At 75.1% G+C, this 55,945-nt stretch carries 55 protein-coding genes and 1 riboswitch (1 of these 56 cut by a window edge); of the genes, 25 read left to right on the forward strand and 30 right to left on the reverse strand.

From position 1 onward, the window contains the following. Positions 1-71 precede the first annotated feature (71 nt). Positions 72-1,622, reverse strand: a complete 1,551-nt coding sequence (locus tag GCU60_RS13760) for an ATP-dependent DNA ligase (protein ID WP_163206152.1) — start codon at positions 1,620-1,622, stop codon at positions 72-74. 39 nt (positions 1,623-1,661) lie between these two features. Then, the gene (locus GCU60_RS13765; protein ID WP_163206154.1) at positions 1,662-2,891 is read right to left on the reverse strand and encodes a DUF222 domain-containing protein; all 1,230 of its coding nucleotides are present in this window, start codon (positions 2,889-2,891) and stop codon (positions 1,662-1,664) included. A 315-nt stretch (positions 2,892-3,206) separates the two neighbouring features. Between GCU60_RS13765 and GCU60_RS13770 the strand changes: the two genes are divergently transcribed. Beyond that, positions 3,207-4,025 (forward strand): HpcH/HpaI aldolase/citrate lyase family protein, encoded by an 819-nt coding sequence (locus GCU60_RS13770; RefSeq protein WP_345770590.1) that lies wholly within the window; start codon positions 3,207-3,209, stop codon positions 4,023-4,025. Between the two features lie 29 nt (positions 4,026-4,054). Next, complete coding sequence (locus GCU60_RS13775) at positions 4,055-4,333, forward strand: hypothetical protein (RefSeq protein ID WP_163206158.1); 279 nt, start codon at positions 4,055-4,057, stop codon at positions 4,331-4,333. Here the strand turns inward: GCU60_RS13775 and GCU60_RS21640 are convergent, their stop codons facing one another. Beyond that, positions 4,334-5,950, reverse strand: coding sequence for a GGDEF domain-containing protein (locus tag GCU60_RS21640; protein ID WP_345770591.1), 1,617 nt, complete (start codon positions 5,948-5,950; stop codon positions 4,334-4,336). A gap of 282 nt (positions 5,951-6,232) precedes the next feature. Then, positions 6,233-6,383: riboswitch (cyclic di-AMP (ydaO/yuaA leader) on the forward strand. Between the two features lie 276 nt (positions 6,384-6,659). On the opposite strand from GCU60_RS21640, the gene GCU60_RS13785 reads away from it, so the two are divergent. Next, positions 6,660-7,532, forward strand: coding sequence for a hypothetical protein (locus GCU60_RS13785; protein ID WP_163206163.1), 873 nt, complete (start codon positions 6,660-6,662; stop codon positions 7,530-7,532). A 22-nt stretch (positions 7,533-7,554) separates the two neighbouring features. Here the strand turns inward: GCU60_RS13785 and GCU60_RS19920 are convergent, their stop codons facing one another. Genes GCU60_RS19920 through GCU60_RS13800 form a run of 4 tightly spaced genes read right to left on the reverse strand, consistent with a single transcriptional unit; the run spans position 7,555 to position 9,390 of the window. Continuing rightward, positions 7,555-7,710, reverse strand: a complete 156-nt coding sequence (locus tag GCU60_RS19920) for a hypothetical protein (RefSeq protein ID WP_204262053.1) — start codon at positions 7,708-7,710, stop codon at positions 7,555-7,557. Positions 7,711-7,745: 35 nt separating this feature from the next. After that, entirely contained in the window at positions 7,746-8,117 is a 372-nt protein-coding gene (locus tag GCU60_RS13790) for an ArsC/Spx/MgsR family protein (protein WP_163206165.1), read from the reverse strand. Between the two features lie 25 nt (positions 8,118-8,142). Continuing rightward, positions 8,143-9,075, reverse strand: a complete 933-nt coding sequence (locus GCU60_RS13795; RefSeq protein ID WP_163206167.1) for an MBL fold metallo-hydrolase — start codon at positions 9,073-9,075, stop codon at positions 8,143-8,145. Between the two features lie 9 nt (positions 9,076-9,084). Beyond that, entirely contained in the window at positions 9,085-9,390 is a 306-nt protein-coding gene (locus GCU60_RS13800; RefSeq protein ID WP_163206169.1) for a hypothetical protein, read from the reverse strand. 85 nt (positions 9,391-9,475) lie between these two features. On the opposite strand from GCU60_RS13800, the gene GCU60_RS13805 reads away from it, so the two are divergent. From GCU60_RS13805 to GCU60_RS13830, 6 genes are all read left to right on the forward strand, one after another. Further along, positions 9,476-11,128 carry a bifunctional 3'-5' exonuclease/DNA polymerase gene (locus GCU60_RS13805; RefSeq protein ID WP_163206171.1) on the forward strand — a complete coding sequence of 551 codons (1,653 nt, stop codon included), beginning with the start codon at positions 9,476-9,478 and terminating at the stop codon, positions 11,126-11,128. Positions 11,129-11,256: 128 nt separating this feature from the next. Beyond that, a complete protein-coding gene (locus GCU60_RS13810) occupies positions 11,257-12,081 on the forward strand; it encodes a sulfite exporter TauE/SafE family protein (protein ID WP_163206173.1) in 825 nt (274 codons plus the stop codon). A 62-nt stretch (positions 12,082-12,143) separates the two neighbouring features. After that, on the forward strand, positions 12,144-12,815 hold the full coding sequence (locus GCU60_RS13815; RefSeq protein ID WP_163206175.1) for a SatD family protein: 672 nt from the start codon (positions 12,144-12,146) through the stop codon (positions 12,813-12,815). Then, complete coding sequence (locus GCU60_RS13820) at positions 12,812-13,747, forward strand: hypothetical protein (protein ID WP_163206177.1); 936 nt, start codon at positions 12,812-12,814, stop codon at positions 13,745-13,747. Before GCU60_RS13815 ends, GCU60_RS13820 begins: the two co-directional genes overlap by 4 nt. A gap of 95 nt (positions 13,748-13,842) precedes the next feature. Further along, complete coding sequence (locus tag GCU60_RS13825; RefSeq protein WP_163206179.1) at positions 13,843-15,306, forward strand: protein adenylyltransferase SelO family protein; 1,464 nt, start codon at positions 13,843-13,845, stop codon at positions 15,304-15,306. A gap of 118 nt (positions 15,307-15,424) precedes the next feature. Then, on the forward strand, positions 15,425-16,345 hold the full coding sequence (locus GCU60_RS13830; protein WP_163206181.1) for a bacteriorhodopsin: 921 nt from the start codon (positions 15,425-15,427) through the stop codon (positions 16,343-16,345). Between the two features lie 75 nt (positions 16,346-16,420). On the opposite strand, the gene GCU60_RS13835 is transcribed toward GCU60_RS13830, so the two are convergent. The 7 genes from GCU60_RS13835 to GCU60_RS13865 all read right to left on the reverse strand — a co-directional run bounded on the left by GCU60_RS13835 (position 16,421) and on the right by GCU60_RS13865 (position 23,209). Then, the gene (locus tag GCU60_RS13835; protein ID WP_163206183.1) at positions 16,421-16,969 is read right to left on the reverse strand and encodes a hypothetical protein; all 549 of its coding nucleotides are present in this window, start codon (positions 16,967-16,969) and stop codon (positions 16,421-16,423) included. 95 nt (positions 16,970-17,064) lie between these two features. After that, positions 17,065-17,580 (reverse strand): WhiB family transcriptional regulator, encoded by a 516-nt coding sequence (locus GCU60_RS22115; RefSeq protein ID WP_275585541.1) that lies wholly within the window; start codon positions 17,578-17,580, stop codon positions 17,065-17,067. Between the two features lie 163 nt (positions 17,581-17,743). Then, positions 17,744-18,214 (reverse strand): heme-degrading domain-containing protein, encoded by a 471-nt coding sequence (locus GCU60_RS13845; protein WP_163206185.1) that lies wholly within the window; start codon positions 18,212-18,214, stop codon positions 17,744-17,746. A 124-nt stretch (positions 18,215-18,338) separates the two neighbouring features. Continuing rightward, the gene (locus GCU60_RS13850) at positions 18,339-19,202 is read right to left on the reverse strand and encodes a siderophore-interacting protein (RefSeq protein ID WP_163206187.1); all 864 of its coding nucleotides are present in this window, start codon (positions 19,200-19,202) and stop codon (positions 18,339-18,341) included. Positions 19,203-19,506: 304 nt separating this feature from the next. Beyond that, complete coding sequence (locus GCU60_RS13855; protein WP_163206189.1) at positions 19,507-21,315, reverse strand: helicase-related protein; 1,809 nt, start codon at positions 21,313-21,315, stop codon at positions 19,507-19,509. A gap of 135 nt (positions 21,316-21,450) precedes the next feature. After that, on the reverse strand, positions 21,451-22,485 hold the full coding sequence (locus GCU60_RS13860) for a uroporphyrinogen decarboxylase family protein (RefSeq protein ID WP_163206191.1): 1,035 nt from the start codon (positions 22,483-22,485) through the stop codon (positions 21,451-21,453). 103 nt (positions 22,486-22,588) lie between these two features. Then, on the reverse strand, positions 22,589-23,209 hold the full coding sequence (locus GCU60_RS13865; RefSeq protein WP_163206193.1) for a hypothetical protein: 621 nt from the start codon (positions 23,207-23,209) through the stop codon (positions 22,589-22,591). A 172-nt stretch (positions 23,210-23,381) separates the two neighbouring features. Here GCU60_RS13865 and GCU60_RS13870 point away from each other — a divergent pair, with 172 nt between their 5' ends. Beyond that, on the forward strand, positions 23,382-24,356 hold the full coding sequence (locus tag GCU60_RS13870; RefSeq protein ID WP_163206195.1) for a patatin-like phospholipase family protein: 975 nt from the start codon (positions 23,382-23,384) through the stop codon (positions 24,354-24,356). A gap of 21 nt (positions 24,357-24,377) precedes the next feature. Here the strand turns inward: GCU60_RS13870 and GCU60_RS13875 are convergent, their stop codons facing one another. Then, positions 24,378-25,370, reverse strand: coding sequence for a YihY/virulence factor BrkB family protein (locus tag GCU60_RS13875; RefSeq protein WP_163206197.1), 993 nt, complete (start codon positions 25,368-25,370; stop codon positions 24,378-24,380). 53 nt (positions 25,371-25,423) lie between these two features. Next, positions 25,424-26,446, reverse strand: coding sequence for a hypothetical protein (locus GCU60_RS13880; RefSeq protein WP_163206199.1), 1,023 nt, complete (start codon positions 26,444-26,446; stop codon positions 25,424-25,426). 152 nt (positions 26,447-26,598) lie between these two features. Between GCU60_RS13880 and GCU60_RS13885 the strand changes: the two genes are divergently transcribed. Both GCU60_RS13885 and GCU60_RS13890 read left to right on the forward strand, forming a co-directional pair. Beyond that, positions 26,599-26,871: a hypothetical protein gene (locus tag GCU60_RS13885; protein WP_163206201.1), complete on the forward strand. Its 273-nt coding sequence runs from the start codon at positions 26,599-26,601 to the stop codon at positions 26,869-26,871. Between the two features lie 62 nt (positions 26,872-26,933). After that, entirely contained in the window at positions 26,934-27,581 is a 648-nt protein-coding gene (locus GCU60_RS13890; protein WP_163206203.1) for a TetR/AcrR family transcriptional regulator, read from the forward strand. Positions 27,582-27,583: 2 nt separating this feature from the next. Here GCU60_RS13890 and GCU60_RS13895 read toward each other — a convergent pair whose 3' ends face one another. The 7 genes from GCU60_RS13895 to GCU60_RS13925 are packed head-to-tail and all read right to left on the reverse strand — an operon-like array spanning position 27,584 to position 37,277. Then, the gene (locus GCU60_RS13895) at positions 27,584-28,351 is read right to left on the reverse strand and encodes an enoyl-CoA hydratase-related protein (RefSeq protein WP_163206205.1); all 768 of its coding nucleotides are present in this window, start codon (positions 28,349-28,351) and stop codon (positions 27,584-27,586) included. Next, positions 28,344-29,945, reverse strand: coding sequence for a class I adenylate-forming enzyme family protein (locus tag GCU60_RS13900; RefSeq protein WP_163206207.1), 1,602 nt, complete (start codon positions 29,943-29,945; stop codon positions 28,344-28,346). Before GCU60_RS13900 ends, GCU60_RS13895 begins: the two co-directional genes overlap by 8 nt. Next, entirely contained in the window at positions 29,935-31,986 is a 2,052-nt protein-coding gene (locus GCU60_RS13905) for a biotin carboxylase N-terminal domain-containing protein (protein ID WP_345770592.1), read from the reverse strand. Before GCU60_RS13905 ends, GCU60_RS13900 begins: the two co-directional genes overlap by 11 nt. Further along, positions 31,983-33,578 (reverse strand): acyl-CoA carboxylase subunit beta, encoded by a 1,596-nt coding sequence (locus GCU60_RS13910; protein ID WP_163206211.1) that lies wholly within the window; start codon positions 33,576-33,578, stop codon positions 31,983-31,985. The genes GCU60_RS13905 and GCU60_RS13910 overlap by 4 nt, the downstream gene beginning before the upstream one ends. Further along, on the reverse strand, positions 33,575-35,350 hold the full coding sequence (locus tag GCU60_RS13915) for an acyclic terpene utilization AtuA family protein (protein WP_163206213.1): 1,776 nt from the start codon (positions 35,348-35,350) through the stop codon (positions 33,575-33,577). The genes GCU60_RS13910 and GCU60_RS13915 overlap by 4 nt, the downstream gene beginning before the upstream one ends. Continuing rightward, positions 35,347-36,135: a TIGR03084 family metal-binding protein gene (locus GCU60_RS13920; protein ID WP_345770593.1), complete on the reverse strand. Its 789-nt coding sequence runs from the start codon at positions 36,133-36,135 to the stop codon at positions 35,347-35,349. The genes GCU60_RS13915 and GCU60_RS13920 overlap by 4 nt, the downstream gene beginning before the upstream one ends. Next, positions 36,132-37,277, reverse strand: a complete 1,146-nt coding sequence (locus tag GCU60_RS13925; protein ID WP_163206215.1) for an acyl-CoA dehydrogenase family protein — start codon at positions 37,275-37,277, stop codon at positions 36,132-36,134. The genes GCU60_RS13920 and GCU60_RS13925 overlap by 4 nt, the downstream gene beginning before the upstream one ends. A 142-nt stretch (positions 37,278-37,419) precedes the next feature. Between GCU60_RS13925 and GCU60_RS13930 the strand changes: the two genes are divergently transcribed. The 5 genes from GCU60_RS13930 (at position 37,420) to GCU60_RS13950 (ending at position 42,908) form a co-directional block, all read left to right on the forward strand. After that, complete coding sequence (locus GCU60_RS13930; protein ID WP_163206217.1) at positions 37,420-38,442, forward strand: LLM class F420-dependent oxidoreductase; 1,023 nt, start codon at positions 37,420-37,422, stop codon at positions 38,440-38,442. A 36-nt stretch (positions 38,443-38,478) separates the two neighbouring features. Further along, entirely contained in the window at positions 38,479-39,210 is a 732-nt protein-coding gene (locus GCU60_RS13935) for an HpcH/HpaI aldolase family protein (protein WP_163206219.1), read from the forward strand. Between the two features lie 390 nt (positions 39,211-39,600). Further along, positions 39,601-41,640, forward strand: coding sequence for a DEAD/DEAH box helicase (locus GCU60_RS13940; protein WP_239521192.1), 2,040 nt, complete (start codon positions 39,601-39,603; stop codon positions 41,638-41,640). A gap of 162 nt (positions 41,641-41,802) precedes the next feature. Then, positions 41,803-42,186: an ArsR/SmtB family transcription factor gene (locus GCU60_RS13945; protein WP_163206224.1), complete on the forward strand. Its 384-nt coding sequence runs from the start codon at positions 41,803-41,805 to the stop codon at positions 42,184-42,186. Further along, positions 42,183-42,908 (forward strand): cation transporter, encoded by a 726-nt coding sequence (locus tag GCU60_RS13950; protein ID WP_345770594.1) that lies wholly within the window; start codon positions 42,183-42,185, stop codon positions 42,906-42,908. Before GCU60_RS13945 ends, GCU60_RS13950 begins: the two co-directional genes overlap by 4 nt. A 27-nt stretch (positions 42,909-42,935) precedes the next feature. On the opposite strand, the gene GCU60_RS13955 is transcribed toward GCU60_RS13950, so the two are convergent. Both GCU60_RS13955 and GCU60_RS13960 read right to left on the reverse strand, forming a co-directional pair. Continuing rightward, a complete protein-coding gene (locus tag GCU60_RS13955) occupies positions 42,936-44,411 on the reverse strand; it encodes a sugar porter family MFS transporter (protein ID WP_163206226.1) in 1,476 nt (491 codons plus the stop codon). Between the two features lie 22 nt (positions 44,412-44,433). Next, positions 44,434-45,402: an asparaginase domain-containing protein gene (locus GCU60_RS13960; RefSeq protein ID WP_163206228.1), complete on the reverse strand. Its 969-nt coding sequence runs from the start codon at positions 45,400-45,402 to the stop codon at positions 44,434-44,436. Positions 45,403-45,531: 129 nt separating this feature from the next. Between GCU60_RS13960 and GCU60_RS13965 the strand changes: the two genes are divergently transcribed. Genes GCU60_RS13965 through GCU60_RS13975 form a run of 3 tightly spaced genes read left to right on the forward strand, consistent with a single transcriptional unit; the run spans position 45,532 to position 48,084 of the window. Continuing rightward, positions 45,532-46,395, forward strand: a complete 864-nt coding sequence (locus GCU60_RS13965) for a patatin-like phospholipase family protein (RefSeq protein ID WP_163206230.1) — start codon at positions 45,532-45,534, stop codon at positions 46,393-46,395. A 1-nt stretch (position 46,396) separates the two neighbouring features. Then, entirely contained in the window at positions 46,397-47,440 is a 1,044-nt protein-coding gene (locus GCU60_RS13970) for a 1-acyl-sn-glycerol-3-phosphate acyltransferase (RefSeq protein ID WP_163206232.1), read from the forward strand. 26 nt (positions 47,441-47,466) lie between these two features. Continuing rightward, on the forward strand, positions 47,467-48,084 hold the full coding sequence (locus GCU60_RS13975; protein WP_163206234.1) for a GyrI-like domain-containing protein: 618 nt from the start codon (positions 47,467-47,469) through the stop codon (positions 48,082-48,084). Between the two features lie 54 nt (positions 48,085-48,138). Here the strand turns inward: GCU60_RS13975 and GCU60_RS13980 are convergent, their stop codons facing one another. After that, positions 48,139-48,594, reverse strand: coding sequence for a peptidase S9 (locus GCU60_RS13980; protein ID WP_163206236.1), 456 nt, complete (start codon positions 48,592-48,594; stop codon positions 48,139-48,141). Between the two features lie 149 nt (positions 48,595-48,743). Here GCU60_RS13980 and GCU60_RS13985 point away from each other — a divergent pair, with 149 nt between their 5' ends. Beyond that, on the forward strand, positions 48,744-49,559 hold the full coding sequence (locus GCU60_RS13985) for an NAD-dependent epimerase/dehydratase family protein (RefSeq protein ID WP_345770595.1): 816 nt from the start codon (positions 48,744-48,746) through the stop codon (positions 49,557-49,559). A gap of 28 nt (positions 49,560-49,587) precedes the next feature. Here the strand turns inward: GCU60_RS13985 and glsA are convergent, their stop codons facing one another. After that, complete coding sequence (gene glsA, locus GCU60_RS13990; protein ID WP_163206238.1) at positions 49,588-50,538, reverse strand: glutaminase A; 951 nt, start codon at positions 50,536-50,538, stop codon at positions 49,588-49,590. A gap of 121 nt (positions 50,539-50,659) precedes the next feature. Here glsA and GCU60_RS13995 point away from each other — a divergent pair, with 121 nt between their 5' ends. The 3 genes from GCU60_RS13995 to GCU60_RS14005 are packed head-to-tail and all read left to right on the forward strand — an operon-like array spanning position 50,660 to position 53,973. Further along, entirely contained in the window at positions 50,660-52,219 is a 1,560-nt protein-coding gene (locus GCU60_RS13995) for a cryptochrome/photolyase family protein (protein ID WP_163206240.1), read from the forward strand. A gap of 51 nt (positions 52,220-52,270) precedes the next feature. After that, on the forward strand, positions 52,271-53,212 hold the full coding sequence (locus GCU60_RS14000) for an NAD(P)H-binding protein (RefSeq protein ID WP_163206242.1): 942 nt from the start codon (positions 52,271-52,273) through the stop codon (positions 53,210-53,212). Then, the gene (locus tag GCU60_RS14005; protein ID WP_345770596.1) at positions 53,209-53,973 is read left to right on the forward strand and encodes a CPBP family intramembrane glutamic endopeptidase; all 765 of its coding nucleotides are present in this window, start codon (positions 53,209-53,211) and stop codon (positions 53,971-53,973) included. The genes GCU60_RS14000 and GCU60_RS14005 overlap by 4 nt, the downstream gene beginning before the upstream one ends. Before the next feature lie 16 nt (positions 53,974-53,989). On the opposite strand, the gene GCU60_RS14010 is transcribed toward GCU60_RS14005, so the two are convergent. The 3 genes from GCU60_RS14010 to GCU60_RS14020 form a co-directional block, all read right to left on the reverse strand. Next, positions 53,990-54,328 (reverse strand): hypothetical protein, encoded by a 339-nt coding sequence (locus GCU60_RS14010; protein ID WP_204262030.1) that lies wholly within the window; start codon positions 54,326-54,328, stop codon positions 53,990-53,992. A gap of 105 nt (positions 54,329-54,433) precedes the next feature. Next, entirely contained in the window at positions 54,434-54,637 is a 204-nt protein-coding gene (locus GCU60_RS14015; protein ID WP_163206244.1) for a zinc-ribbon domain-containing protein, read from the reverse strand. A gap of 226 nt (positions 54,638-54,863) precedes the next feature. Beyond that, a complete protein-coding gene (locus GCU60_RS14020) occupies positions 54,864-55,589 on the reverse strand; it encodes a DUF6518 family protein (RefSeq protein WP_163206246.1) in 726 nt (241 codons plus the stop codon). A 190-nt stretch (positions 55,590-55,779) separates the two neighbouring features. Between GCU60_RS14020 and GCU60_RS14025 the strand changes: the two genes are divergently transcribed. Next, positions 55,780-55,945, forward strand: partial view of a glutamine synthetase beta-grasp domain-containing protein gene (locus tag GCU60_RS14025; RefSeq protein WP_163206248.1) — the beginning only. Its footprint extends 1,307 nt past the window's final position; the window shows 166 of its 1,473 coding nt (coding positions 1-166); its start codon is at positions 55,780-55,782; the stop codon falls past the right edge of the window.

A 55,945-nucleotide genomic window follows, 5' to 3' on the forward strand; every position in this document is an offset into this window, starting at 1 on the left:
CACCGCGGCCACACCGCGCTCGGCGGACGAACCCCCGCCGCCCGCGTCACCAACCTGGCGGGTCAGTACACCTAGGGCGCGCCGGCCAGCAGCGCCCGCACCGCCTCGAGGGTGTCGGCCTCGGCCGGGGTCTTGTCGGGCCGGTAGCGGAGCACGCGGGCGAAGCGCAGTGCGACGCCGCCGGGGTAGCGCGGGCTGCGCTGGGCGCCGTCCACCGCGATCTCGACGACCAGTCCCGGCTCCAGGAGCACGCCCCAGGGCGTCTCCTCCCGCGCGTGCCCGGGGAAGGTGCGGGTCTGCCAGTCCAGCAGCTCGTCGGTCATGCCCTTGAACGTCTTGCCGACCATCACGGGCTCGCCGCCGTCGGGGTCGCGGGCGCCGAGGTGGATGTTGGAGAGCTTCCCCGCGCGGCGGCCGTAGCCCCACTCCGCGCCGAGGACGACGAGGTCGAGCGTGTGCACCGGCTTGACCTTCTGCCACGCCTTGCCGCGCCGGCCGGCGGCGTAGGGCGCGGTGAGGTCCTTGACGACGACGCCCTCGTGCCCGCCGTCGAGCGCGTCCTCGAGCACCTGGGCGGCCTGGTCGGCGTCGGGCCGGCGGACGCCGGGCGTGCGCAGCGGGGCGTGGGCGTCGTCGGCGAGCAGTGCGGCCAGTGCGTCGAGGCGGACGTGCAGCGGCTCGTCCAGCAGGTCGCGACCGTCGAGGTGCAGCAGGTCGAAGAAGAACGGGCTGAGCAGCCCGCCGGCATCCGCGGGCTCCTCGCCGGTCGTGGTGCTGCCGAAGCGGCTCATCGTGTCCTGGAACGCCCGTGGCCGGCCGTCGTCGTCCAGGGCCAGCGTCTCGCCGTCGAGGACGACGGTGCGGCAGGGGAGGGCACGCACCCGCTCGACCAGCTCGGGCACCCCGCCGGTGACCTCGCGCAGCGTGCGGGTCCAGACGCGGACGTCGTCGCCGTCCCGGTGGACCTGGATGCGGGCGCCGTCGAGCTTGAACTCGACGGTCACCTCGGAACCCAGGGCGGTCAGGGCGGCGTCGAGCGAGCTGCCGGGGCTGGCCAGCATGGGCCGCACCGGCCGGCCGACCTGGAGGCGGACGGCGGCGAGCGCCTCGGCGCCGCCGGCGAGGGCGGTGGCGGCGGTCGCCGGGAGGCTCCCGGACAGCATGAAGGCGCGCCGGACGTCGGCGGCGGGGACGCCGGATGCCGTGGCCACCGCCTCCAGCACCACGCCTTCCAGGGCGCCCTGCCGGAGCTCGCCGGTGATGAGCCGGACGAGGAACCGCTGCTCCTCGGTGGAGGCCCGGGCGAGGACGTCGCGCAGGAGCATCTCCCGGCGCCCGGACGACCCGGGACCGGCCGTGCCGGCGAGCTCCTCGAAGGTCGCGTCGACGGTGGCCACGGTGAGCGTCGAGTCCGTCGCGGCGCCGCCGGTGAGGGAGGCGAGCGACCGCCAGCCGACCCCGAGCCGGCGTTGCAGCGGCTCGCCCGAGAGCCAGGCGGTGACAGCCGGCAGCTCGCCGGCGTCCGCGCGGCGCAGGGCCTCGGCGATGAGGCCGGCCTTGGCCGTCCGCCCGCGGGCGGCCGTCACCGCGGTGGACGCGGCGACGACCTCGGCGAGCAGCATCCCGCCATCGTGGCAGGCGGTGCCGACGGGCGAGCGCGGTCAGCCTGCGCGGGCGCGGGCGGTCTCGTCCGGAAGGCGTGGCAGGAGCAGGATCTCGCTGCCGTCGGGGCGCCAGGTGCGCCATCGGCCGTCGGCTCGTCGCTCCACGCGGAAGCCGTGGTGGACCTTGCTGTGGTGTCGTTCGCACAACAGTGCGGAGTTCTCGAGGGTGGTCTCGCCGCCGTCGATCCAGTGCACGAGGTGGTGGACGTCGCACCAGTGCGCGGGGGCGTCGCAGCCGGTGAAGACGCAGCCGCGGTCGCGGTGGTCGACGGCGCGGCGCAGCTGGGGTGGGGAGACCCGCTGGCGGCGGCCGTAGTCGAGGACCTGGCCGTCGGGGCCGAGGACAATGCGGCTGACGCCGCCGTCGCAGGCCAGCCAGCGGGCCCGGGCGGCGGAGATCAACGCGCTGAAGCCGGTCTGGGCGGTACCGGGGCCGGTGGCCGGGTCGACCAGGTCGTCGAGGTCCACGCGGACCACGACGTGCGGCTTCTGGGTGCGCAGGATCGGCAGGGAGCCGGCGGCGAGCTGGTTGTCGCAGAGCTGGACGAGGGCGTCGGCGGACTGCTGGGCGCGGGTGCGGGTGTCCCCGGCGGGGCGGGACGCCTGCAGGATCGATTCGACCGCGGTGAGCAGCTTCTCCCCGCCGACGGCGTCGAGGTGGAACCGGCCGCTGAGGGAGCCGTCGGAGTGCCGGGCGGCGGTGAAGCTGCGCTGCTCGGTGGGGTCCGGCTCGGGGCCGTCGGGGTCCAGGCGCGCGAGGTAGTGGCCGACGACCTGCCGCAGCTCGGCGTGCGGGCGGCCGGCGGCCACCTCGGCCAGCGCCGCATCCACCCCGGCCACGTCGACGCCCTGGGCATCGGCAGCCGCGAGGTGCTCCGGCGCCGTCACCGGCGCGATCGCAGCGACCGCTTCTGGCGTCACCTCACCGCGCGTGGCGGCAGCAGCCACGGCGGGCAGCTGGTCCAGTGCCCGCCCGTTGCGGACCAACTGGTTGGCCGCCGCCGCCGACAGCCGGGCGTGGCCGCGCAGCCAGGAGGCCATCGACGCCTTGCCGTCGTGCTCGGCGGCGCCGGCCAGCTCGCACTGCCGCACCGTGCGGGCGACCTCGGCGGCCAGCCGGTTCTGCATCGCCAGCAGTGGACCGAGGCGCTCGAGCAGAGCCGGACCGAACAGGCCCTCGATCCGTTCGGCAGCGAGCGCGTCCAGCGCCTCGTCCAGCTGGTCCACGACACCTCCCGAACGCTCGATCAGACGTTCGAATCCTACCGCCCATCGGACGGTCGTGCCACCCGAAAGCGCAGGTCAGAGCCCTGTCCACAGAACTTCGGGCACTCTTGACAGCGACCCCCTACATCGTCGCCGGACACCGGGAGCAGTTCCCGCGACCAGCTCTCGGCTCCCTTCGTCGCAGCGCTCCGGCAGATCGCGCGGCTGGCTGCCCGCCGTTCCCGCTGACCGGAAGCACCGCGCGTCGCCGCGTGGGACGTGCGCGCGGCCGGGGCCGATCGGGGTCAGGATGGGCACGTGGCTGGACGGAGAACGGTGGGACCCGACGATGCGCGCTCGTGGCTGCTGGTCAACGGAGCGCGGGGTGAGCTCTTCGACGTCGCGCACGGCTCGCGCGCCGACCAGGTCATCCTGGACATCGAGGACGCGGTGGACCCCGCGCACAAGGCGGAGGCCCGCGAGGGCGTGATCCGGTGGCTCGCCGAGCCCGATCACACCGCCTGGGTGCGCATCAACGACCACGCCAGCCAGTTCTGGGCCGATGACGTCGCGCAGCTCGCCGGCTCCCCGGGGCTGCAGGGCGTCATGCTCGCCAAGACCGAGGCCGCCGAGCACGTCACCGAGACCTTCGACCGGCTCGGTGGCTCCACCCCGGTGCTGGCGCTGGTGGAGTCGGCCCTCGGCATCGAGGAGTCGGTGAACATCGCCCGTGCCCGCGGCGTCTTCCGGCTCGCGTTCGGCAGCGGTGACTACCGCCGCGACACCGGCACCAGCGCCGACGAGCTCGCCATGGCCTACCCACGCTCCCGCCTGGTCGTGGCCAGCCGGATCGGCGGGCTCCCCGGACCGATCGACGGGCCCACGGTCAGCAGCAGCCATCCCGTGCTCCGCGAGCAGACGGCGGTCACGGTCTCCCTCGGGCTGACCGGCAAGCTCTGCCTGGACATGGACCAGCTGCCCGTGATCAACGAGGTCATCAGCCCGACGCCGTCCGACGTCGCCTGGGCGCGGGACTTCCTCGCCGACTTCGACGCGCGCGGTCAGGTCATCCGCGACGGCAGCGACCTGCCGCGGCTGGGGCGGGCACGCAAGATCGAGCGGCTCGCCACCGTGTTCGGGGTCGAGCCCTCCTGATCCGGCTGCCCGGGGGCCAGGATCGCCGGGTGGCGACCTATCGGGTGCTGGTGACGTACACGGTCGACGTCGTGGACGAGGACGCGCTGCTCCGCGCCGGCGCGGCCGCGTGGGAGGCGTCGGCCGGGGGATGGGCGGTCCGCGTCGACGAGGACGGCGGCGTCACGGCGGCTACGCAGGACGAGGCGGCGGCCTGGGTCCCCGGGCCGGAGGCCAGCATCGCCTTCGTCGTGGGTGCGCAGCCCGCCCCGTCCGTCCCGGGAGTGCGGGTCACCCGGTCCGGCGTGGACGTCCAGCCGGGCGCCTGATCAGCCGGCTTCGCTGACGACCCGGTCCCGTCCCTGGCGCTTGGCCGTGTAGAGGCGGGCGTCGGCCCGGGCGAGCATGTCCGTGGCCGCAGGCGAGTCGAGACCGTCGGTGCTGGCCGCGCCGATGCTGACCGTCACCGGCAGGTCGCCGGTCAGCTCGGCCCAGGCCTGTGCGGCCACGGTGCGCCGCACCTCCTCCAGGTGCCGGACGGCCGCGGCCGGCTCCAGGCCGACGACGACGAGCAGGAACTCCTCGCCGCCCAGCCGGGCGACGAAGGATCCGGCGTAGGCGCTGTCGGCGTTCGCCGGGTCGGTCTCCACGAGCAGCTGGGCCACCGCGCGGAGCACCCGGTCCCCGGTCTCGTGGGAGCAGGTGTCGTTGATCCGCTTGAAGTGGTCGAGGTCGAGCAGCGCGACGGTCACCGCGCCGGCGGCCGCTGCCGGGTCGCCCAGCACCCGGGACAGCTCCTCGTCGACGAACCGCCGGTTGTACAGGCCGGTGAGCGGGTCGCGCAGCGACAGCTCGCGGTATCGGCGGGACTGGCGACGGGCCTCCGCCGTCTCGTACATGGCCTGGAGCGCCCGGGCCCGGGCGTCCCGGTCGGCCGACTGGAGCTCCATGAACTCGTCGGTGTAGAGCTTGTGCTCCTCGAAGGCCTGCCGGTAGCGGCCGGCGGCGGCATGCAGCTCGGCCTGCTCGCGGCGGGCGCGGACGCGGATCGAGGTCAGCCCGTGCTGCTCGCAGCGGCGCACGCACTCGTCGAGGTTCTCCTGGGCGCCGGCGAGGTTCCCGCGCCGACGGCGCAGCTCGGCCAGCGTGAGCAGGAAGTCGGCCCCGGCGTCGCCGTCGAGGGAGGAGTCGAGCACCTCCGGGTGCAGCCCCGGCAGCATCGCCGCCTCGGCGTCCGCCAGCCGCCCCAGCTCCATGAGCGCGCGGCCGATCGTGTCCAGCCGCCCGGCACGCAGCGGGACGCCGTGCCGCGCGGCGACCTCCTGCAGCCGGGTGCTCCAGACGAGGGCCTCGTCGTATTGGCCGCTGATCGTCTCGCAGTAGGTGCGGTTGTTGAGGACGAGCACCTGGCGTTCGACGTCGCCGATCTCCTCGGCGATCCCCAGCACGAGGTCGTAGCGCTCGCGCGCCACGAGGTCGCCGTTGAGACCGAGGCAGTCGGCCAGTCGGCCGTGGTGGTCGATGCGCAGTTCGTCCGGCGCGTCCTCGGCGAGCAGGTCCGCGGCGCGGACGGCGTGCTCGAGGGCCTGGGACAGGTCGCCCAGCTTCTGGAAGACGCCGGCCAGGAGGAAGTGCGCGCGCGCCTGCAGGTGCGTCGCGCCGTGCTCGACCGCCCAGCGGAGGGTCTCCTGGGCGCGCCGGCCCGCCTCCGCGACGTTGCCGCGGCGCCGCGTCAGGTCGGCCAGCACCAGACCGGCGCGCCGCTCGAGTTCGAGCAGCCCGAGCTCCCGCGCCGTGGCGACGGCGCGTTCGGCCGGCTCCTCGACGTCGTCGTGCTCGAACCGGGACACGATCTCCAGGTGGTCCACGACGGCCCAGAGGGCGGAGCCGGACGCGGGTACGACGGCGTCGCACTCCTCGCCCGGACGCTCCGCAACGCTGGTCACACCGATCCATCGGGCCCGGACGGCGATTCCTTGAGCCCGCGGACGCCGTGACCTGCACCGCACCGCTCCGAGGGGGTAGCCCCCTGACCTGCGCATCCGTGCCCCTGGGGCCCCGACCCCGGCCGGTCGGGGGCGGGGCGGCCCTACACGGGTCCGCGCTCCGCGCAGCGCCGCGACGCTCGTTCCGATGCCGAAAAAAACGTTCTCGCATTGTCACGAGTCCATAACGGCGGCTACCGTGGCGTCGTCCGCCCGGTCGTTTCGTCCCCACCAGGGGAGCCCGGTCGGACGCCGCCGAGTCGCCCTCCGGGGCGAGCCGGGGACCCACCGCAGTACTGGGGTGAATCCAGCTCAGGGCGCGAGCCCGGAGCCGGTAGGGCTGCTTCCCGCCCGAATCCGTCAGCTAACCCGGTAGGCGGCAACGGAAGAACGGAGAGCCGCCGGATGGCGTGCCCCTGCACGGACGTACGACCCCGCTCGACCCAGCGACCCACCCCGGTGTGCTCCCGGATCTGACCCCGCGCGGCCGCATCTGACGCCGCGCCACCGCGGGCCCACCGCCCCGAGCGCCTCCGCTCGACCGGCTCCACGCCGCTTCCCAGGTGACCCGCACCGGCCCGGCCCCGGCCGCCGCTGCCCGCACATCCGCGCCCGCGCGCCCCTGCCAGGGGGCCCTGCTGCGCTCGTACCCACGGAGCACCGAACACCCATGAACCCCCGCACCACCACCTCCGGCCGCGCTGCCCGCTCGCGCTTCCGCACCCCCACCCCCGCCCGCCGTCCCGGCGTGTACCTCGGCATGGCCGCGGCCGGCGCCGTCCTGGTCAACGTCCTGATCGGTGTCGAGCCCTCGGCCCAGGCCGAGGCCACCCCCAGCGAGTCGCTGAGCGTCGCCGCCGAGCTCGGGCTCAGCGCGCAGTCCGGGCCGATCGACGTGACCGAGGACATCCAGCCGCTGGAGCAGCTGGCCGCCAGCCGCAGCTCCCGCCAGGCCGCCGAGACCCAGGCCCAGCAGGCGCAGGCCGCCGCCGACCAGGCCGAGCTCGACCGGCGCAAGGCGGAGGAGGAGGCCAAGGCCAAGGCCGCCGCGGAAGAGGAGGCGAAGGCCAAGGCCGCCGCCGAGGCGGCTGCGGCTGCGGCCGCCGCGGAGACGGCCACCGCGACGGCGACGCAGTCGGCCCAGGGCTCACCGGCGGCCGCCGCCTCCACCGCGGCCAGCGCGATCGCCAAGATCACCAACAGCGCCGGCCCGGTGTCCGCGCGGGTGCAGGCCGCCGCGAACGCCGTCGTCAGCAACGTGCCCGGTGCCGACCGCATCACCCTCGGCGGCACCCGGGCCAGCGCGGCCGACCCGGGCGGGCACCCGTCCGGCAACGCGCTGGACTACATGGTCATGTCCAACTCGGCCCTCGGGGACGCGATCGTGGCCTACCACCGCGCGCACTGGGACGAGCTGGGCGTCGACTACATCATCTGGCAGCAGCGGATGCTCTCCTCGGCCAACGGCTCGTGGCGGGCGATGGAGAACCGCGGCAGCGCCACCGCCAACCACATGGACCACCCGCACGTGAACTACCGCTGACGCCGGCGGCCCCGGCGACCGGTCACAGCAGCCGGTCGAGGTCGTCGGGGCCCGGGCCTGTCCCGCCCTTGTCGGTCAGCGGCGAGGTCTCGGGCAGGTCGTCGTCCGGCGGTTCGGGAGCGACCGGCCCCTCGGCGTAGAGGGTGTCGGGGTCGCTGGGGTCCATCTCGGTGGGCACCGACCGCCCTTACCCGCGCGGCGCGGCCGGAAAGCTCAGGTCGCGCCGTCGTCGCGGGCGGCCGCGACCACCTCGGCCAGCGTCCCGCCGTCGCGGGCCACCCACGCGCGCCCGTCGTCGGCCAGCACGATGGGCCGCTGGATGAGCAGCGGGTGCGCCACGAGGACCGCGATCCAGGCGTCCCGCTCGCGCGGCAGGTCCCGCAGCCCGAGCTCGCGGGCCACCGGCTCCGACATGCGGGTGATGTCCCACGGCTCCAGCCGCAGGGCCGTCAGCGCCGCGCGGAGCTCGTCCTCGGTCGGCGGGGCGTCGAGGTAGTGGCGCAGCGTGAACTCCGCGCCCGACCGCTCCAGCTCGTCCCGCGCCACGCGGCACGTGGAGCACGACGGGTTGAACCAGACCTCCACCCGGCCACCGTAGAGGTGCCGCTCCTCAGGGCAGCAGGCTCCACGGGTCCTCGCGCCGCCACACGGTCGGCAGGTGCAGCCCGACACCCTGCGCGGCGGCCAGCCCGCCGAGCACCCGCAGCGTCACGTCGAGGTCGTCACCGGCGTACGGCAGCCCCCGCAGCGGGCGGTCCAGCGGGCGGAAGAAGTCGTCCCAGTGGACGAGCACCACCTCCCGGGCGCCGACGGCCTCCACCGTCTCGGCCCAGTAGGCCCGGATGTAGTCCTCGGACTGCACGCCGAGCTGCCCCACGCCCAGGTGCACCACGTCCGCGCGGACGCCGGCCAGCGCGCCCGGGACGAACCCGGCGCTGCCCTGCACCAGCGTCGTCCGCCCGCTCCGGTGGGCCACGAGCACCGACCAGGCCTCACCGCAGCGGTAGGCGGTCGTGCGCACCGGCGGGACCACCGGCTCGGTGATGCGGCCCGGATACCGGTCCGGCGGGCAGTGCGCGGACTCGACGAAGGTGAGGGTGAAGGAGCCGAAGGGCATCGGCGCGTGCGGTGCCACCAGCTGGATCCGGCTGTCGGGCAGCCCGCCGCCGCGCCCCACCTGGGCGGCCGACCCGCCGCCCACGAGGACGGCGCCGGTGCGGGCGGCGACGGCCGCGGAGTCCAACGCGTGGTCCACGTGCGTGTGCACCGGCACCACGGCCCGCAGCCGGGAGCCCGGCCCGTCCAGCCCGAGCCGGCCCAGCGCGGCGTCGATCCGCCCCGCGTCCGGGGCCACCCGGCCGAGCGCCACCCGGAGCAGGGGCGGCCGGGAGAAGAAGCCGTCGGTGAGGACGGCGTCCTGGCCGTCGTCGAACAGCAGGGTGGAGACCCCGAGGAAGGTGACGCCGAGGTCGCCGCTGGCCGCGGGGACGTCGAACAGGTCCGCGCGGTCGGCCAGCGAGGGGCGGCCCGGCTTCATGCGCACCCGCGCACGCTAGCCCCCGGCTGCCGCCAGCAGGCTTTCCACGGCGGGGGAGCGGCGCACCCGGACCGGGCGCCCGGCGCGCTCGGCGGCGGAGAGGTGGTCGAGCACCAGGTCCACCGCGGGCAGCGAGAGGCCGGTGACGGAGCCGGCGTCGATGCCGTCGACGGGCATGGGCTCGCGGCCGTAGCGGGCGACGAACGAGTCGACCGACGCCGCGTCGACCTCCCCGGCCAGGCAGAGCACCCGCCCGGCTGAGGTGTTCAGCAACCGGACGACGCCGCGGGACGGGCCGGTGCGGGCCGGTGCGGAACTCATTCCCGCAGTCTGTGCCGGAGCGGCCGCCGGGGCACGGCAGCCGGCGTCCGGCGGACCTGTCGCCGGTGTCGGCGAGACTGCGCGGGTGAAGCGGATCGTCCTCGTGCGTCGCGGTGGCGACACCGTCGAGGTGTTCGAGCCGGCGTCCCCGGGCCCCGGGGCCGGCCCGGTCCTGATCCCGGCCGCCGACCTCCCCGCGTTCGTCCGGGAGCGGGAGGCCGGACCGGTGCGCTGGGTCTGGGACGACACCACCCGCTGGTACCCGGCGCTGCTGGACGCCGGCGTGCGGATCGCCCGCTGCACCGACCTGCGGCTCACCCATGCGCTGCTGCGCCGCTCGCCGTTCGCCGACCGCGCGCTGCTGCTGGCCGACGAGTCGGCCGGGTGGGCCGCGCTCCAGCCGGTCACCGCCACCGACGCCGCGCTCTTCCCGCTGGACGACCCGGCCGACCGGCTCGACCCGCTCTCCGAGCACGGGCGCCAGCAGGCGGTGCTGGGCGCTTCCCCGGAGCGGCGCCGGCTGGAGCTGCTGCTGGCCGCGGAGTCCTCGGGGGCGCTGGTCGCCGCGGAGATGACGCACGCCGGGCTGCCGTGGCGCACCGACGTGCACGAGCAGCTGCTCACCGACCTGCTCGGGCCACGCCCGGCGGGTGGGCACCGGCCCGCCGTCCTGGAGCGGCTCGCCGGGGAGCTCCGGCAGGCGCTGGGGGCACCGGCGCTGAACCCCGACTCGCCGGTCGACGTGCTGCGGGCGCTGCAGGGCGCGGGACTCCCGGTGGAGGACACGCGCTCGTGGACCCTCGAGGGCATCGACCACCCGGTAGTCCCGCCGCTGCTGGAGTACAAGAAGCTCTCCCGGCTGCTGCAGGCCAACGGCTGGGCGTGGCTGGACACCTGGGTGCGCGACGGCCGGTTCCGCTCCTGGTTCCTCCCCGGTGGCGTGGTGACCGGGCGGTGGGCGTCCAACGGCGGCGGAGCGTTGTCCGTCCCCGTCCAGGTGCGGCCGGCCGCGGTGGCCGACGAGGGGTGGCGGTTCGTCGTCGCCGACGTCGCCCAGCTGGAGCCGCGGGTGCTGGCCGCGATGAGCGGTGACCTCGCGATGGCGGAGGCCGCGCGGTCGGCCGACCTGTACCAGGGCATGGTCACCGCCGGTGCCGTGGCCACCCGGTCCGAGGCGAAGCTCGGGATGCTGGGCGCGATGTACGGCGGCACCCGTGGGGAGAGCGGGCGCATGCTGCCGCGGCTGGCCCGCCGGTACCCGCACGCCATCGGCCTGGTGGAGGAGGCGGCCCGGGCGGGGGAGCGGGGCGAGGTGGTGCGCACCCTGCTCGGCCGCGGCTCGCCGGCCCCCAGCGGGCCCTGGGCGGAGGCCGACCTCGGCGAACCACCGGAGGCCGGTGGCTCAAGGCAGGAGCAGGACCGGCACCGGCGCGCCTGGGGCCGGTTCACCCGCAACTTCGTCGTCCAGGGCACCGCCGCGGAGTGGGCGCTGTGCTGGCTGGCCGACCTGCGCAACCGGCTGTGGCGGCTGGGGGAGGGGGAGCCCGGCGAGCGTCCGCACCTGGTCTTCTTCCTGCACGACGAGGTGCTCGTGCACACCCCCGCGCACCTGGCGCCGGCCGTGGCCGAGGAGGTGCGGCAGGCCGCGGCCGAGGCCGGCCGGCTGCTCTTCGGGTCCTTCCCGGTCGATTTCCCGCTCGACGTCGCCGTCGTCCGGTCGTGGGCCGACGCCGGATGAGGGTGCAGGCCGGATGAGGGTGCAGGCCGGAGGGTGCAGGCCGTGAGGAAGGATCTGCCCGTGGTCGCAGGCGCTCCGGAGATCCCGCTCGGCGGCGACCCGGGCGTCGCGCAGGCGGCGTCGCCGGCATGATCGACCTGTTCTCCGCCGATCTCCTGCCCGAGGGCCTGACCACGGCGACGCTCGTGCTGCTGCTGCTGGCCGCGCTGACGGCGGGCTTCGTCGACGCCGTCGTCGGTGGCGGCGGCCTGATCCAGCTGCCGGCGTTGCTGCTCGTGCCCGGCATGAGCCCGGTCCAGGCCCTCGCGACGAACAAGCTCGGTTCGGTGTTCGGGACGAGCACCAGCGCGATCACGTACTACCGCCGCGTGCGCCCGGACCTGCGCACCGCGCTGCCCATGGCCGGCATCGCGCTGGTCAGCAGCTTCGTCGGGGCCTCGGTCGCCGCGCTGCTGCCGGCGAGCCTCTTCCGCCCGGTGATCGTGCTGGCGCTGGTCGGGATCAGTGCCTTCACCCTGTTCCGGCCCGCGCTGGGCGAGGTGACCGCGCTCCGGCACGCCGGCCGCCGGCACCACGGCATCGCCGCCGGCCTGGGCGCGGCCATCGGCCTCTACGACGGCATCCTGGGCCCGGGCACGGGGTCGTTCCTGGTCTTCGCGATGGTCTCGCTGCTGGGTTACGACTTCCTGGCGGCCAGCGCCAAGGCCAAGATCGTCAACTGTGCGACCAACCTCGGGGCGCTGCTGTTCTTCGTCCCGCACGGCTCGGTGTTCTGGGGGCTGGGTCTGCTGCTGGGGGCGGCCAACATGATCGGGGGGTACCTCGGCGCCCGGACGGCGACCAGCCGCGGCACCAGGTTCATCCGGATCGCGTTCCTCGTGGTCGTCACCGCGCTCATCCTCCGGCTGGGTGCCGACGTCTGGTCGGAGAACGTGGCACCGCTCCTCGACTGACCGGCGCGTCGACCGGTTGCTTATACTTGCAAACTCATAAGCTGAGAGCTAATGTCAGCCGCGTGAGTGTCGAGGAGCACTGGACCGCGGCCGTCCTGGGTGACGTCGTCGCCTCGAAGACCCATGCCCGGCGGGCGGAGGTCCAGCGGAGCATCGAGAGCGCCCTGGCGGAGGTCAACGAGGCGGTCCCGGCGGTGCAACCGCTCGACGTGACGATCGGCGACGAGTTCCAGGGGGCCTACCGCTCGGTGGCGGACGCCGTCCGCGCCACCCTGCTCGTCCGCCTGCTCCTGCTCCCTGAGGTGGACACGCGCTTCGGCATCGGCAGCGGACCGGTCACCGTCTTCGACGCCACCCGCCGGCCGATCTCCCAGGACGGCCCCGCCTGGTGGGCGGCGCGCGAGGCCATCGACCACGTGCACCGGCAGCAGACCCGCGGCGGGCACGAGCGGGCGGCGCGCACCTGGTACGTGGCCGCCGACGGGGCGGACGGCGCCGACGGCGGGGAGCAGGCGCGCTTCGTCAACGCCCACCTGCTGTGCCGGGACGCCCTCGTCCCGCGGCACGACGAGCGCGGCGTCACCCTCCTCCGCGGGTGGCTCACCGGCCGCACCCAGGTGGACCTGGCCGCCCAGCTCGGCATCTCCCAGTCGGCGGTGTCCCAGCGGCTGACCCGCATGGGCGCGTTCGCCGTCCGCGATGCCCAGGAGGCGCTGGGCGGGGCCGGGTCATGATCTGGCCGGCACTGGTGCTGCTCTCCCTCGGCGTCGTCGACCTGGCGCGCTGGGACAGCGAGCGGCTGGGCCGGGGGAGCCTGCTCGGTCCGCTCCTCGCCGGACTGCTGGCCGCGGTCGTGCTCCGGCTGGGCGGCCTCGGCACCGGGGCGACCGCGGGTGCGGTCGTCGTCGTGGTCCTGCTGTCCCTCGGCTGGGCCGTCGCGGTCGCCGCCTCGGTGCGCGAGGAGCGGCCGACGTGGCCGGCCCTGCTCGTCGCCGGCTGCCTCCTGGGTGCCGCGCTCGTCCTGGCGCCGGCCGCCCCGCCGCTCGGCGGACGCCTCGAACGCTGGTACCGGTCCCTGCCGTGGCCGGCGCTGGACGGCGTGCCGCTGGAGCGGGCCCTGCTCGTGGTGGCCTGCGCGGTGTTCCTGATCGGCACCGGGAACGTGCTCGTACGCCTCGTGCTCACCGCGTCCGGCAGCAAGGTCCGGCGCAGTGAGCAGCAGATCAAGGGCGGTCGGGTGCTCGGGCCCATGGAGCGGCTGCTCATCCTCGGGCTCGGCCTGTCGGGCAACGTCGCCGCCGCCTCGATCATCGTCGCCGCGAAGGGGTTGCTCCGGTTCCCCGAGCTGCAGTCCTACCGCGCCGAGCCGGGCGTCGACGGTCGTCCGGCCGACGTCGCCACGTCCGACGGCGCCAGGTCCGACGGCGCCAGGTCCGACATCGCCAGGTCCGACATCGCCATGTCCGACATCGCCAGGTCCGACATCGCCATGTCCGACATCGCCATGTCCGACATCGCCATGTCCGACATCGCCACGTCCGACATCGCCACGTCCGACGACGAGCCGGCGACGCCGGGGCAGCGCATCGACGTCCTGACCGAGTACTTCCTCATCGGCTCGATGACCAGCTGGCTGCTGGCGCTGGCCTGCCTGGCCCTGGTATGAGCCCTGGGCTTCTACCGCGTGGGCTATGAGCAGCCGGTCGCGGTGTGCCCGCCCGAGCCCGCGTGCACCCGTGCTTGCGGTCGTACGCTCGGACGGTGAGCGTCGCCCCCGGTCCCACGGTCGCCCTCGGCGACCGGTTCGCCCGTGACCTGCCCGAGCTGGCGGTGGCCTGGCGGGCCGAGGAGGCACCCGACCCACGACTGCTCGTGCTGAACGACGCCCTGGCCACCGAACTGGGTCTGGACCCGGCCGCGCTCCGCGGTCCTGACGGTCTGCGGTTCCTGACCGGCAACGCCGTCCCGGATGGCGCCTCCCCGGTGGCGCAGGTCTACGCCGGGCACCAGTTCGGCGGCTACAGCCCGCGGCTGGGCGACGGCCGGGCACTGCTGCTGGGCGAGCTCACCGGCGAGCAGGGCCGGCTGCGCGACCTGCACCTCAAGGGTGCCGGCCGCACGCCCCTGGCCCGCGGGGGCGACGGCCTGGCCGCGGTCGGGCCGATGCTGCGCGAGTACGTCGTCAGCGAGGCGATGCACGCCCTTGGCATCCCGACCACGCGCTCCCTCGCCGTGGTGGCCACCGGCCGCCCCGTGCGCCGGGAGACGATGCTGCCCGGTGCGGTGCTGGCCCGCGTGGCCGCCAGCCACCTGCGCGTCGGCAGCTTCCAGTACGCCGCGGCCACCGGCGACCTGGACCTGCTGCGCCGGCTCGCCGACCACGCGATCGACCGTCACCACCCGGCGGCGGCCGACGCCGAGCAGCCCTACCTGACGCTGTACGAGGCGGTCCTCGAGGCACAGGCCGCGCTGGTGGCGAGGTGGATGCTGGTCGGCTTCGTGCACGGGGTGCTGAACACCGACAACGTGACGATCTCCGGCGAGACGATCGACTACGGCCCCTGCGCGTTCCTCGACGTCTTCGACCCGGCGACGGTCTACAGCTCGATCGACACCGGTGGCCGCTACGCCTACGGCAACCAGCCGGTGGTGACCGAGTGGAACCTCGCCCGGCTGGCCGAGGCGCTCCTCCCGCTGTTCGCCGAGGACCAGGAGACGGCGGTGGCCATGGCGACCGAGGCGCTGGGCACGTTCCGCCGCCGGTACAGCACGGCGTGGACCGCGGGCATGCGCGCCAAGCTCGGGCTCCCCGACGGCCTGGACGACGAGGTCACCGAAGCGCTCGCCACCGACCTGCTGGCCCTGATGCGGGACAACCGCCTGGACCACACGTCCTTCTTCCGCCGGCTCGGCGAGGCGGCCCGCGGCGACGCCGAGCCCGCCCGGCTGCTCGTGCTCGACCTGGCAGGGTTCGACGGCTGGCTGGAGCGCTGGCGGGCGCTGCAGCCTGATGCCGCGCTGATGGACCGGACCAACCCCGTCTACGTGCCGCGCAACCACCTGGTCGAGGAGGCGCTCGCCGCCGCGACCGACGGCGACACCGGCCCGCTGGACCAGCTGCTGGAGGCCGTGTCCCGGCCGTTCGACGAGCGGGCCGGCTTGGAGCGTCACGCGGAGCCGGCCCCGGACGCGTTCGGGCCCTACGTCACGTTCTGCGGCACCTGAGACGGCGCGCCGTCCTCGGGAGGGGCGGGCGGTTGTGGGGGAGGGGCAGGGGTAGGGCGGCCGGAAGCGGGCCGTCGTGCGGGACGGGCCCGATCCCCCCTCTCGCCCCGGAGCTCCCATGGACACGCCCACCCCGGAAGTGCAGACGATGCCGTTGGGTCTCTACGACGTCGTCCAGCTCGCGATCCTCGGTGCCGGGTTCGCCCTGCTCGCCTACGTCGTCTACTCCTGGAACAGCAAGGACGAGGTGTCGGCGCGGTACCGGCCCTCGGTGCTGGCGGGCCTGAGCCTGGCGGCGGTCGCCATGGTCGCCTACCTGATCCTGTACCTGGACTGGGACACCGGTTTCCGGCTCGAGGGCGATGTCCACGTGCCGAACGAGGAGGCGCGGACGACGCTGGGCACCCGGTACATCGACTGGTCGATCACCGTCCCGCTGCTGACCGTCGAACTGCTCGCCGTCTGCTCGATCGCCGGTGCAGCCGCCCGCAGGTTGCGCTTCACGACGATGGCGGCGGCCTTCCTCATGATCGTCACCGGGTACATGGGGTCGCAGGTGCTGTCGCAGGGGCGGGACGCCACGGCGTTGGTGGTGTGGGGCCTGATCAGCACCGCGTTCTTCGTCTACCTGTACGTGGCGCTGATCGGCGCGGTCCGCGTCTCGCTGCCCACCATGGGCACGGAGGCCGCCGCGAGCCTGCGCAACGCCACCATCGTGCTGCTGAGCAGCTTCGGCGTGTACCCGCTGGTCTACGCCGTCCCCGTCTTCGTCGACGTCACGCCGGCCTGGTTCACCGCGATGCAGGTGGGCTACTCGGCCGCCGACGTTATCGCCAAGGTGGGGTTCGGGGTGCTGACCCACAAGGTGGCCAAGCTGCGCACCGCCGAGGACGTCGCCGCTGGGCGCGACACCCACCCCGAGTCGGTGTGGTCGAGCAACGTGCACAAGAGCGACGCGGTGCTGCCCGAGCTGGCCCGGGTGTCGCCGGCCGTGCTGGCCGCGCTCCGGGCCGAGGGCGCCGTGCGCGACCGGCGTTGACCACGACGGACCGGGCCCGACCGGTGAGGGCGTCCGCGCGGCGGCGGATGCGGTGCCTCACCGGCCGGCGGGTGATCAGGCGGAGCGGACGCCCCTGGCGACCTCGGAGGCGCGCTGCTGCTCGCCGGCGTAGGAGCTGATCGCGACCAGCGTGCCGGTCAGCGCAGGGATGACCCACTGCAGGGTGTCCAGCTGCTGCTGGGCCATCGCGACGTCGGCCTGCGCCACCTTGGTGCGCCGGCTCGGCTTCGTGCCCTTCTTGGACGGCACGGCCCCGGCGGCCGACACCCGCTGGCCGAGCACGCGGCTGTAGGCGGTGGCGCCCAGGGCCGCGGCGGTGACCAGGGTCTTCAGCGCCGACATGCCGGCCACCCCCTGCTGGGCGGCGACCCGCTGCTTGTTGGCGCGGAGCTGGCCGACGCTGCCGATCAGGTGGGCGCCGATCGCGGCGGCGTTGACCGGGGTCCAGCGGTCCCAGCCGGCGTTGGCGACCCGGCCGGTCGCGGCGTCGGTGCCGGCCTCGCCCGCGGCGGCGTTCAGCGCGACGGCGTTGGCCAGCGTGCCGCCGAACCAGGCGGAGAGACCGAGATCGTGGAGCGAGCGGGACAGGGTGTTGCGGGCCATGGAGAGCTCCTCGGCAGACGGGTGGGGTGCTCCGTCCCTACCCGCGCCGTCGGGCCTCACGCCGGTTGCGCGCGATCGAAGGTCAGACGCGGCGCTCAGGCGCTGATCGAGCCGCCGCGCTGCTGGCGCAGCCGACGGCGCTCGCGCTCCGACAGCCCACCCCAGATGCCGAACCGCTCGTCGTTGGCCAGGGCGAACTCCAGGCACTGGGCCCGGACGGGGCAGCCGGTGCACACGCGCTTGGCGTCCCGCGTGGAGCCGCCCTTCTCCGGGAAGAACGCCTCCGGGTCGGTCTCGGCGCAGAGCGCGTCCATCCGCCACGACTCCTCGCCGGCGGGCTCCTCGGTCCAGGCCGGGGCCTCCGGCCACACGGTGGTGGCGGGCTCCGACTGCGGGGCGACCTCCCACTCGGGCGCGGCCGCCCACTCGGGCGCGGTCTCCCACCGGGGAGCGGGGGCCCACTCGGCGGCAGCCCACTGCGGGGCGGCGTAGGTCCCGGCGGGCTCGAACCGCTCGGCGGAGACGCGCGGCTCGGGGATGCGGGTCTCGGTCGCGAAGCCGGAGGCGCCGTCGTGGACCAGGGTCAGGGCGGGGCGGGAGAAGGAAGGCATGGGAAGCTCCTCGATGGGTGACGCACTCACTGCGGGTGACGGACCGGTACGGCCCGGCTGCTGAGAGTCACGTTACCGAGCCGTTATGCGGTTCGGCACTGGCAAGAACCGGACGAAAGCGTCTCGGTCTGTTGGTGGATTGTGTGCTGGCGGCCCGACGGGCTCAGCGCCGCAGGTGCTCCCGGAGGACACCGGTGAGCATCCGGTGGTCCGCGAGCTGGGGGAGCCCGGACACCGCGATCACGCCGACCGGACCGACATCGCGCACCAGGAGTGGGAACGCGCCGCCGTGCGCGGCGTACCGCACGGGATCAAGGCCGAACTCCGCCTCGAAGGTCGTGCCGCGCTCGATGCTGGCCTGGCGCACGTACAGCGAGCTGTGCCCGAACCGGTGCACGACCCGGCTCTTGCGCTCGATCCACGACGCGTTGTCCGGGGTGGCGCCGGTCAGCGCCGCGGAGAAGAGGCGGTGCCCGTTCCGTGCGATCTCCACGGCGACCGGCGCGCCGGCCCCTCGGGCGGCGGTCACCAGTGCCGAGCCGAGCGTCCACGCGTCGTCGTTGGAGAAGGAGGAGAACTGCAGCTCGTCCTCCTCGGCGGCGAGCTCGGCGAGGGACGGGAAGGCGTCGGGCATGACCCGTTCCTACCGTGCCGGTGCGCGACCGGCCGCCTCGGCACCACCGGGGTCGGGGAGCCGCTGCACCCGCGCCACGTGCCCGGCGACGCGCTCCTCGTGCCCTGGACCGTGCGCTGACCGGTCAGCGGATGACGGTCTCCTCGGCCTCGATGGCCGCGTTCCACTCCTGCTTGGTCGTCTGCCACCGGTCCTCGGTGTCCCCGCGCCGCCAGTAGCCGGAGATCGAGGTCCAGGCCGGGTCCAGCCCGCGCTCGGCACGCAGGTGGCGGCGCAGTTCGCGCACGGCGTAGGCCTCGCCGTGGACGAAGACGTGCCCGTTCCCGTCCGGCAGCGGCACCGCGCGCACCGCGTCGACCAGCCGCTCACCGGGCTCGGCCCCGCCCCGGTGCAGCCACCGCAGGTCGACGCCGCGGCCGACGGCGAGGTCGTGCTGCTCCTCCTCGGGGCCGGCGACCTCCACGAACGCCAGCGCGCGGGCACCGTCGGGCAGGCGGGCGAGCGCGGCTGCGATGGCGGGCAGCGCAGCCTCGTCACCGGCCAGCAGGTGCCAGTCGGCGTCCGGACGGGGCGCGTAACCGCCGCCGGGACCCATGAACTGGATCCGGTCGCCGGGGCGGGCGGCCGCCGCCCACGGGCCGGCCACGCCCTCGTCACCGTGGTGGACGAAGTCGATCGTCAGCTCCCCGGCGGCCGCGTCCCACGCCCGCACCGTGTAGGTGCGGGTGACCGGCCAGTGCACCTGCGGGTGGTCGGCCCGCACCTGCTCCACGTCGTAGGGCACGCCGTACGGGGCGCCGGCCGGCGGGAAGAGCAGCTTGACGTAGCGGTCGGTGAACTCGCCGTCGGGGAACCCGGCTAGCCCCGGGCCGCCCAGGACGACGCGGACCATGTGCGGGGTGACCCGCGAGGTGCGCACGACCTCACCGATCCGTGGGGTCCGCTTGCGGGGCGGGCCGCCCTCGCCGTTCCGTCGTGCCTCGCTCATCGCGCTCCGCTCCCGAATGGCGCGGCCGCCCCGCCGGACCGGGCCGGGCTCGCTGCCACGGACGACGGTACAGAGGTAAGCCTTACCTTCGGACAGCCAGGTCGTCGAACGACCGGGTGGGGGCCCGGATCCGGAGCAGTCCCCATCGGGGCCGCCCGGACACGACGGCCCGGACACGACGGCCCGGACACGACGGCCCGGACACGACGGCCCGGACACGACGGCCCGGACACGACGGCCCGGACACGACGGCCCGGATCCGCGGGCCGGGACGCGAGAGTCCTGGTCCCCGCCGGGCCGGTGCTCAGCCCCGGCGGGTGCGCCCCCGGGGACCGCCCTGGCGTCCGCCGAGCGCGCGGCCGGCCGCGCGGCCCGCGGTCCGGCGGCCACCGGCTGCCGGCCGGGCGGCCCGGTCGCCGCCGCCGCGCCGTCCGGTGGGCACGCTGCACGGGCGGCAGGTGGTGAACCACGGTGCGATCGCGTTGCCGCACTCCACGCACTTGCCGGAGCGGCCGAGCGCGATGGCGTCGGGGAGCAGCTCGGTGATGGTCTCGGCGCACTCCTCCTCGACCCAGGCGGCGTCCTCGCTGCTCAGGCCGGCGACCCCGGGGAACTGGCGCAGCAGCGCCTGGGCGTCCCGCGCCGCGGCGGCGGCCTGCTCGAACTCCTCGACACCGCCGCCACGGGGGACGTCGGGGAGCACGGTCTCCGGCTGGACCGGGAGGCCGGCGGCGTGCTGCAGCGCGGCCTTGGCCAGCACCAGCCAGCGGGTGCGCCGCGGCGGGTTGTAGTCGATGGGCAGATTGGCCAGCCGCCAGACGGTGTCCAGGTCGCCGACGGCGCCCAGCGGGCCGCGCAGCAGCGGCAGCAGGGCGTGCACCCGCAGCACCAGGCTGGTGACGTCGTCGGCGGTCATGGCCTCGTCGCGGGTGGCCGCCCGCGCCCAGGCCATCCAGCGGGTCAGCGCCTCGGGGAGGTCGACGGCCTCGAAGGCGCCGAGGTCCTCGAGCTCCGGGCGCAGCCGTGGGGCGCGCTTGGGCAGGTCGCTCATCTGGTCGCCCCGGGCGACCGTCGCGCCGGCGGCGACGAGGGCGGCCACGGGCTTCAGCCCGGTCACGCCGATGAGGATGCCGGCGGCGCCGTGGCCGGTCAGGCCGTACCGGCCGGCCCGGCCGGCGATCTGGGCGGACTCCCAGGTGCGCAGCGGGCGCATCTCGGTGCCGTCGAACTTCGTCGTCTCGGCGAACAGCACGGTCGTGGCCGGCACGTTGATGCCGTGCCCGATCACGTCGGTGGTGACCAGCACCTCCAGCTCACCGCTGGTGAACCGCTCGATGACCTCGCGGCGGGTGGCCGGGGGCAGCGCGCCGTAGAGCACCCCGACCTTGCCCGGCCGGTGCTGGTCGAGCTCCGCGGCGGCCGCGTACACCGCCTTGCGGGAGAAGGCGACGACGAGCGTCTGCGGGCGGACGCCCTCGGGGCGGACCGGGGCCTTGAGGACGTCGAGCCGGGAGAGCCGCTTGTGGTTGACGACCGTGATCCGCTCGGCGTCGGCCACCAGGGGCTTGAGCAGCAGGTAGGCCTCCGCCGCGGAGATCAGGTGCATCTGCCGGTACTCGCCGGTGAGCAGCAGCCGGGCCCAGTGGTGGCCGCGGTCGGGGTCGGCGACCCAGTGCGACTCGTCGAGCACGAGCATCTCGCCGCGCATCGGCGCCTTCTCGACGGTGCAGCAGACGATCGGCGCGAAGGGGTCGATCTCCTCCTCGCCCGTGGACAGGCCGACCGTCCCCTCGGGGAGCAGGGCCGCGAGCTTGGCGTAGGCCTCGTGGGCCAGCTGGCGCAGCGGCGCGGCGTAGACCCCGGATCCGGTGGCGGCCAGCGCCTGCAGCGACTCGTAGGTCTTGCCGGAGTTGGTGGGGCCGAGGTGGAAGACGACCTCGGCGGGGCGGACGGTCCGGCCCGGGAGCTCGGGGGCCGCGCCCTCGACCCAGCTCTGCTGTGCCCGCCGCTCCTCGCGCTCGGCCGCACGGTCGCTGGTGCGGGCCGACGACTGCCGGACTGCGGAGCGTTCCCGGCGGCGGGAGGTGGCGGGCTGGGGCTGGGTGTCGGGCAAGCAGTGTCCTTCGGGTGTGACGACAGGCCGGTCGACGCCAGTGGTGGCGGACCGTCGCACAGCACAACACGGACGGTGGCCGGTTCATGCCCCGGGGCCCCGGGACCCGCCGGGCGGCGTCCCGGGGCGGGGACCTCAGAGCTCGGCGCGGAGCTGCGCCGCCGCCTCGGCGAGCGAGCGCATCTTGCCGGCGGCCGCGGCCCGCGGCAGGTACTTCAGCCCGCAGTCGCTGGAGAGCACCAGCTTGTCGACGTCGACGTGGTCGAGCGCCCGCCGCACCCGGTCGGCGACCGTCTCGGGGGTCTCGACCTCGGGCGTGGAGAGGTCCAGGACGCCGAGCGCGACGCCCTTGCCGCGCAGCGGTCGCAGCGTCTGCGGGTCCAGCCGCGACTGGGCCGTCTCCACCGAGACGGTGTGGGCGGGGGTGTCGGCCAGCTCGGCGAGGAACGAGTAGCCCTCCGGGCGGTCGGCGACCATCGCGGCGTACCCGAAGCAGAGGTGCACGTGCACCGGGCCGGGGGCGTCGGCGATGGCGCGGGTCAGCGCCTCGGCGCCGTAGCGGCGGGCGATCTCCGGGCGTGCCTGCAGCCACGGCTCGTCGACCTGCACGATGTCGGCGCCGGCGGCGAACAGGTCGGCGATCTCCTGGGCGACGACGTCGGCGTAGGCCAGCGCCAGCGCGCGGTCGTCGCCGTAGTGGTCGTCCTGCGACTGCTGGGCCATCGTGAACGGCCCCGGCACAGTGATCTTGACCGCGCGGTCGGTGTGCGCCCGGAGGAAGCGCACGTCCTCGACCTGGACCGGCGCGGGACGGCGGAGCTCGCCGGTGACCCGGGGGACCGGGATGTCGATCCCCGAGCGGTTCCGCACCGTGCCGGGGTGCTCGAGGTCCAGCCCGTCCAGCGCGGTGGCGAAGTGGTTGGAGTAGGACTCCCGGCGGATCTCGCCGTCGGTGATGACGTCGAGCCCGGCCTCCTCCTGCGACCGGATGGCGGCCAGCGTGGCGTCGTCCTGGGCCTCCTGCAGGAGCGGCGGCGGGATGCGCCAGAGCTCCTGCGCCCGCACCCGGGGCGGGAACTGGTGGCCCAGCCGGTCGCGGTCGATCAGCCAGTCGGGCTGGGGCAGGCTCCCGACGACCATCGTGGGCAGCGGGGGGAGCGACGCCGGCATCCGGACCTCCTGACAGGGCGGCGCGGTGCCGCGAGCGGAATCGTGAACCCGGCCATCCTCGCCCGCCGGGGGCCGGGTGCGCCCGCCGGGCGGCCCCGCGGGGTCAGAGGGTCTCGGGCACCCGCAGCTCGGCGATCGAGAGGTCGAACTCCGCGGAGTCGAGCACCTCGATGCCCAGGGACGGGCCGAACTCCTCGCGGAACTCCCGCGCGCCCTCGGCGGAGGCCTCCAGGTCCGCCCGGGAGTCGTAGGTGACCGTCGCGACGGTCCTGCCCTCGTCCCGCCGCATCAGCACGCTCACGCTGCAGAACCCCGGCAGGTCGTCCAGCTTGGGCATGAGCGAGAGCCGGACGGCGTCCACGGCCTTGTCGACGGCGTCGGGGTCGGTGCGCAGCCAGGTGACGCGGGAGCAGGTGCCGGAGTGCGACTCGTGCACCCGGTGCATCGCGGCGATCTCCCACTCGTCGACCTGCGCCGTGCCCCCGAGCACCCCGAGGGTGCGCTCCTGCGACGTCCGGACGGCGTCCTGGCTGGCGTGCATGGCGGCCTCGTCACGCCACGACGTCGTGACGATGCACCGGCCGGTCTCGCGGTCGGCCAGCATCGACAGACCCACGCAGCCCTCCAGCTGCCGCACCGCGGGCATGTCCTCGTCGCGGACGAAGGCGATGCCCTGCTCCACCGACTGCGGGTTGCCGTGGATCGTCGTCGATCGGGCGTACATCGGCAGCCACCTCTCTCGCGGGTGCCCGGTCCCGGTGGTCCCGGCCGGCAGCGCCGTCGCAGCACAGCGTGCTCGACCGCCGGGCCGGCGGCAACACCGTCGCGCCGGGAGGGGCCGGGCCGGCGGCGGGGGACGAACTGCCTGCGTGCGCCGCCCGTGGCAGGCTCGCCGGGTGGCGCGCGTGGGCTTGGTGCTGGGTGGTGGTGGTGTCGTCGGGCAGGCCTACCACTCCGGGGTGCTGGCCGTCCTCCAGCACGACTTCGGCTTCGACGCGCGGACGGCCGACCGGGTCGTCGGCACCTCCGCGGGCTCGATCACCGGCGCGCTCCTGCGGCTGGGCGTCTCCGCCGAGGACCTCGCCGCCTGGACGGTGAAGGCGCCGCTGTCCGGCGACGGCGACGTGCTCCGCCAGATGGCCGAGGCGCAGGTGCCCGAGCTGGCGCCCTTCCGGCCCTGGACCCTGCTGCGGCGGCCGCTGCGACTGCCCGGCCCGCACATGGTGGGACGGGCGCTGGCGCGGCCGCTGCAGTTCCGCCCGATGGCGGCCGGGATGGCGCTCATCGCCTCGGGACGCCACGACATCGTCGAGCAGCTCGCGGCGCTCCGGGAGCTGGACCAGCCGGGGTGGCCGGACCGGGACCTGTGGATCTGCGCGGTGCGCCGGCGGGACGGCCGCCGGGTCGTGTTCGGCCGCCCCGGCGCGCCCGAGGCGCCCCTGCACCTGGCGATCGGGGCGTCCTGCGCCGTGCCGGGCTACTTCGCCCCGGTGCGGATCGGGCCGCGGAGCTACGTCGACGGCGGGGTGCACTCGCCGACCAACGCCGCGGTGCTGCGCGGGCAGGGGCTCGACGTCGTGATCGTGATCGCCCCGATGAGCGGCCCCACGGGCTGGCGGCCCGGCATCTTCACCGCGGCCCGCCGGCACTCCGAGCGGCTGCTGCAGCGCGAGGTGCGGGCCCTGCGCGCCGAGGGCGTGCGGACCGTCGTCTTCACCCCCGGCGCTGGCGAGCAGCTGGTGATGGGGAACGACATGATGTCGCGCAGCCGCCTGCACGAGGTGGTCGCGCAGGCGTTCCTCGCCGCGGGCTCGCACGCCGCCACCCCCGAGGTGGCCGAGCTGCTGCGGGAGGCCGCCGGCGACGGCTGACCGGCGCAGGACCCCGGTGCCTCACTCCTCGCCCGGATAGGGCGGGGCACTGTCGGCCACGACCGCGCCCCGCTCGCCCAGCGGCTGGTCGGGGCCCACGGTCGAGTCGCGGCTGGTCTCCCGCTCGGTCTCGGCGTTGACAGTCGCGCCGAGGAGGACCAGCAGGACCGTCGCCCACAGCCAGAACATGCTGATGGCGACGCCGGCCAGCGGCCCGTACGTCGACTCGTAGCTGCCCAGCGTCTCGACGTAGGTGAACAGGCCGATCGTGGTGGCCAGCCAGAGCACGGTCGCCACCGTCGAGCCGCCGGTGATCCACCGCCAGCGGGCGTCCTTCCGGTCCGGGCCGAACCGGTAGAGCAGGGCCAGCACGGCGCTCATCAGCAGGGCGACGGCCCCCCAGGTGAGGACCGGCGCGACGGCGCGCAGCAGGCCCGGCGCGTCCTGCAGCCAGCGGGAGGCCGCACCCGCCCCGGCGATGACGGCGCCGAGCAGCAGCGCGCCCCCGAGGACCATGACGAGGGCGGTGGCCGTGCGGCGCAGGAAGCTGCGGGTCTCGGTCTCGTGGTAGGCCAGGGTCAGCCCGTCGATGAGGTAGCTCACGGCGGTCGCCGCCGTCGACAGGGCCACGACCAGCCCGGCGAGGCCGCGCAGGGTGAGCACCTGCGTCGAGGCGGTGGTGATGGTGGTCAGCTGGTCGGCGACCAGCGGCTCCAGCTCGGTGGGGAGCATGCGCACGACACCCGAGAGCTGCTGGAGCGCCTGGTCGGGGGTGCTGACCGCGCCGTAGACGGAGATCGCGGTGACCAGCACCGGCGCGATCGACAGGACGGCGAAGAACGCGACGCCCGCGGCCTGGACCATGAGCCGGTCGCTGAACACGTGCGCCGCGACCCGCCGCAGGACGTGCCGCCAGCCCTGGGCGGGGATGCCGAAGGGCGAGGCGGCGTCGCTGGGACGGGGGTCGCGGCCCGCGCGCCCACCGGTCCGCCGCCGCCCGCTGACCGACGCCATGGCTCATGACACCCGTGCGGAGCGCGCACCGCAAGCCGCGCGCGGCGGCTGCCTCAGTGCGTGCGGGGCGTCCCCGACCACGAGCGGAGCCGCGCACGCAGCCGGGCCGGCCACAGCGCGCCGGCGGCCGACCTGCCCTGCTCGAGGCGCCGGACCTCCGCCTGCAGCGCGGACCGCCGGCTCACCAGGTCCTGGACCTCGGAGTCCAGGGCGGACCGCCAGGTCCGGAGGACGTCGACCTCCGCCAGGACGGCGGCCGAGCGGAGCGCTGCGTCGTCCTCGCGGCGCTGCCGGAACGCGGCGGCCTCCTCGTCGGCCCGCCGGCGCTCCTCGCGCGCGGCGGTCAGCATGCCGACGACCTCCTGGCGGGCCCGCTGCCGCGCGGCCAGCGCATCCTCGGCGGCCGCGCGCCGGATGCCCTCGGCGTCCCCGCGGGCCTGCTCGCCGGTGGCGCGCGCCGCGGCCAGTTCGCCCGCGGCCTCGCTGCGCAGCTGCGCAGCTGCCCGCTCGGCCTCGGTCACGACCGCGCGGGCCCCGGCCGTCAGCGCGTCCGCCTGCGCCGTCGCCGCCTCGACCGTCTCCCGGGAGCGGTCCTCGGCCTCGGCGATGGTCCGCGCCGCGCAGGCCAGCAGCTGCTCGGCCTCCGTCGTCGCGGCGGCCCGGCAGGCCGCCGCCTCGGCCCGCAACCCCTCGGCCTCGTCGGCCGCGGTGGCCAGCAGGGAGCCGATCCGATCGGCCACGGCCAGGAACTGGCCGCCGCCGGGGGAGTGCCCGAGCAGCCGCTGGGCGTCGCGCAGCTCGCTGGACACGCGGAGCAGCCGGACCTCCAGGTGTTCCCGCTCGCGGTCGGCGGCGACGAGCTCGTCCTCGGCCCACCGGACGTAGGTGTCGACCTGGAACCGGTCGTAACCGGTGACGGCACGGCGGAACTGCGGGCCGACGTCGAAGAGGGTGGGCAGGTCGCCGGAGACGTTGGGTCGCCGGCGGTCGCCGTCCGCCCGCGTGTCCGGCGTCGTCCCGGTGGGGTCGGCGAGGGCCGCCCCGGCCTGGGCGTCGGCGGCGAGCTGCACGGTCATCCGGTCCGCTCCGTTCACTCTGCGTGATGAGTCAGGAACGCTACGGCGTCATCCGGAAGGCTGCAGGGCGGGGAGCGTTCGGCGTCACCCTGACGAGCGACGGCCGCCCACGGGAACCGGCGACGGTCCTCCACGTCCCGCACGCTTGCCCCATGGACCCCGAGACGCCGGCACCGCTGCCCGGCAGCATGAGCGTCCCTCTCTGGTTCCAGGGGGAGGTCGTCGTCGCCGTCGTCGTGGTCGCGGTGGTGCTGGCCCTCGTCGCCCTCGCGCTCGGCAGCGTCCGCCCGGGCGCCTCGGAGCGTGCGGAGTGGCAGTCGTGGCTCGCCGCGCGCTCCCGGCACGCCGACGCCGCGCCGCCGGCGCGCCCCGGGGGCGCCGGCCCCCTCGGGGACGGTCCGGCGCGGGGGGCCCGGCGGACCTGAGGCCCCCGTCCACCGGATCGGCCGTGTGGCACGCTGCGCGGGCCGAACCGAACGGAGGTGCGATGCCAGCCACGGACCAGGAGCAGATCCCGGTGACCGAGCGGGGCCGCCGGACCAGGGCCGCGCTCCTGCAGGCCGGCCGGGAGCTGTTCGAGGAACGCGGGTTCGCCGACGTGCGGATCGACTCCGTGGTCGAGCGGGCCGGGGTCTCCCACGGCACCTTCTACACCTGGTTCGACTCCAAGGAGTCGCTGCTGCGCGCGATCGTCGCCGCCGTGGTCGACGACGTCTTCACCGCCACCACGGTGGGCTCCCGGCTGCCGCCGGACGCCCCGTACGCGCGGATCGAGGCGGCCAACCGGCTGTACCTCACGGCGTTCACCCGGCACGCGCGGATCCTCCGGGTGCTGGACTCCCTCGCCGACACCCGCGAGGAGTTCCGGCGGCTGCGGGTCGACGTACGGGAGGCCTTCGTGCGCCGTGGCACGGAGGGCCTGGAGCGCCTGCAGGAACTCGGGCTGGCCGACCGCGACCTGCCGCCGCGCGCCACGGTGAGCGCACTGGGCGCCATGGTGGAGTCCTTCGCCCAGCTGTGGCAGGACCCGGCGGAGGGGCTCGACGAGGACGCCGCCGTCGAGATCCTGACCCGGTTGTGGGCCGGCGCCATCGGCCTGCCGCGCTCGGCCTGGGAGTCCTACCGCCCCGTCTGAGGTCAGCTCCCGGCGGCCCACGCGGGACGGCGCCTGCCGAGCAGCGCGGCGATGCCCTCGGCCGCCTCCGCCGAGCCGAACCGCTCCGCGGAGACCGCGGCCATCCGGCGGAAGTCCTCCGCGAGGTCGGGGCCGGGCAGGTCGCGCAGCAGCTGCAGGGTGGCCGCGATCGCCTCCGGCGCCCCCTGCGCGAGCTGCTCGACGAAGGCGTCCACCGCGGCGTCGAGGTCGCCGTCGCCGACCGCGCGGTCGAGCAGGCCGGCCTGCTGCGCGCGGGCGCCGTCGAAGGGCTGCCCGGTGAGGAACAGCTCGCGGGCGGCCCGGGGGTCCATCCGGCGCAGGCACGGGACGGCGATGATCGCCGGCGCCACCCCGATCCGCACCTCGCTGAAGGCGAAGGTCGCCCCGGCCAGACCCACGGCGAGGTCGCACGCGGCGATCAGCCCCAGCCCGCCGGCCCGGGCGGCGCCGTCGACCCGCGCGACCACCGGCTTGGCGCTGTCCAGGAGCAGCGTCAGCACCTCCGGGAGCCCGACGGCGCCCGGGCGCCCGCCGGCCCGCTGCTCCTTGAGGTCGGCCCCGGAGCAGAAGACCGGCCCGGCCCCGGTCAGCACCACCACCCGGACGCCGTCGTCGGCCAGGGCCGCGGCGAGGGCCGCGTGCAGCTGCTCGACCAGCGCCCGGGACAGCGCGTTGCGGTTGGACGGCGAGTCCAGCGTCACGACGGCGGCCGGGCCGCGCCGCTCGGTGCGCACCAGCAGGTCAGGCACGGAACTCGTCGCGGAGCTCGTGCTTCTGGATCTTCCCGGTCGCGGTCTTGGGCAGACCCACGCGGACCTCGATCCGCTTGGGCACCTGGAAGCCGGCGAGGTGCTGCCGGCAGTGCTCGAGCAGCCGCCCGGTCAGCGCGTCGGCGTCCACGTCCGGGTCGGCCGGGACGACGACGCCGGTGACCGCCTCGCCCCAGCGGTCGTCCGGCACACCGATGACGGCGGCCTCGACGATCTCGGCGGAGGCGAGCAGCACCCGCTCGACCTCGACCGAGGAGACGTTCTCCCCGCCGGTCTTCACCATGTCCTTGACCCGGTCGGTGAACCAGACGACGCCCTCGTCGTCGAGGTGCCCGACGTCCCCGCTGTGGAACCAGCCGTGCGCGAAGGCGGCGGTGTTGGCCTCGGCGTTGTTCCAGTACCCGCTCATCACGTGCGGGCCCCGGTACACGATCTCGCCGGTCCCGCCCGGGGGCAGCAGCTCCCCGGCGGCGTCCATGATCCTGGTGTCGACGGTGACGGTGGACGGTCCCCACGAGGCCGCCTTGGTCTCCTGGTGGGCGGGCCACTGGAACACCGTCGCCGGCACGCACTCGGTCTGCCCGGAGCCCAGCAGCACCTGCGCGGAGGGGAAGGCGGCGGCGATCGCGGCGATCCGCTCCTGGGGCATCGGGGCCATGGCGTAGATGCACAGCCGCACCGAGGAGAGGTCCCGGGTCCGGATGCCGGGGGAGGCCAGCAGCGCGGCGTACATCATCGGCAGCAGCATCAGGTGGGTGGCGCGGCGGCTCTCCACCACCTCCAGGAAGCCCTCCGGCTCGAACCCGCGGGGGAGCACCGCGGTCCCGCCGGTGAGCAGGATCGGCAGCAGCAGGGTGTCCAGCGCGGTGGTGTGGAACAGCGGCAGCACGATCGGCAGCACGGAGAACTCGTCGCCGCGGCGGTGGCCGGTCTGCAGCGCGTTGCTCAGCACGCCGACGTGCACCGACAGGTGGCTGGTCAGCACGCCCTTCGGCCGGGCCGTGGTGCCGGAGGTGTAGAGGCAGTGCAGGGTGTCGCGGTCCTCCACCACCACCCGCACGGGCGTCGGGTCGGCCGCCACGTCCGCCCAGCGCCGGACCGGCCGTCCGGCGATCGACTCCGGGACCTCGTCGCCGGTGACGACGACGGTGGTGATCTCCGGCAGGGACGGCAGGACCGCCTCCAGCAGGGGCAGGAACGGGGGGTCCGCGACGACGGTCCGGGTGCCGGAGTCGGCCAGGATCCAGCCGATGTCCTCCGGCGCGAGCATGAGGTTCACCGGCAGGGCGACCAGCCCGGCCTTGGCGCAGCCGAAGAAGCTGGCGGCGAAGCGCCAGGAGTTGCCCAGGAGGAACGCGACCGGCTCCTGGTGCCGCACGCCGGCGTCGAGCAGACCGCGGCCGAACGCCTCCGAGGCGGCGTCCAGCCGGGCGTAGGTGATCTCCTCGTCCCCGTCGACGATCGCCGTGCGGCCGGCGAAGAGCGCGGTGGTGCGGGTGAGCATGTCGCCGACCGAGAACCGGGTGGCGAGGTTGAACTCCAGGGGGTCGACCCCGGACAGGTCAGGACGCATGGCTGTTCCCTTCGCTCGCGCGCTCGGTGGGGGTGTGCTCGCCGACGACCGCGAGGACCGCGCCCGTCTCCACCTGGGCGCCCACGGAGGCGTGCAGGTGGGTGACCACCCCGTCGGTCGGCGCGACCACGGGATGCTCCATCTTCATGGCCTCGAGGACCAGCACCAGCTGGCCCGCGCGGACCTCCTGGCCCTCCTCGACGGCAACCCGGGTCACCGCGCCGGGCATGGTGGCGGTGAGCGACCCGGGGGCCACCGATGCGGTGGGCTCCGGGAACCGCGGCAGCTCTACCAGCGTGGTCGAGCCCTCGGGCCCGTCGACGTAGGACCGGTCGCCGTCGACGTGCACGTGGTACCTGCCGCGCAGCCCGTCGGCCTCCACGTCCAGGCGGACCGTGGGCCCGTCAACCGCGGTGCGCAGGACCGCCAGTTCCACCGGCTCCCCGTCGACGTCGGCGGTGAGCCCGGTCCGGTCCAGTCGGTAGCGCACCGATCCGGCGTCGAACGCCGTCGTCTGCGGAGCGGTCGAGTTGTTGCGCCAGCCCGACGGCAGACCGGCCAGCACCGGCGCGGCCGCCCGGCGCAGGGCCGCACCGGCGAGCGCGGCCACGACGGCGTGCACCCGGCGGCCGGCCTCGTCGACCAGCGGGGCGGCCAGGGTGTCCAGGCCGTGCCGGTCCAGGAACGCGGTGTCGGTCTCGCCGGCGAGGAAGGCCTCGCTGCGCAGGATCCGCACGAGCAGGTCGCGGTTGGTGGTCAGCCCGTGCAGCCGTGCCCGGGTCAGCCCACCGGCCAGTGCGAGCGCCGCCGAGGCGCGGTCCGGCGCCCAGGCGATGACCTTGGCCAGCATCGGGTCGTAGTGCACGCCGACCTCCCCGCCGGGGGTCACGCCGCTGTCCAGCCGCAGGCCGGGGCCCACGGTCGGGCCGAAGGCGGCGTCGGCCGGGATCTCGAAGTCCGCCAGCCGGCCGGACTGCGGCAGCCAGTTCTGCGCCGGGTCCTCGGCGTAGAGCCGCACCTCGATCGCCGCGCCGGTCAGGGTGGGGGAGACCGCCTCGGCCGGCAGCGGCCGGCCGGCCGCGACGTCGAACTGCAGGCGGACCAGGTCCAGGCCGGTGACCGCCTCGGTGACCGGGTGCTCCACCTGCAGCCGGGTGTTCATCTCCAGGAAGAAGAAGTCGCCGGAGTCGTCGAGCAGGAACTCGACGGTGCCCGCACCCCGGTAGTCGATGGCCCGCGCGGCCGCCACCGCCGCCTCCTGCAGCCGCTCCCGCAGGTCGGGGTCGACCGCGGGCGAGGGCGCCTCCTCGACGACCTTCTGGTGCCGGCGCTGGATGGAGCACTCGCGCTCGAACAGCGCCACGGTGGTGCCGTGCCGGTCGCCGAAGACCTGCACCTCGATGTGGCGGGGCCGCTCGACCAGCCGCTCGAGGAACACGGTGCCGTCGCCGAACGCCGACGCGGCCTCGCGACCGGCCGCCGCGACGGCCTCGGCCAGCTCCGCCGGTTCGCGCACCTCGCGCATGCCGCGGCCCCCACCGCCGAAGGAGGCCTTGACCAGCAGCGGGTAGCCCACCTCGGCGGCGGCCTCGGCCAGCGTGGCGCCGGCGAGCCCGGTCGCGTCCACGCTGGGCAGGGTGGGGACCCCGGCCCGGCGCATCAGCTCCTTGGCGGCGAGCTTGCTGCCCATCGCCTCGACGGCCTCGGGGCTCGGTCCGACGAACACCAGCCCCGCGGCCTCCACCGCCCGGGCGAAGGCCGCGTTCTCGGACAGGAACCCGTAGCCCGGGTGCACGCAGTCCGCGCCGGCGCGCAGCGCCGCGGCCACCACGAGGTCGGCGCGCAGGTAGGTCTCGGCCGGGCTGTTGCCCGGCAGCCGGACGGCGACGTCGGCGTCGGCGACGAACGGCGCGTCGGCATCGGCGTCGGAGTGCACCGCGACCGTGCGCAGCCCCATGGCCCGCGCCGTGGTGAAGACGCGGCGGGCGATCTCGCCACGGTTGGCGACGAGCACGCACGTCAGGTTCCGCGGAGTGCTCACAGCCGGAACACCCCCCATCCGTCGTGCAGCCCCTGCACGGGTGCGTTGTGGACGGCCGACAGGGCCAGGCCGAGGACGGTCCGGGTGTCGCGCGGGTCGATGATCCCGTCGTCGTAGAGCCGCCCCGACAGGAACAGCGCCAGCGACTCGGCCTCGATCTGCTGCTCCACGGCGGCCTTCATCAGGGTCGCGGACTCCTCGTCGTAGTCCCGGCCGCGGGCCTGCGCGCTGGCCCGGCCGACGATGTCGAGGACACCGGCGAGCTGGGCCGCGCCCATCACGGCGCTCTTGGCGTTGGGCCAGGTGAACAGGAAGCGCGGGTCGTAGGCCCGGCCGCACATGCCGTAGTTCCCGGCGCCGTAGGAGGCCCCGATGTTCAGCGTGAGGTGCGGGACGGTGCTGTTGGACACCGCGTTGATCATCTGCGAGCCGGCCTTGATGATCCCGTCCTGCTCGTACTCGGTGCCGACCATGTAGCCGGTGGTGTTCTGCAGGAACAGCAGCGGGGTGTCGGTCTGGTTGGCCAGCTGGATGAACTGGGCGGCCTTCTCGGCGTCCTGCCGGAAGAGGACCCCGCGGGCGTTGGCCAGCACGCCGATCGGATAGCCGTGGATGCTCGCCCAGCCGGTGACCAGCGAGCTGCCGTAGAGCGGCTTGTGCTCGTCGAACCGGCTGCCGTCGACGATCCGGGCGAGCACGTCGCGGGGGTCCAGCGGCCGGCGCAGGTCGGCCGGCGCCAGGTCGAGCAGCTCCTCGGGGTCGTGCAGCGGCGGGTCGGCCGGCCGGGACGGGCCGGGGCCGCGCTTGCGCCAGTTGAGGTTGCGCACGATCTGGCGGCCCAGCCGGATGGCGTCGACCTCGTCGACGGCGAGGTGGTCGGCGCTGCCGGAGATCCGGGCGTGCATCGACGCCCCGCCCAGGGACTCCTCGTCGGCCTCCTCGCCGGTGGCCATCTTGACCAGCGGTGGCCCTGCCAGGAACACCTTGCTCCGGCCGTCGATCATCACCACGTGGTCGCTCATCCCGGGCACGTAGGCGCCCCCGGCGGTGCTGTTGCCGAAGACCAGGGCGACGGTGGGGATGCCCTGGGCGGACAGCCGGGTGAGGTTGCGGAAGCCGCGGCCGCCGGGGATGAAGATCTCCGACTGGGTGGGGAGGTCTGCGCCGCCGGACTCGACCAGGCTGAGGAACGGCAGCCGGTTCGTCTCGGCGATGTCGTGCGCCCGGCCCGACTTTCGCAGGGTGTAGGGGTTGGACGTGCCACCGCGGACCGTCGGGTCGTTGGCGGAGATCATCACCTCCACGCCCTCGACCACGCCGATGCCGGTCACCGTGCTCGCCCCGACCGGGAAGTCGGTGCCCCAGGCGGCGTAGGGCGAGAGCTCCAGGAACGGGCTGTCCCGGTCGAGCAGCAACTCGATCCGCTCGCGCACGGTCAGCTTGCCGCGCGTGCGGTGGCGGGCCAGCGCGCTCTCGCCGCCGCCGGCGTTGGCCAGGCCGCGCTGCTCCTCGAGCTCGGCGAGGCGTTCCAGCATCGCCGAGCGGTTGCCCGCGCCGCGATCGTCGGTGCTCGTCTCCTGGGGGACCGTCATGCGCCCACCTCCGGGGGCAGCAGGCGCACCGGGACGTCGACCACGCGGGAGCGCAGCCATTCGCCCACGGCCTTGGCCTGGGGGTCGAACCGGGTCCCGGCGGCGACGCCGTCGCCGAGCAGGCCGGGCAGTTGGAACAGCAGCGCCCGCAGCCCGGGCAGCAGCTCGCGGGTGACCGGCAGCGCAGCGGCCTCGGGGAGCAGCGCGCGCAGCCGGTCGGGGGTCAGGAAGGCGGCCAGCCAGGCGTAGCCGTCGTCGGTGCGGGCGTAGACGCCGAGGGTGGCGGCCCCGCCCTTGTCGCCGCTGCGCGCCCCGGCGACCAGGCCGAGCGGCACCGGCCGCGTCGGCCCGCCGTCGCGCGCCGCGGGCGGTCCGACCGGGTTTGGCGCCACCGCCGGGGTTCCGGAGCGGGCGGGGGAGGGCAGGGTCTCCGTCGTCCCGTCGGGCAGCCCGACCACCTGCGGCACCTCCGCGGCCGGCACCCACGCCGCGGAGTAGACGCCGTACGGGACGGGGCTGGGCGGCGCGCTGGTGGCGTGGAAGCCGGGGATGCTGGCCAGGCCCAGCTCGATGACCGGCACGGTGAACGCCTTGCCGACCAAGCGCCGGTCGCGGTCCTTGACCGTGACGTGCAGCAGCGCGGCCGCCTCCTCCTGGACGTCCGCGTCGGGGGAGTCGGTACGCGCGAGGGCCACCCGGACCTCCTCGACGCCGGCCAGCGCCGGGGCGAGCTGGCGGCGGAGGAGTGCGGCCTTCTGCTCGACGTCCAGGCCGGTGAGCGGCAGCGTCATGGAGTTGCGGAAGCCGCCGAGCCGGTTGACCGCCACCTTGAGCCACTCCCCGGCGGGCAGCCCCCGGGCGCCGGTGATCTCCACCCGGTCGGGCCCGTCCTGGCGCAGCCGCAGCGCGTCGAAGCGGGTGACGACGTCAGGTCCGCCGTAGCGGGTGCCGGTGAGCTCGTAGAGCAGCTGCTCGGTGACCGTCTCGACGGTGACCGCCCCGCCGGTGCCCGGGTGCTTGGTGATCACCGACGTGCCGTCCGCGGCGATCTCGGCGAGCGGGAAGCCGATGCGGTCCAGGGCGGCCGGATCGGCGTCGAGCAGCTCGGCGAAGAAGCTGAAGTTGCCGCCGGTGGCCTGCGCGCCGCACTCGAGCACGTGCCCGGCGACCGTGGCGCCGGCCAGGGCGTCGACGTCGTCCTCACCCCAGCCGTGGTGCCAGGCGGCCGGTCCGACGACGAGGCTGGCGTCGGTGACGCGGCCGGTCACGACCACGTCCGCGCCGGCGTCCAGCGCCCGCACGATGCCCCGGCACCCCAGGTAGGCGTTGGCGGTGAGCGCGTCGGCCACCTCGGCGTCCCCGGGCGGGCCGTCTCCGCTGCGCAGGAGCCCGCGGCCGCGCAGGTCGTCCAGGCGGGGGAGCAGGTCGTCGCCGCCGACGGTGGCCACCCGCACCACGAGCCCGAGCCGCCGGCCCAGCTCCGTGACGGCGGCCGCGAGGCCCTGCGGGTTCAGCCCGCCGGCGTTGCTGACGATGCGCACGCCGCGCTCCAGGGCGGTGCCCAGGCTCTGCTCCAGCTGGGACAGGAAGGTGCGGGCGTAGCCGGCGGAGGGGTCGTCGGCGCGCTGCCGGCCGAGGATGAGCATCGTCAGCTCGGCCAGGTAGTCGCCGGTGAGGACGTCGATCTCGCCGCCGTCGAGCATCTCGCGCATCGCGCTGTGCCGGTCGCCGTAGAAGCCCGAGACGTTGGCGACCCGCAGGGGCGCGGTCACGACCGTGCTCCGGTCGAGCGCTGCCGGCCGCGGCCGGGCGGACCGGCGAAGGCCTGGGCGATGCCCATCCACTCCTGCGCGGCCGGCCCGGTGATCTCGAGGTCCAGGTCGTCGCGGTGCCGGCGCTGGGTGACCAGCAGGCAGAAGTCCAGCGCCGGACCGCGGACGACGTCGGCGGCGTCCTCCGGCCCCCAGGTCCACTCCTCGCCGCCGGGACCGCGCAGCTCCACCCGGACCGGCTGCTCGGGCACGGTCAGCCCGCGGACGGCGTAGGAGAAGGGCCGGGCGCGCACGCCGATCTCGGCGACCGAGCGCAACCGCGGCGTCGCCGGCCGGTCCTGGCCGAGCGCGTCGACGACGTCCTGGCCGTGCGCCCAGGTCTCCATCAGCCGGGCGGTCACGAACGACGCGGGGCTCATGGGCGGCCCGAACCACGGCACCCGCACCGACGGGTCGACGGCCAGGAGCGCGTCGGCGAGAGCCTCCCGGCCCGCCCGCCAGCCGGCCAGCACCTCGGCCGGGGGAGTGGCCCGGCTCTCGCGGGTGCGCCGCTCGACGAAGCCCTCCTCGTCGGCGGTACCGGCGTGCAGCGCGGCGAAGGCGGCGGGGTCGGTGACGGCCAGCAGTGCGTCGGAGTCGAAGAGGCGCAGGTGGTCGACGGTGTCGCGGACGTCCCAGCCGGTCGCGGGCGTCGGCGTGGCCCAGGCGTCCTCGGGGAGCGGGGCCACCCGGGCGTCGAGGTCGGCGACGAGCGCGGTGAGCAGCGCGGTCCGGGGGTCGGTCACGGCATGAACCCGTCCATCCGGGCGAGCACCTGCAGCATGACCTCGTCCGCGCCGCCGCCGATCGAGGCCAGCCGGCTGTCGCGGAAGAAGCGGGAGGTCCAGTTCTCCTCCATGTAGCCCATGCCGCCGTGGAACTGCAGGCAGGTGTCGGCCACCTCGCGCAGCAGCCGGCCGGCGGTCAGCTTGGCCACCGTGGCCTGCCGGGTGGTGTCCTCGCCGTTCAGGTAGGCCTCGGCGCAGGCGTAGTTGTGCGACTGGAGCAGGTCCACCTGGGCCGACAGCTCCGCGAGGCGGAAGGCGAGGTACTGGTTGGCCAGCAGCGGCCGGCCGAAGGCCTCCCGCTGCCGCAGGTAGTCGCGGGTGCGCTCGAGCGCGTGCCGGCAGCTGCCCACGGCGCCGTAGGCGGCGAACATCCGCTCCACCACGAACTGGGCCATCTGCTGCTGGAACCCGCGGCCGATCGTGCCGATGGTGTTCGACACCGGCACCCGGACGTCCGAGAAGTTGAGCTCGGCGGTGTCGGAGGAGCGGTTGCCGAGCTTGTCGAGCTTGCGGGACACGGAGACGCCGGGGGTGGTGGTCTCCACGACGATCTGGCTGAGACCGCGGTGGCCGCCCTCGTCGGAGGTGCGGGCCAGCAGGCACAGCCAGTCGGCCTGGGTGCCGTTGGTGATGTAGAGCTTGCTGCCGTTGATCACCCAGTCGTCGCCGTCCCGGACCGCCCGGGTGCGCAGGCTCGCGACGTCGGAGCCGGCGCCGGCCTCGGTCACGGCGATGGAGCAGACGGCCGTGCCGCGGATGGCCGGCTCCAGGTAGCGGCGCTTGAGCTCGTCGCTGCCGAACTCGTGCAGCGAGGGCGTCGCCATCATCGTCTGGACACCGATCGCCATCGGGATGCCCGCGGCGCCCGCCCGGTGCAGCTCCTCGCAGAGGATGACGCTGAACAGGTGGTCGGCGCCCTGCCCGCCGTACTCCGGGTCGTACTCCAGGCCCAGCAGTCCCACCTCGCCGAGCTTCGGGAAGAGCTCGTGCGCCGGAAAGGTGCCGGCCTGCTCCCAGGCGTCGACGTGCGGCGCGATCTCCCGCTCGACGACGTCCCGCACCAGCTCGCGGAAGGCGGTGTGCTCGTCGGTGAAGCGCATGGGGACCCCCGGGTGCAGTGGCCCACGGCAGCGCGACGGGCCGAACTTGACGATGGCGTCAGGTCTATCAGGCCGGTGTGACCTGCACAACGATCAGCTCGGTACGGTCGCGCCACTTCCCGGCCGGGACGAGAGGAGCGCCATGAGACTCGGGGTGTCGCTGGGCTACTGGGGCGCCGGCCCGCCACCGGGCCATGCCGCGCTCGTGGCGCTGGCCGAGGAGCTGGGCCTGGACTCGGTGTGGACGGCGGAGGCCTACGGCTCCGACGCCCTCACCCCGCTGGCCTGGCTGGGCAGCCGGACGACGCGGCTGCGGCTGGGCACCTCAGTGGTGCAGATGTCGGCGCGCACCCCCACGGCGACCGCGATGGCCGCGCTGACCATGGATCACCTCTCCGGCGGGCGCTTCGTCCTGGGCCTGGGCGTCTCCGGGCCCCAGGTGGTCGAGGGCTGGTACGGCCGGCCCTACCCGGGGCCGCTGGCGCGGACGCGGGAGTACGTCGACGTCCTGCGCCAGGTCTTCGCCCGCCAGGCGGTGTCCCTCGACGGGGAGCACTACCGGATCCCGTTCGACGGCGGCACCGGGCTGGGCAAGTCGCTGCGCTCGACGGTGCACCCCCTGCGCACCGACCTCCCGGTGCTGCTCGCCGCCGAGGGGCCGAAGAACGTGGCGCTGGCCGCGGAGATCGCCGACGGCTGGATCCCGCTCTTCTACTCACCGCACGACGACGGGCACTACCGGGCCGCGCTGGCGGAGGGCTTCGCCCGGCCCGGCGCCCGACGCACCGCCGAGACGTTCGAGGTCACCTGCATGGTGCCGGTGGAGGTGGCCGACGACGTCGACGCCGCCGCCGACCGGGTCCGCCCGATGCTGGCGCTCTACATCGGGGGCATGGGCGCCCGCGGGGCCAACTTCCACTACGAGGTGTTCGCCCGGATGGGCTTCGAGGCCGAGTGCGCGCGGATCCAGGACGCCTACCTGGGCGGTCGCAAGGACGAGGCCGTCGCCGCCGTCCCGCTGGCGATGGTCGAGAAGGTGGCGCTCGTCGGGCCGCGGGACAAGATCGCCGACGACCTGGCGGCGTGGCAGGAGTCCCTGGTGTCCACGATGCTGATCGGCGGACCGCCGGAGACGCTGCGGATGATGGCCGAGCTCGCGGGCTGAGGTCCGCACCGCGGGCGGACGACGGGAGGACCGGGCATGGCGCTGGACGAGACCGACCTGCGGGCGCGGTGGTCCGCGGGGCGGGCCTGCCATGGGGTGTGGAACATGCTGCCCGGGGCGGTGAGCGGGGAGGTGCTGGCCCGGGCCGGCGCCGACTTCGTCGTCGTCGACCTGCAGCACGGAGCCCTGGTCGAGGCCGACCTGCCGGGGGTCGCCGCGGCGATCACCGGAGCCGGCGCGGTGCCGCTGGTCCGCACCCGCAGCCCGCTGTTCCCCGACGTCGGGCGCCCACTGGACCTCGGCGCGCGCGGCGTGATCGTGCCGAACGTGCGGGACGCCGAGCACGCGCGGGAGGTGGTCGCGGCGTGCCGCTACGCGCCGGCCGGCGGGCGGTCGATCGGGCGGCTCTCCGGCGGCGCCGAGCAGCCGCTGGTGATCGCGATGGTCGAGACGGCCGGCGCGCTCGAGGACCTGGACGCCGTGCTGGCCGTGGACGGGCTGGACGGGATCTACGTCGGACCGGGCGACCTGTCGCTCTCCCTCGGGCTGACCGGGGAGGACTCCCGGGCGGAGCTGCGAGCGGTGCTGTCCTCGGTGATCGGCCGCGCACGGGCGGCCGGCGTGCCGGTCGGCGTCCACGCCTACGACGGCGCCGCGGCGGCGGGCTTCGCCGCGGAGGGCGCCACGATCGTCACGGTCGCGGTGGACGTCACCTCCCTCGGCGCCGCGGTGGCGCACCATCTCGCCACCGCCCGCGACGGGGCCTGAGCGCGACCCGTACCGCCGGGATCGGGCCGGGCGCGCTCGCGGCGGAGCGGCACGCGCTAGCATCGGTGGCGCACCGTTCACGGGGCTGACGGCGCCTGTCTGGCGACGACGTCCATGTGCACTCGTCGCCTCGGTCCGCGCCGGCGATCCCGGTCCGCACCGGGACGGACATCCGGCACCGGGCCCTGCGCCGCGGGGCCGCCGATGGCGGTCGGCGCGGCCGCCGTCACGTGGCGTCCGCCACCGGCGACCGGGGAGCGGTGCGCAGCACTCTGCCGCGGCTCCCGTGCCGGGCAGACCAGAGGAGGAGTCGTGGCTCGACCAGGGCAGCGCCGGCCGAGCGCTCGCCGCACCGCTCCGCGGGACCGGCGACGCGGCCCCGAGGACGTCATGTCCGTGCTCGCGCGCACCGTCCGCGAGGTCGAGGCCGCCGCCGAGCGCGGCCGGGTGACCCCGTCGGTGCGCACCAAGTTCCAGGTCGTGGCGCTGCTGCTGCGGGACGAGCGGGAGCGGGTGCGGGCGGAGGAGTCCGGCAGCGCCACGCACCGCGCCGAGCAGCTCAAGCGTCTCGACGGGATCGCCCAGATCCTGGCGCGGACGGCGGTGCGCGACGCCGGGATGCTGGCGCTCCTCGGCGAGGACGCCGTCGTCTCCGCGGCCGCCCGCACGCTGAAGCGCGAGATCCTGGAAGGCCTCGGGATCGAGCCGGAGCCGGAGGAGGAGCCGCCGGCCGAGCCGCAGGCGGCCGCCGCCGCTCCCGAGCGCCGGGTCGTGCCGCAGTCGGTCATCTCCCGGCAGCTGGCCAACCCCTTCCTCGCCCCGGACTTCTCCAACGCGCCCCCGCCGCCGGCCCGGCCGCGGCGGCTGGCCGGCTGGGAGCTGCTCGACCCGCTGCTGAACTCCTTCGAGCGGGCCGGCGGCGGGGACGCGGCGTGCATGCCGCTCCCGGCGCCGTCGTCGCTGCGCGCGGCCGGCGGCCGGGAGCTGATGCCGCACCAGGCGCAGGTCGTGGCCGCCGCCGCGGCCGGGCACCGGACGTACCTGCTGGCCGACGAGCCGGGCCTGGGCAAGACGGCGCAGGCGCTGCTGGCCGCGGAGGCGGCCAACGCCTATCCGCTGCTCGTGGTGGTGCCGAGCGTGGTCAAGACCAACTGGGCGCGCGAGGCGGGCATCTGGACGCCGCACCGCACGGCCACCGTCGTGCACGGCAACGGGGAGACCGTCGACGGCTTCGCCGACATCGTCATCGTCAACTACGAGGTGCTCGACCGGCACGTGGGCTGGTTCGGTGACTTCGGCTTCCGCGGGATGGTCGTCGACGAGGCCCACTTCATCAAGAACAAAACCTCGCAGCGGTCCCAGCACGTGCTGGAGCTGGCCGACCGCATCCGGGCCCGCTTCCCGCGCCCGCTGCTCATGGCCCTCACCGGGACCCCGCTGATCAACGACATCGACGACTTCCTGGCGATCTGGCAGTTCCTCGGCTGGATCGACGAGGGCAAGCCGCTCGGCGACCTGATGAACGCCCTGGAGGAGACCGGCCTGACGCCGGCCGACCCGGGCTTCTACCCGGCCGCCCGGCGGTGCGTCGTCGAGCAGGGCATCGTCCGCCGGCGCAAGGTCGACGTCGCCGCCGACATCCCCGCCCGCCGGATCGCCGACCTGCCCGTGGAGCTCGACGACAAGGCCGGCCGCTCCATCCGGGCGGCCGAGCAGGAGCTGGCCCGCCGGCTGGTCAAGCGGTACGAGAGCGCGCTGGCCGCCCGCGGCTCCGCCGACGTGGTGGAGGAGATCGACCGCGAGCTGGTGCGCAAGGTGGCGCGGTGGGAGCTCAAGGACGCGACCGCGTCGGCCACCGGCGAGAACGTGTTCAGCATGATGCGGCGGATCGGCCAGGCCAAGGCCGGCCCGGCCGCCGACTACGCCGCCCAGCTCGCCCGGAGCGCGGGCAAGGTCGTCTTCTTCGCCAAGCACGTCGACGTCATGGACGCCGCCGAGGAGTCCTTCACCCGGCAGGGGATCGGCTTCTCCTCGATCCGCGGGGACCAGACGCCGTCGGCGCGGCAGAAGCAGATCGACGCCTTCGTCAACGACCCCGACGTCGCCGTCGCGGTCTGCTCGCTGACCGCGGCCGGCGTGGGGCTCAACCTCCAGGTGGCGTCCAACATCGTGCTGGCCGAGCTGTCCTGGACCGACGCGGAGCAGACGCAGGCCATCGACCGCAGCCACCGGATCGGCCAGACCGAGCCGGTGACGGCGTGGCGGATCATCGCCGCCCAGACCCTCGACTCCCGCATCGCCGAGCTGATCGACAGCAAGGCCGGGCTCGCCGCCCGGGCGCTCGACGGGTCCGACGAGGAGGTCTCGTCCTCGGCCGACGTCCAGCTCGAGGCGCTGGTGGCGCTGCTGACCGACGCGCTGTCGGCGTAGCGGCAGCCGCGGCCGGCCGCACCCGACCGGGCAGCACCACCCGTGCTTTTCCGCGGAAAAGCACGGGTGAGTTTCCGCGGAAAAGCACGGGTGAGTATCCGCGGAAAAGCATCACGCTCGGGACCATCGGGATGCGCCGGGCGATGGCGCTATCATCGCCGCATGACGATGGCCGGTGTGCCCGAGGTCGCGCAGACCACCGCGGGGGACGAGGCCGCTGCCCTGACGGCAGCGGCGTGCATGTTCCGCAGCCTCGGTGATCCGAGCCGGCTGGCCCTCGTGCGTCACCTCGCGGTCGGCGGTGAGCACAAGGTCGTCGAGCTGACCGAGCACCTCGGCCTGGCCCAGTCCACCGTGTCGGCGCACCTGGCCTGCCTGCGCGACTGCGGTCTGGCGACGTCCCGGCCGCAGGGCCGGGCATCGCTGTGGTCGCTGACCGCCGACGCCGAGCTGCTCGGCGTGCTGGCCGCTGCCGAGCGGCTGCTGGCTGTCACCGGCGACGCGGTCACCCTCTGCCCGGCCTACGGCGAAGGAGCGGGCCGGTGACCGCCACCCGGGCGCACGCGCACCCCACGCTGACCCCCGCCGAGCGCGGCCGGCTCGGCCGGCGCGCGCAGCTGCTCGCCGGCGCCAGCGTCGCCTACAACGTCGTCGAGGCGGTCGTCGCCGTCGCGGCGGGCATCGTCGCCGGCTCGGTGGCCCTCATCGGCTTCGGGCTCGACTCGGTCGTCGAGGTCTCCAGCGGGCTCATCGTGCTGTGGCAGTTCCGCCACCGGCTGCCGGAGTCCCGGGAGCGGCTGGCCCTGCGGCTGATGGCGGTGTCGTTCTTCGCCCTGGCCGGCTACGTCGGGTTCGAGTCCCTGCGCGCCCTCGTCGTCGGCAGCGAGCCGGACGCATCCCCGGTCGGTATCGGGCTGGCCCTCGCCTCGCTGGCGGTCATGCCGTTCCTCTCCTGGGCGCAGCGCCGGACCGGGCGGGCGCTCGGGTCGAGCACGGTGGTCGCCGACTCCACCCAGACCCTGCTGTGCACCTACCTCAGCGCCGTCCTGCTGCTCGGCCTGCTGCTGAACGCGACCCTCGGCTGGAGCTGGGCGGACCCCGTCGCCGGCCTGGTCATCGCCGCCGTCGCCGTCCGCGAGGGCCTGGAGGCCTGGCGCGGAGAGGGCTGCTGCGCCCCCGGCCGCGCGGACGACGGCCACGGCGACGGCGACGGTGGGTGCGCGAGCGGCTGCGCCGGCGGCTGCTGCGCCGCGACGGCGACGCCGTAGCCGCGCCAGGTCGCCGCCGGGACCGCGCTAGCGGTGGTCGGCGAAGTCGGCGGGCCGGAACTGCCCCTTCGAGAGCTTGTTCTCGATCTGCTCCAGGCTGCGGCCGGTCAGCTCCGGCATGCGGCGGTAGAGGAAGACGAACCCGGCGATGTTGAACGCGGCGTACAGCCAGAAGGTCTGGCCGGTGCCGATCGTGTCGATGATCGTGAGCAGCGTCAGGGTGATGAGCAGGTTGGTGCCCCACAGCGACGCCGACTGGGCGGCCGCGCCGGCCTCCCGGGTGGCCAGCGGGTAGATCTCCGAGCCGGTCAGCCAGCCCATGAGCTGGATGCCGCCGGCGGTGAAGGCCATGAAGGCGATCAGCGTGGCGATGATGTAGGGGACCTGCGCATCGCCGTCGTTGCCGGTGACGAAGAAGGTGCCCAGCACGATCAGGGCGAGCGCCGCGCCGGGAAGCGTGATCAGCGTCAGGCGTCGCCTGCCGACCCGGTCGATGATCGCCAGGCCGATCAGCTGGGTGATCAGGTACGTCGCCCCGAGGGCGACCGAGACCCGCAGGGCCGCGCTGTCGGAGAAGCCGTTGTCGGTGAGGATGGTCGGCGAGTAGTAGACGATCATCTCGATGCCGGACAGCTGGGTGAAGATCGCCAGACCGCACCCGACGACGAGCGCCGGCCGCACCCACGGCTCCCGCAGGCCGCGCCAGCCGCTGGTCCTCGCCGTCCGCTCGGCCTCGACGAGTTCGTCGATCTCGCTCAGTTCGGGGGAGACGTCGGTCCCCGCGGGGCGCACCCGCTCGAGTGCCTCCCGTGCATCCTCGTCCCGGCCGGCCTTGACCAGCCAGCGCGGGCTGTCGGGCAGGCGCAGCATCAGCCCGAGCATCAGCGCGCTGGGCACCACCGCCGCGCCGATCGCCACCCGCCAGTCGACGCGCTCGGTGGCACCGACGATGGTGGCGATGAGGATGCCGACGCCGATGGCGATCTGGAAGAACAGCACCAGGCGGCCGCGGTACCTCGTCGGGGCCAGCTCCGCGACGTAGACGGGGGCGGTCTGCGTGGCGCCCCCGACGGCGAAACCGAGCACGACGCGGGCCAGGGACAGGGTGAGCGGGTCGGGCGCCAGGGAGGCCGCGAGCGAGCCGATCACGAAGATCGTGGCGACGACGAGCAGCGTCATGCGCCGTCCGCGCCGCTCGCTGAGCCGGCTGCACACCAGGGCGCCGATCACCGCGCCCGCCAGGATCGAGGCAGCGATCACCTGTTCCCAGCCGCTGCCGATGCCGAACTCGTCGGTGATCTGCAGCAGCGCCCCGGAGATGATGCCCGTGTCGTAGCCGTAGAGCAGGCCGGAGATCGCCGAGACCAGCGCGACGACCACGACGGCGCCGGTCAGCCCTCCGCCGTCGTCCCCTCGGGGGTCGGCGCCCGGCGCGCGGGACGGGGTCGGGGCCTCGAGGCGCTGATCGGTCTCTCCATCGGTGTGGCGGTGCGGCGCCGTCACCGCACGGCCGCCGGCGCCGGTCTCAGTCGGCGAGGTACCGGGCCAGGAGCGCCTGCGGGTCGTCCGGGGCCACGGCGAGCGCCGCGGCCAGCAGCAGCCGGCCCTGCCACGGGCTCAGGTCACCGGCGAACACGGCGCCGCCGCGGGCCAGGCGGGCACCGCCGGCGGCGTAGAGCGGCAGCACCGGCCCCGAGGTGACCCGGGAGCACACCAGGACGGGGATCCCGCCGGCGACGAGCTCCTCGGCCGCCTCGGCGATCGGCGGTGGGACGTTCCCGGCGCCGAAGGCCTGCAGCACGATCCCGGCGGCACCGGCGGCCACCGCCGCCCGCAGCAGCGACGCGTCCGTGCCCAGGTAGCAGGCGACGACGTCGACCCGCGGCAGCTCCGTCCGCAGGTCCAGCGGGAGGGGCGAGGAGCGCACCGGCCTGCCCAGCGGGAGCACCGAGTCGCCGGCGACCCGGAGCACGGGGCCGCGCCCGGGAGCGCCGAAGGCGCCGCTGCGCAGCGTGTCCACCTTGCGCACACCGCGGGCGGCGAAGGCCAGCCCGTCGAAGCAGAGCAGCGCACCGAGGTCCCGGGCGGCGGGGGAGGAGGCGACGCGCAGCGCCGCCGCGAGGTTGGCCGGCCCGTCGGGGGCCGGGTCGTCGAAGGGGCGCTGCGCCCCGGTGAAGACGATCGGCCGCGGGTCGTCGTGCACCAGGTCGGCGAGGTACACCGACTCCTCCATGGTGTCGGTCCCCTGGGTGACGACGACGCCGTCGGCCCCCTCGTCCAGCCGTCGGCGGGCCTCGGCCACCAGGCCTCGCAGGTCGCCGGTCGTGAGGGCGAAGCTGCCGACCGTCCCGAGGTCGCTGGTCGTCACGGTCAGCCCGGCGGGCGGCCGGGTCGCCGCGAGGAGCTCGGCGGCGGGGGTGCGGGCCGCGAGCCCGTCGGGCCCCTCCCGGCTGGCGATGGTGCCGCCCGTGGCGAGCAGATGGACCCGGGGCACGGAACCTCCTCGCTGGTCCGGCGGCGCGCGCCGGGGAGCTGGACGCCACCAGGCTCTCCCACGCGGGTGCCGCCGGCGACCGGAGCGGTGCGGCGGCGACCGTCCCGGCGTGGATGGCACGATGCCGCCATGACCGCGCCCGACGCCCCGACCGGGCGCACGGCGTTCGTGCTCGGTGGCGGGGGAGTCCTCGGCGCGGTCGAGGTCGGGATGCTGCAGGCGTTGTTCGAGCACGGCATCCACCCGGACCTGATCGTGGGCTCGTCCGTCGGGGCCATCAACGGCGCCCTGGTCGCGGCCGACCCCGGACCGGGTGCCGTGGACCGGCTGCGCGCCGTCTGGGAGCAGCTGGCCTCGCAGCAGATCTTCGCGGGGTCCGTGCTCGGCCGGATGAGCACCCTGGCACGCACCCGCACGCACGTGCACCCGCCCGAGCCGCTGCGGAACCTGCTGGAGACCCACCTGCCGGTGCGGACCTTCGCCGAGCTGCGGGTGCCGTTCCAGTGCGTGGCGGCGAGCATCGAGCGGGCTGCCGAGCACTGGTTCTCCGAGGGCCCGCTGGTCGACGCGGTGCTCGCCTCCTCCGCCGTCCCCGGCCTGCTGCCGCCGGTGGAGCTGGACGGCGAGCACTACCTGGACGGCGGTCTGGTGCACAGCATCCCGGTCGGCCGGGCGGTGGCCCTCGGCGCCGACACCGTCTACGTCCTGCACGTCGGCCGGATCGACCGCCCGCTGCAGCCGCCGACCCGCCCGTGGGAGGTCGCCACGGTCGCCTTCGAGATCGCCCGCCGCCACCGGTACGCCGCCGACCTGGCGGCGCTCCCGCCCGGCGTCACCGTCCACGTCCTGCCCTCCGGCGACGCGGACCCGCCCGGCACGGCCAACCTGCGGTACCGGAACTTCTCCGGCGTCGCCGGCCGCATCGACCGGGCGCACGCCGCGGCCGACGGCTACCTGGCCCGCGCGGCCACCCGCGCGGACGGCGAGGGCTGAGGTGCTCCCGCCACGCGGCGTGCGCCGGCTGAGCGGGCCGCTCCTGCTGGCCGTGCTCGTGGCCGCGGTGGTCTCGCTGCCGCTGCTGGTCGTGGTGGCCGCGATCGCCTCGGCGTTCCTGCCGGGACGCTGGCGCGCGCTCCGGCTGCTGTGCTTCGCGCTGGTGTACCTCGCCCTGGAGGTCGCCGGTCTGCTCGCGGCGGCGGTGCTGTGGGTGGGGTGCGGGCTCGGTCGCCGGCTGGACACCCCACGGGCCCGGGCGGCGCACTACACCGTGCTGCGGCTGGGCCTGGACGTCCTGATGCGGGCCGCGCAGCGGCTGTTCGCGCTGCGGCTGGTCACCGACGGGACGTCCTGGTCGCCGCTCGACGACGGGGTGCCGGGCTCGACGAACGCCATGGTGGTGCTCTCCCGCCACGCCGGCCCGGGGGACTCTTTCCTGCTCGTGCACACCCTGATGAACCGCGACCACCTCCGCCGGCCGCGGATCGTGCTCAAGGACGCCCTGCAGTGGGACCCGCTGCTCGACGTCTACCTCAACCGGCTGCCCAACCACTTCGTCCGGGCCGAACGCTCCGGGAGCCGCAGCTCGCCCGAGGCGATCGCCGACCTCGCCCGCGACCTGGGGGAGGAGGACGCGCTGCTGATCTTCCCCGAGGGCGCCAACTTCACCCCGCAGCGCCGGTTCCGGGCCATCCAGCGGCTGCGCGCCCGCTCGCTGGCCTCGGCGGTGCGCCGGGCAGAGGAGCTCCGGCACCTGCTGCCTCCGCGGCCGGCCGGCGTCGCAGCGGCGCTGCGGGCGGCGCCGCACGCCGACGTCGTGCTCGTCGCCCACACCGGCCTCGAGCACCTGAGCACGGTCCGCGACGTCTGGCGGGCCCTGCCGATGGACAAGACGCTGCACCTGCGCTGGTGGTTCGTCCCGGCCGCCGAGGTGCCGCGCGAGGACGCGGAGCTGACCGACTGGCTCTACCGGTGGTGGGCGACCGTCGACGACTGGATCGACACCACGCGGCAGCAGGAAGCGACCCCGAGCCGGACCTGAACGCGCGCACACCGGGAGGACGACGCGTGGACACCTACGACGTCAAGAAGGAACGCAGGGACCTGTACGCGCCGAAGCCCGGCCGCTTCCACCTCGTGGACGTCCCCGAGATGGCCTTCCTGATGGTCGACGGATCCGGCGACCCGAACGTGTCGAGCGCCTACCGGGAGGCGGTCGAGACGCTCTACGTCACGTCCAACGCCGTCCGCGCGGTGGCGAAGCGGACGCTGCGGCGGGTGCACACGGTCGCGCCGCTGGAAGGGCTGTGGACGGCGGAGGACCTGGCGGTGTTCCGCACCCGCGACAAGAGCGCGTGGGACTGGACGATGATGATCGCCCAGCCGGACTGGATCTCCGCCGCGATCGTCGAGGAGGCACTGGCCCTCACGCGGCAGAAGCAGGCGCCGGCCCTCGGCCTGCTCCGCTTCGAGCGGTACGCGGAGGGGCGCAGCGTGCAGATCCTGCACGTCGGGTCCTACGACGACGAAGGTCCCACGCTCGAGCGCCTGCACGAGGAGTACCTCCCGGCCTCCGGGCTCCGGCCGACGGGCCGCCACCACGAGATCTACCTCTCCGATGCCCGGAAGACCGAGCCCGCCAGGTTGCGGACCGTCCTGCGCCAGCCCGTCACCGCAGCCGGCTGAGCGATCGGTGGAGTGACCGCCGATGCTCCGTCCGCCCCGATCCGTTCGGCCCGATCAGTTCGGCTCGGGCGGGTCCGGGAGGTACCACAGCGCGCCGGCCAGGGCGCCGTAGACGAGCGCCGGGCCGGTGTGCGGCAGCCGCTTGCCCGACGCCGCCCGTGCCTGCCCGTGGCGGAAGGCGCGCCGCTCGGCGGCCACGACGAACCCGACGAACCCGGCGGACGCCGCGGTCGCCAGGCCGAGGCCGACCGCCTTGCTCCGGGTGGGCAACGACCGGAAGACCTCGGAGGGGGGCGGCGTGCCCTCGACCGCCAGGCCCTCGCGGGCGGTGGCCCACGCCGAACGCAGCTCCGGCAGGGCAACGGCGAGGGACGCCGCCGTGAGCCCCGCCTTCGTCCAGCCGCGCGCCCTGCGCGAGGGGACGAGGTCGGGCATGGCGTAGTAGAGGGCGGTCGCGGCTGCGGAGCCCATGGCGGCGACTGCACGTGACGGCGGCGACTTGCGGACCATGCGCGCATTGTCTCCCGCGGAGGGCGCCGGCGTCCGGTGGCTGGCAGGGTGGAGGGCATGGTGTCCTCCTCTCCCGTCGTCGTGGTGACCGGTGCGAACGGCCTGGTGGGCACCGCGGTGTGCCGGGCCCTGGCCGAGGGTCGGTGCAGGTGCGCGCACTCGTGCGCCGGGCCGGGACCGCACCCGTGCTCGACGGCGTCACCGAGCACGTCGGCGACTTCGCCGACGGGGACGTCGCCCGCGCGGTGTCCGAGGGCGCCGACGCGGTCGTGACCACGGTCCACCCGATGGGCTCCTCCCGGGAGGAGCAGCACCGGGTCGGCGCCGAGGGCACGCCGGTCCTCGCCCGCGCCGCCCGGGACGCCGGCGTCGCCCGGCTGGTGCACGTGTCCACGGCCGGCGTCTACGACCGCTCGGCCGGGATCGGGGACATCGCCGAGGACGGCGCTCTGCTGCCCGAGGGCAGCGGTGACTACCCGGACACGAAGAACGCCACCGACGCCGCGCTCGCGGAGGTCGACGGCCTCACCACCGTGCTGGTGCGCCCGCCGGCGATCCTGGGCGCCGGCGACACCTCGGTCTGGAACACGCTGCGACCGCAGGCGGTCCGCGACGGCGACCGCCGGGCCAACCCGGCGCAGACCTGGCCGTGGGTGCACGTGGACGACCTGGCGGCGTTGATCGCCGAGGTCGCCACGGGCGCCGTCGCGACCGCCGACGATCCGGAGCGCGGACCGGTGGCCGGGAGCACGACCGCGGTGATCGTCGCGGGGGAGCCGGCGACGTGGCGGGACTACCTCGGCACGGTGGCCGACGCGGTGGGTGTCGCGCCCGAGTGGAACGACGAGCCGGCCTGGACCGGACGGCTGCTGACCGACCGCGCGCTCCGGTGGGGCTGGACGCCGCGGGTGACCCTGGCGCAGGCGATGCAGGAGCTGCGGCAGGGCCTCACCACCAGCCCCTGACCCCCACCGGCGGCGGACGGGCGGGCCGTCAGAGGAGCGACAGGTCCAGGCGCTCCGACAGCAGGTGGAGGGCGGCGCGGCCGGCCCGCGAGTTGCCCTTCTCGTCCAGCGGCGGCGACCAGGCACAGACGCCGAACCGCCCCGGGACGTCGCCCATCACCGCGCCCGCGACGCCGCTCTTGCACGGGAACCCCAGGTCGTAGGCGAACTGCCCGGCGGCGTCGTAGGTGCCGCACGTCAGCATCAGCGCGTTGACCCGCCGGGCGAGGGGCTCGGACAGCACCGGCGTCCCGGTCCGCGGGTCGACGCCCTCGTTGGCCAGGAAGCGGGCGGCCCGGGCCAGCGTCCGCGTGGTCACCGTCAGGGAGCAGAGGCGGACGTAGAGCTCGACGACGTCGTCGACCGGGTGGTGCAGGTTGCCGAACGAGCTCATCAGGTAGCCCATGGCCCGGTTGGCGGCGCTGCCCTCCCGCTCGGAGTCGAGCGCCGTCTCGTTGACGGTGAGCTCCGTGCCGACGAGGTCGCCGAGGAGGCCGGCGACGGCATCGAAGGGGTCGTCCGCGGCGTCCAGCAGGACGTCGCAGACGGCGAGGGCGCCGGCGTTGATGAACGGGTTCCGCGGCACGCCCTTCTCGTGCTCGAGCTGGATGAGCGAGTTGAACGAATCCCCGGAGGGCTCCCGGCCCACCCGGTCGAACAGGTCCTCGCCCACCAGCCGCAGGGCCGCGGTGAGCCCGAAGACCTTCACCACGCTCTGGATGGCGAAGCCGACGTCGGCGTCGCCGGTCACGTGCTCGGTGCCGTCCAGCTCGGCGAGCGCCAGGGCGAAGCGGGTGGACTCGGCCGAGGGCAGCTCTTCCGGCTGGTCCTCGACCTCCCCTTCGTCGGCGAGGTGCCGCGACCGGTCGGAGACCTCGGTGAGCACCTCCTCGAGGTCGCTGGTCGTGTCGGGTGCGGCATCGGGAGGGGAGGGGGGCACCCACCCTGGCTACCCACCGGCCGGGTGCGGACACGCGGCGGCGCTGCTCCGGTCCCGAGCGGCACCACGAATCGCGCCCCGACCGTCGATCACCGCACGATGTCCGCACAGGAGGTGGCCGGTGGCGGCGAGCGCGGACGGCGGGGCCGGGCCGGACCCTGCCCTGGGCGACTTCCCGGACCGCGCACCCGGTACGAGGCGCTGGTGCTTCGCCGACCAGCTCGGGCCGCACTTCCTCGACGAACCCGGCCAGCCGGTGCTGCTGATCGAGTCCAGGGCGGTGTTCGCGCGCCGCCGGTTCCACCGGCAGAAGGCGCACCTGGTCCTCTCCGCCCTCCGCCACCGCGCCGCCGAGCTGGGCGACCAGGCCGAGTTCCACCAGGTGGGCACCTACGGCGAGGCGCTCGACCGGGTCCGCGAGCCGCTGAGCGTGTGCGCGCCGACCTCGTGGGGCAGCCGGGACATGGTCCTCCACCGTCCGGGCGTGGAGGTGCTGGCCGCCCGGGGCTTCGTGACCACCCAGCCGGAGTTCGCGGCCTGGGCCGAGGGCCGGGGCAGGCGGAGGCTGCTCATGGAGGACTTCTACCGGGACTCCCGGCGCCGCCACGATGTGCTGATGAACGGCGCCGAGCCGGTGGGCGGCCGGTGGAACCTCGACACCGACAACCGCGAACCCCCACCGGCCGACGGCCGGATCGGGGTGCCGGAGCCGTGGTGGCCGGCGGAGGACGAGATCGACGAGGAGGTCCGGGCCGACCTCGACCGCTGGGAGGCGGCCGGCGACGTGACCTTCGTCGGCGACGACGGCCCGCGGCTGTTCCCGGTGACCCGGGCGGAGGCGGTGCTGCGGCTGGAGGACTTCCTGCAGCACCGGCTCGGCGCCTTCGGCCCGCACGAGGACGCGATGCTGGCGGGCGACCGCTGGCTCGCCCACTCCCTGCTCTCCCCGGCGCTCAACCTGGGTCTGCTCGACCCGCTGGAGGTGGTCGTCGCGACCGAGGGGAGCGCCCGCGACCGCGCGGCCGCGGGGGAGCTGCTGCCGCTGAACAGCGTCGAGGGCTTCGTCCGGCAGGTCATGGGCTGGCGGGACTACATCTGGCACATGTACTGGCACCTCGGCCGGGACTACCGGCGACGGAACCTCTTGGCCGCCCGCGAGGAGGTGCCGGACTGGCTGGCCGGCCTCGACGACGGCGCGGTCGACGCCGCCTGTCTCTCCGACGTGCTGGGCGACCTGCGGCGGGACGGCTGGGTGCACCACATCCCGCGCCTGATGGTGCTCGGCAACTACGCCCTGCAGCGGGGCATCGACCCCTCGGCGATGACCGACTGGTTCCACGAGAGCTTCGTCGACGGCTACGAGTGGGTGATGGTCGCCAACGTCGTCGGCATGAGCCAGCACGCCGACGGCGGGCTCCTGGCCACCAAGCCCTACGCCTCCGGCGGCGCCTACATCGACCGGATGAGCGACTACTGCGGCGGCTGCCGGTACGACCCCAGGAAGCGGCTCGGGGACGACGCGTGCCCGTTCACCGCGGGCTACTGGGCCTTCCTCGACCGCACCCGCGACCGCCTGGCCGGGAACCACCGGATGCGCCGCCCGCTGCAGGGCCTGGACCGGCTCGCCGACCTCGAGGCGGTCGTCGCGCAGGAACAGGACCGGGGCACGACGCCGCCGTAGCCCGCGCGACCCCGGGTCGCGCGCGCAGCCCACCCGGGCGAGGCTGGGCCGGTGAGGATCCTGGTCACCGGCGCATCGGGATTCGTGGGCAGCCGGTTGGCCACCGCGCTGGAGGAGGCGGGGCACGAGGTCAGGGCCATGACCCGCCGGCCCGAGCGCTACCAGGGGGCCGGCACCCCGGTGGCCGGCGACGTCGGCGACGAGGCGTCTCTGCGGCGGGCGATGGAGGGCTGCGAGGTCGCCTACTACCTCGTGCACTCCCTCGACGACCCCGACTTCGAGCGCAAGGACGCCGCCGCGGCCCGCACCTTCGCCGGGGCGGCCGCAGCAGCCGGTGTCCAGCGGATCGTCTACCTCGGTGGCCTGGGCCGGGACGGCGACCAGCTGTCCCGGCACCTGCGCAGCCGCCGCGAGGTCGAGCGGCTCCTGGGCGGCACCGGTGTGCCGGTCACGGTGCTGCGCGCGGGGATCGTGGTCGGCCACGGCGGGGTGTCCTGGGAGATGACCCGCCAGCTGGTCGCGCACCTGCCGGCCATGGTCACCCCCCGGTGGGTCAGCACGCGGACGCAGCCGATCGCGGTCGCCGACGTCGTCCGGTACCTGGTCGGTGTCCTCGACGCGCCGCAGGCGGCCGGGCGGGTCTTCGAGGTGGGCGGCCCCGAGGTGCTCAGCTACCTGCAGATGATGATCCGGGTCGCCGAGATCCAGAACCGGCACATGTTCGTCGTCCCCGTGCCGCTGCTCAGCCCGCAGCTGTCCTCGCGCTGGCTGGCCCTGGTCACCGACGTCGACGCGGCCACCGGCCGCTCGCTCATCGACTCCATGACCAACGAGGTCGTCGTGACCGACGACGCCATCCGCTCGGTCGTGCCCTTCGACCCGATGGACTACGACGAGATGGTGATGACGGCGCTGGTCGAGCGTGCTCGGGAACGCCGGCAGCAGGCCGGTGAGCGGCGCGGGGGCTGGCTGAGCCGCGGAGCGCGCCGGTGACCCCTCGCCGCGCGGCCCGGGCGGTCGGCGACCGGGTCCGGTCGGCGGCCCTGCCGCTGCTGCGCCGCGTGCCGCGGGACCACCGGGAGAGCGACGAGGCCTTCCGGCGCCGCCGGCGCGTCACCGGCGTCACCGCGATCACCGGCGCGTCCCTGCTCGGGGTCTCGCTGTCGGCGCCGCCGGGTTCACCGCGGTTCTACTGGCTGACCCTGGGGGTGGCCGGTACCTGGGTGGCCGGCGGGCTGGCGTCCGGGCCGCTGCACCTGGGGCGGATGTTCGGGCCCGGTGACCGGCTGCGCCGGCCGGTGCTGACGCCGGTCGCCGCGGGGATCGGTGCCTTCGGTGCCTTCTACGCCGCGGCGCTGGTCGCCCGGCGGATCCGGGTCCTGGAACGGGCCATCGGCTCGGTGCTCCGTTACGCCGACCAGGGCTCGGCGCCGCTGGTGGCGGCCACCACGCTGGCCAACGGCGTGGCGGAGGAGGTGTTCTTCCGCGGCGCGCTCTACGCGGCGGCCGGGACCCGGCGGCCGGTGCTCGTCTCGACGGCGGTCTACGGGCTGGCCACGACCGCGACCCGCAACCCGGCGCTGGTGCTGGCCAGCGTCCCGATGGGGCTCCTGTTCGGCGTCCAGCGCGGCATCACCGGGGGCATCCAGGCGCCCGTGCTCACCCACGTGGTGTGGTCGGCGCTGATGCTCCGCTACCTGCCGCCGCTGTTCGCCTCCCAGCTGGCGGAGGAGCGGCTGCCGACGCCCGCGTGAGGGCGCCGGCACCTGGTCACCCGCGCCGCGCGCCCGGCCCGTCGCCGACGGGCCCGTCACCGGCAGGCGGCGGGGTCGTGTCCCCGCGCTCGAGCCGCTGGCGGATCGCCGCGACGTTCAGCGCCACGTCCTCGAGCGCCTCCACCGCACGCGTGGCGAGGGCGAACGTGAGGTTCTCGCGCTGCTCCTCGGCGCTGGGCTCCCGATGACTCCGCGCGGTGGCCGGGCGCTCGCCCGCCGACCGTGTCGCGGCGTTCCAGGGCTCGGATTCCCCCGGGGGACCTGCGAACAGATCGCGCAGCATCTGCTGCGCCCGCTCGATGAACTCGCCCGGGTCGGGCCGGTTGGTCGACATCCGTGCTCCTCTCGGCTCTGGTGAGCACATCGCGCCGGAACCGGCGCGCAGGTAGGGGTGTACCCCGCCCCGGGCATCCACTCGCCGGGCGGCCGGCGAGCCCGATCAGACCTCGACTGACGTGCCGCAGATGCCGCAGACCTCCAGCCGCCGCCGTCCCCATCGGGCGATCGGGATGAAGAAGACCGTGAACTGCTTGACCAGCCGCACCCGCGCCCACTGCGAGGTGTTCCCGCAGTTCGGGCAGGTGCGGACCTCCCCGGGCCCCAGGTGCTGTTCCTTGGTGCCGAAGCCGAAGAGGAAGAACATCCCGCCACCGTAGGCAGCAGACCCTCCAGCCGCCCGGTGACGGCGGGCCAGGGAGTGACGGGTCAGTCCCCGACCGTGCCGCTCCGGGACCGGTGGAGCAGGTCGCCGTACTCCGGCGGACGAGCACATCACGCCCTCCGGTCGGCGGGTCCTGGCCGGGCTCGCTCCACCCGGCGGGGCCGTGCGGCCTCCGGATCCCTTCTCCCGCCGATCACCGTGCGGGGGCTCACGCGACGGCCCGGAGCACCACCTGCCCGGCGGCACCCAGGGGCAGGACCACGAGCAGCCAGGTCATGGCGGCGCCCAGGGCCCGACCGGGCGCTCCGGCCGATCGCGCCGCCGGCGCCCTGGCTGCCAGCGCTGCCACCAGGAGCGCCCCGATCACGCAGAAGAGGACGGCGTTGCCGGCATGGTGCAGGTAGTACCCGTAGCCGACGGCGCCCTCGGTGAGGAACACCCCGCCCATGAGCGCCGCGCTCGCCCCGGTCCAGCGGATGGACCGTGCGTGGCGCCAGAACCAGCCTGCGAGGCCGAAGAGCGGGCCGCCGACCACGCCGGTGATCGCCCAGAACGCGACCATGGAGGGGTTGACACCGAAGTCGCGCAGCGCGGAGACGGCGTAGTAGCCGCCCACCTCGCCGAAGCACACGAGGACGCCGGCTGCGGCGGCGACCCCGGGCCGTCGGCACAGGGCGCCGACAGCGAAGGCGGTGACGACCCAGGGACCCACCGCGTTCGCGAGCCCGCTGAACGGCCCGGACAGGACCGTCTGGAGGCCCGAGGTCGCCGCTCCCCACGCGACGCCGATCACGACGGCCAGACCGAGCGCCGCCGCGGTCGTCAGCCCGGGTCCCTGCCCGTGGGCGGGCACCGGACCGGCAGTGTCGACGCCGCCGGACGGGTGGTTGGCCATGCCGGTCGGCTCAGCCGCAGCGGAACTGGTTCTGCTCACGATCGAACTATGGCAGGTGGCCGGTCCCGCGACGTCAGCTCTCGGACGGATCCTGCGCGGAGCAGCCTCATCCTCTGGTCGGACGGGTCACCGATGCGGCGCCGCCACCTTGCCGGGAGGACAAGCGACGATCCACTGCCGCCGTGGCCCTCCACCGGGTCCTTCCGGCTCCAGGCGGGTAGAAGGGCGTATGCCCATCGACGCGTTCGAACCCCATCCCATCGTCCGCCTGCTCGGCAAGCCGTCGGCCGACTTCACCGGCGGGGACCTGGTGCGAGCGGTCGAACAGCTGGGGTTGCACCAGGTGAACCTGCGCTACGTCGGCGGCGACGGGCGCCTGAAGACCCTGGCGTTCC

It is taken from the genome of Blastococcus saxobsidens (genome assembly GCF_010682065.1).
GTDB classification, from domain to species: domain Bacteria; phylum Actinomycetota; class Actinomycetes; order Mycobacteriales; family Geodermatophilaceae; genus Blastococcus; species Blastococcus saxobsidens_B.

Excerpts from the sequence above, each read along its gene's own strand:
- GCU60_RS13760 (WP_163206152.1), bottom strand. The coding sequence starts at position 1,622 with ATGCTGCTCGCCGAGGTCGTCGCCGCGTCCACCGCGGTGACGGCCGCC.
- GCU60_RS13785 (WP_163206163.1), top strand. The coding sequence starts at position 6,660 with ATGAACCCCCGCACCACCACCTCCGGCCGCGCTGCCCGCTCGCGCTTC.
- GCU60_RS13800 (WP_163206169.1), bottom strand. The coding sequence starts at position 9,390 with ATGAGTTCCGCACCGGCCCGCACCGGCCCGTCCCGCGGCGTCGTCCGG.
- GCU60_RS13810 (WP_163206173.1), top strand. The coding sequence starts at position 11,257 with ATGATCGACCTGTTCTCCGCCGATCTCCTGCCCGAGGGCCTGACCACG.
- GCU60_RS13820 (WP_163206177.1), top strand. The coding sequence starts at position 12,812 with ATGATCTGGCCGGCACTGGTGCTGCTCTCCCTCGGCGTCGTCGACCTG.
- GCU60_RS13830 (WP_163206181.1), top strand. The coding sequence starts at position 15,425 with ATGGACACGCCCACCCCGGAAGTGCAGACGATGCCGTTGGGTCTCTAC.
- GCU60_RS13835 (WP_163206183.1), bottom strand. The coding sequence starts at position 16,969 with ATGGCCCGCAACACCCTGTCCCGCTCGCTCCACGATCTCGGTCTCTCC.
- GCU60_RS22115 (WP_275585541.1), bottom strand. The coding sequence starts at position 17,580 with ATGCCTTCCTTCTCCCGCCCCGCCCTGACCCTGGTCCACGACGGCGCC.
- GCU60_RS13845 (WP_163206185.1), bottom strand. The coding sequence starts at position 18,214 with ATGCCCGACGCCTTCCCGTCCCTCGCCGAGCTCGCCGCCGAGGAGGAC.
- GCU60_RS13850 (WP_163206187.1), bottom strand. The coding sequence starts at position 19,202 with ATGAGCGAGGCACGACGGAACGGCGAGGGCGGCCCGCCCCGCAAGCGG.
- GCU60_RS13860 (WP_163206191.1), bottom strand. The coding sequence starts at position 22,485 with ATGCCGGCGTCGCTCCCCCCGCTGCCCACGATGGTCGTCGGGAGCCTG.
- GCU60_RS13865 (WP_163206193.1), bottom strand. The coding sequence starts at position 23,209 with ATGTACGCCCGATCGACGACGATCCACGGCAACCCGCAGTCGGTGGAG.
- GCU60_RS13875 (WP_163206197.1), bottom strand. The coding sequence starts at position 25,370 with ATGGCGTCGGTCAGCGGGCGGCGGCGGACCGGTGGGCGCGCGGGCCGC.
- GCU60_RS13880 (WP_163206199.1), bottom strand. The coding sequence starts at position 26,446 with ATGACCGTGCAGCTCGCCGCCGACGCCCAGGCCGGGGCGGCCCTCGCC.
- GCU60_RS13885 (WP_163206201.1), top strand. The coding sequence starts at position 26,599 with ATGGACCCCGAGACGCCGGCACCGCTGCCCGGCAGCATGAGCGTCCCT.
- GCU60_RS13890 (WP_163206203.1), top strand. The coding sequence starts at position 26,934 with ATGCCAGCCACGGACCAGGAGCAGATCCCGGTGACCGAGCGGGGCCGC.
- GCU60_RS13900 (WP_163206207.1), bottom strand. The coding sequence starts at position 29,945 with ATGCGTCCTGACCTGTCCGGGGTCGACCCCCTGGAGTTCAACCTCGCC.
- GCU60_RS13910 (WP_163206211.1), bottom strand. The coding sequence starts at position 33,578 with ATGACGGTCCCCCAGGAGACGAGCACCGACGATCGCGGCGCGGGCAAC.
- GCU60_RS13925 (WP_163206215.1), bottom strand. The coding sequence starts at position 37,277 with ATGCGCTTCACCGACGAGCACACCGCCTTCCGCGAGCTGGTGCGGGAC.
- GCU60_RS13930 (WP_163206217.1), top strand. The coding sequence starts at position 37,420 with ATGAGACTCGGGGTGTCGCTGGGCTACTGGGGCGCCGGCCCGCCACCG.
- GCU60_RS13935 (WP_163206219.1), top strand. The coding sequence starts at position 38,479 with ATGGCGCTGGACGAGACCGACCTGCGGGCGCGGTGGTCCGCGGGGCGG.
- GCU60_RS13940 (WP_239521192.1), top strand. The coding sequence starts at position 39,601 with ATGTCCGTGCTCGCGCGCACCGTCCGCGAGGTCGAGGCCGCCGCCGAG.
- GCU60_RS13945 (WP_163206224.1), top strand. The coding sequence starts at position 41,803 with ATGACGATGGCCGGTGTGCCCGAGGTCGCGCAGACCACCGCGGGGGAC.
- GCU60_RS13965 (WP_163206230.1), top strand. The coding sequence starts at position 45,532 with ATGACCGCGCCCGACGCCCCGACCGGGCGCACGGCGTTCGTGCTCGGT.
- GCU60_RS13980 (WP_163206236.1), bottom strand. The coding sequence starts at position 48,594 with ATGGTCCGCAAGTCGCCGCCGTCACGTGCAGTCGCCGCCATGGGCTCC.
- GCU60_RS14010 (WP_204262030.1), bottom strand. The coding sequence starts at position 54,328 with ATGTCGACCAACCGGCCCGACCCGGGCGAGTTCATCGAGCGGGCGCAG.
- GCU60_RS14015 (WP_163206244.1), bottom strand. The coding sequence starts at position 54,637 with ATGTTCTTCCTCTTCGGCTTCGGCACCAAGGAACAGCACCTGGGGCCC.